Origin of the sequence: Salegentibacter sp. UBA1130, assembly GCF_002311535.1 — a bacterium.
In the GTDB taxonomy this organism is placed as follows: Bacteria; Bacteroidota; Bacteroidia; order Flavobacteriales; family Flavobacteriaceae; genus Salegentibacter; species Salegentibacter agarivorans.
Genome location: NZ_DCAP01000015.1, coordinates 1 through 57,671 on the forward strand (window position 1 = coordinate 1; position 57,671 = coordinate 57,671).

Annotated in this window: 53 protein-coding genes and 2 tRNA genes (1 of these 55 running past the window's edge); 36 read left to right on the forward strand and 19 right to left on the reverse strand. The window is 35.6% G+C overall.

The window, feature by feature from the left end:
- Positions 1 to 428 (forward strand): DUF4249 family protein (locus B4F31_RS04685; RefSeq protein ID WP_286760738.1); only part of this gene is annotated, 428 nt, incomplete at its 5' end.
- Between the two features lie 108 nt (positions 429 to 536).
- Positions 537 to 2,138, forward strand: coding sequence for a hypothetical protein (locus tag B4F31_RS04690; RefSeq protein ID WP_143083663.1), 1,602 nt, complete (start codon positions 537 to 539; stop codon positions 2,136 to 2,138).
- 10 nt (positions 2,139 to 2,148) lie between these two features.
- Here B4F31_RS04690 and B4F31_RS04695 read toward each other — a convergent pair whose 3' ends face one another.
- Positions 2,149 to 2,370, reverse strand: coding sequence for a hypothetical protein (locus B4F31_RS04695; RefSeq protein ID WP_075326926.1), 222 nt, complete (start codon positions 2,368 to 2,370; stop codon positions 2,149 to 2,151).
- A 130-nt stretch (positions 2,371 to 2,500) separates the two neighbouring features.
- The gene (locus B4F31_RS04700) at positions 2,501 to 4,702 is read right to left on the reverse strand and encodes a CRTAC1 family protein (protein WP_286760739.1); all 2,202 of its coding nucleotides are present in this window, start codon (positions 4,700 to 4,702) and stop codon (positions 2,501 to 2,503) included.
- A gap of 123 nt (positions 4,703 to 4,825) precedes the next feature.
- Between B4F31_RS04700 and B4F31_RS04705 the strand changes: the two genes are divergently transcribed.
- The 5 genes from B4F31_RS04705 to B4F31_RS04725 all read left to right on the forward strand — a co-directional run bounded on the left by B4F31_RS04705 (position 4,826) and on the right by B4F31_RS04725 (position 10,602).
- Positions 4,826 to 5,794 (forward strand): reverse transcriptase domain-containing protein, encoded by a 969-nt coding sequence (locus B4F31_RS04705; RefSeq protein WP_286760740.1) that lies wholly within the window; start codon positions 4,826 to 4,828, stop codon positions 5,792 to 5,794.
- Between the two features lie 310 nt (positions 5,795 to 6,104).
- Positions 6,105 to 7,187: a sensor histidine kinase gene (locus B4F31_RS04710; protein WP_286760741.1), complete on the forward strand. Its 1,083-nt coding sequence runs from the start codon at positions 6,105 to 6,107 to the stop codon at positions 7,185 to 7,187.
- Positions 7,180 to 7,857, forward strand: a complete 678-nt coding sequence (locus tag B4F31_RS04715) for a response regulator (RefSeq protein ID WP_075326923.1) — start codon at positions 7,180 to 7,182, stop codon at positions 7,855 to 7,857. Before B4F31_RS04710 ends, B4F31_RS04715 begins: the two co-directional genes overlap by 8 nt.
- A 242-nt stretch (positions 7,858 to 8,099) precedes the next feature.
- Complete coding sequence (locus B4F31_RS04720; RefSeq protein WP_075326922.1) at positions 8,100 to 9,887, forward strand: TrkH family potassium uptake protein; 1,788 nt, start codon at positions 8,100 to 8,102, stop codon at positions 9,885 to 9,887.
- A 10-nt stretch (positions 9,888 to 9,897) separates the two neighbouring features.
- Positions 9,898 to 10,602 (forward strand): potassium channel family protein, encoded by a 705-nt coding sequence (locus tag B4F31_RS04725; RefSeq protein ID WP_286760742.1) that lies wholly within the window; start codon positions 9,898 to 9,900, stop codon positions 10,600 to 10,602.
- 79 nt (positions 10,603 to 10,681) lie between these two features.
- On the opposite strand, the gene B4F31_RS04730 is transcribed toward B4F31_RS04725, so the two are convergent.
- The 5 genes from B4F31_RS04730 to B4F31_RS04750 all read right to left on the reverse strand — a co-directional run bounded on the left by B4F31_RS04730 (position 10,682) and on the right by B4F31_RS04750 (position 13,886).
- Positions 10,682 to 11,101 carry a site-specific integrase gene (locus B4F31_RS04730; RefSeq protein ID WP_245764379.1) on the reverse strand — a complete coding sequence of 140 codons (420 nt, stop codon included), beginning with the start codon at positions 11,099 to 11,101 and terminating at the stop codon, positions 10,682 to 10,684.
- Positions 11,095 to 11,796, reverse strand: coding sequence for a phage integrase SAM-like domain and Arm DNA-binding domain-containing protein (locus B4F31_RS04735; RefSeq protein ID WP_245764380.1), 702 nt, complete (start codon positions 11,794 to 11,796; stop codon positions 11,095 to 11,097). The genes B4F31_RS04730 and B4F31_RS04735 overlap by 7 nt, the downstream gene beginning before the upstream one ends.
- Positions 11,797 to 12,128: 332 nt before the next feature.
- Positions 12,129 to 12,203 (reverse strand) — tRNA-Pro (locus tag B4F31_RS04740).
- 215 nt (positions 12,204 to 12,418) lie between these two features.
- Positions 12,419 to 12,500: transfer RNA gene (locus tag B4F31_RS04745), tRNA-Ser, on the reverse strand.
- A gap of 147 nt (positions 12,501 to 12,647) precedes the next feature.
- Positions 12,648 to 13,886 (reverse strand): NAD(P)/FAD-dependent oxidoreductase, encoded by a 1,239-nt coding sequence (locus tag B4F31_RS04750; RefSeq protein WP_075326919.1) that lies wholly within the window; start codon positions 13,884 to 13,886, stop codon positions 12,648 to 12,650.
- A 119-nt stretch (positions 13,887 to 14,005) separates the two neighbouring features.
- Between B4F31_RS04750 and B4F31_RS04755 the strand changes: the two genes are divergently transcribed.
- The 17 genes from B4F31_RS04755 to B4F31_RS04835 all read left to right on the forward strand — a co-directional run bounded on the left by B4F31_RS04755 (position 14,006) and on the right by B4F31_RS04835 (position 31,619).
- On the forward strand, positions 14,006 to 15,538 hold the full coding sequence (locus tag B4F31_RS04755; protein ID WP_075327969.1) for an HAL/PAL/TAL family ammonia-lyase: 1,533 nt from the start codon (positions 14,006 to 14,008) through the stop codon (positions 15,536 to 15,538).
- A gap of 367 nt (positions 15,539 to 15,905) precedes the next feature.
- Positions 15,906 to 16,637: a 3-oxoacyl-ACP reductase FabG gene (gene fabG, locus B4F31_RS04760; RefSeq protein WP_075326917.1), complete on the forward strand. Its 732-nt coding sequence runs from the start codon at positions 15,906 to 15,908 to the stop codon at positions 16,635 to 16,637.
- A gap of 3 nt (positions 16,638 to 16,640) precedes the next feature.
- Positions 16,641 to 17,519: a lipid A biosynthesis acyltransferase gene (locus B4F31_RS04765; RefSeq protein ID WP_075326916.1), complete on the forward strand. Its 879-nt coding sequence runs from the start codon at positions 16,641 to 16,643 to the stop codon at positions 17,517 to 17,519.
- A gap of 12 nt (positions 17,520 to 17,531) precedes the next feature.
- On the forward strand, positions 17,532 to 17,981 hold the full coding sequence (locus tag B4F31_RS04770; protein ID WP_075326915.1) for a hypothetical protein: 450 nt from the start codon (positions 17,532 to 17,534) through the stop codon (positions 17,979 to 17,981).
- 1 nt (position 17,982) lies between these two features.
- Complete coding sequence (locus B4F31_RS04775; protein ID WP_093302737.1) at positions 17,983 to 18,402, forward strand: acyl-CoA thioesterase; 420 nt, start codon at positions 17,983 to 17,985, stop codon at positions 18,400 to 18,402.
- Positions 18,402 to 19,544: a beta-ketoacyl synthase N-terminal-like domain-containing protein gene (locus tag B4F31_RS04780; RefSeq protein ID WP_286760743.1), complete on the forward strand. Its 1,143-nt coding sequence runs from the start codon at positions 18,402 to 18,404 to the stop codon at positions 19,542 to 19,544. The genes B4F31_RS04775 and B4F31_RS04780 overlap by 1 nt, the downstream gene beginning before the upstream one ends.
- A 1-nt stretch (position 19,545) precedes the next feature.
- The gene (locus tag B4F31_RS04785; RefSeq protein ID WP_075326913.1) at positions 19,546 to 20,166 is read left to right on the forward strand and encodes a hypothetical protein; all 621 of its coding nucleotides are present in this window, start codon (positions 19,546 to 19,548) and stop codon (positions 20,164 to 20,166) included.
- On the forward strand, positions 20,141 to 20,398 hold the full coding sequence (locus B4F31_RS04790; RefSeq protein WP_075326912.1) for a phosphopantetheine-binding protein: 258 nt from the start codon (positions 20,141 to 20,143) through the stop codon (positions 20,396 to 20,398). Before B4F31_RS04785 ends, B4F31_RS04790 begins: the two co-directional genes overlap by 26 nt.
- Before the next feature lie 3 nt (positions 20,399 to 20,401).
- Positions 20,402 to 21,592 carry a beta-ketoacyl-[acyl-carrier-protein] synthase family protein gene (locus B4F31_RS04795; protein ID WP_286760744.1) on the forward strand — a complete coding sequence of 397 codons (1,191 nt, stop codon included), beginning with the start codon at positions 20,402 to 20,404 and terminating at the stop codon, positions 21,590 to 21,592.
- A complete protein-coding gene (locus B4F31_RS04800; protein WP_075326910.1) occupies positions 21,582 to 22,646 on the forward strand; it encodes a beta-ketoacyl synthase chain length factor in 1,065 nt (354 codons plus the stop codon). The genes B4F31_RS04795 and B4F31_RS04800 overlap by 11 nt, the downstream gene beginning before the upstream one ends.
- Positions 22,636 to 23,406: a polysaccharide deacetylase family protein gene (locus B4F31_RS04805; protein ID WP_075326909.1), complete on the forward strand. Its 771-nt coding sequence runs from the start codon at positions 22,636 to 22,638 to the stop codon at positions 23,404 to 23,406. Before B4F31_RS04800 ends, B4F31_RS04805 begins: the two co-directional genes overlap by 11 nt.
- On the forward strand, positions 23,393 to 24,013 hold the full coding sequence (locus B4F31_RS04810; RefSeq protein ID WP_075326908.1) for a LolA family protein: 621 nt from the start codon (positions 23,393 to 23,395) through the stop codon (positions 24,011 to 24,013). The genes B4F31_RS04805 and B4F31_RS04810 overlap by 14 nt, the downstream gene beginning before the upstream one ends.
- 70 nt (positions 24,014 to 24,083) lie before the next feature.
- Positions 24,084 to 24,455, forward strand: coding sequence for a hydroxymyristoyl-ACP dehydratase (locus tag B4F31_RS04815; protein WP_286760745.1), 372 nt, complete (start codon positions 24,084 to 24,086; stop codon positions 24,453 to 24,455).
- Between the two features lie 60 nt (positions 24,456 to 24,515).
- On the forward strand, positions 24,516 to 25,715 hold the full coding sequence (locus B4F31_RS04820; RefSeq protein ID WP_093302732.1) for a DUF2062 domain-containing protein: 1,200 nt from the start codon (positions 24,516 to 24,518) through the stop codon (positions 25,713 to 25,715).
- On the forward strand, positions 25,716 to 28,691 hold the full coding sequence (locus B4F31_RS04825) for an MMPL family transporter (protein WP_075326905.1): 2,976 nt from the start codon (positions 25,716 to 25,718) through the stop codon (positions 28,689 to 28,691).
- A complete protein-coding gene (locus B4F31_RS04830) occupies positions 28,692 to 30,362 on the forward strand; it encodes a C45 family autoproteolytic acyltransferase/hydolase (RefSeq protein ID WP_075326904.1) in 1,671 nt (556 codons plus the stop codon).
- Positions 30,363 to 31,619, forward strand: coding sequence for a phenylacetate--CoA ligase family protein (locus B4F31_RS04835; protein WP_075326903.1), 1,257 nt, complete (start codon positions 30,363 to 30,365; stop codon positions 31,617 to 31,619).
- A gap of 3 nt (positions 31,620 to 31,622) precedes the next feature.
- Here the strand turns inward: B4F31_RS04835 and B4F31_RS04840 are convergent, their stop codons facing one another.
- Positions 31,623 to 32,372 (reverse strand): C40 family peptidase, encoded by a 750-nt coding sequence (locus B4F31_RS04840; protein WP_075326902.1) that lies wholly within the window; start codon positions 32,370 to 32,372, stop codon positions 31,623 to 31,625.
- Positions 32,373 to 32,390: 18 nt separating this feature from the next.
- Positions 32,391 to 33,572, reverse strand: a complete 1,182-nt coding sequence (locus B4F31_RS04845; RefSeq protein ID WP_075326901.1) for an acetyl-CoA C-acyltransferase — start codon at positions 33,570 to 33,572, stop codon at positions 32,391 to 32,393.
- A gap of 115 nt (positions 33,573 to 33,687) precedes the next feature.
- Between B4F31_RS04845 and B4F31_RS04850 the strand changes: the two genes are divergently transcribed.
- Complete coding sequence (locus B4F31_RS04850) at positions 33,688 to 35,733, forward strand: HD family phosphohydrolase (protein WP_286760746.1); 2,046 nt, start codon at positions 33,688 to 33,690, stop codon at positions 35,731 to 35,733.
- Between the two features lie 4 nt (positions 35,734 to 35,737).
- Here B4F31_RS04850 and B4F31_RS04855 read toward each other — a convergent pair whose 3' ends face one another.
- Positions 35,738 to 36,187 carry a transcription elongation factor gene (locus B4F31_RS04855; protein ID WP_075326899.1) on the reverse strand — a complete coding sequence of 150 codons (450 nt, stop codon included), beginning with the start codon at positions 36,185 to 36,187 and terminating at the stop codon, positions 35,738 to 35,740.
- A gap of 188 nt (positions 36,188 to 36,375) precedes the next feature.
- On the opposite strand from B4F31_RS04855, the gene B4F31_RS04860 reads away from it, so the two are divergent.
- Positions 36,376 to 37,029 carry a hypothetical protein gene (locus tag B4F31_RS04860; RefSeq protein ID WP_075326898.1) on the forward strand — a complete coding sequence of 218 codons (654 nt, stop codon included), beginning with the start codon at positions 36,376 to 36,378 and terminating at the stop codon, positions 37,027 to 37,029.
- 2 nt (positions 37,030 to 37,031) lie between these two features.
- Positions 37,032 to 37,763 (forward strand): DUF3307 domain-containing protein, encoded by a 732-nt coding sequence (locus B4F31_RS04865; RefSeq protein ID WP_286760747.1) that lies wholly within the window; start codon positions 37,032 to 37,034, stop codon positions 37,761 to 37,763.
- On the opposite strand, the gene B4F31_RS04870 is transcribed toward B4F31_RS04865, so the two are convergent.
- Positions 37,740 to 38,147 (reverse strand): hypothetical protein, encoded by a 408-nt coding sequence (locus tag B4F31_RS04870; protein ID WP_057483138.1) that lies wholly within the window; start codon positions 38,145 to 38,147, stop codon positions 37,740 to 37,742. The genes B4F31_RS04865 and B4F31_RS04870 overlap by 24 nt on opposite strands.
- Before the next feature lie 190 nt (positions 38,148 to 38,337).
- On the opposite strand from B4F31_RS04870, the gene B4F31_RS04875 reads away from it, so the two are divergent.
- From B4F31_RS04875 to B4F31_RS04890, 4 genes are all read left to right on the forward strand, one after another.
- Positions 38,338 to 39,696, forward strand: a complete 1,359-nt coding sequence (locus B4F31_RS04875) for an NAD-dependent succinate-semialdehyde dehydrogenase (protein ID WP_093302719.1) — start codon at positions 38,338 to 38,340, stop codon at positions 39,694 to 39,696.
- A 6-nt stretch (positions 39,697 to 39,702) separates the two neighbouring features.
- A complete protein-coding gene (locus B4F31_RS04880; RefSeq protein WP_093302716.1) occupies positions 39,703 to 40,578 on the forward strand; it encodes a DUF72 domain-containing protein in 876 nt (291 codons plus the stop codon).
- A gap of 7 nt (positions 40,579 to 40,585) precedes the next feature.
- A complete protein-coding gene (locus B4F31_RS04885; protein ID WP_075326894.1) occupies positions 40,586 to 40,999 on the forward strand; it encodes an NUDIX domain-containing protein in 414 nt (137 codons plus the stop codon).
- A gap of 125 nt (positions 41,000 to 41,124) precedes the next feature.
- Positions 41,125 to 41,520, forward strand: a complete 396-nt coding sequence (locus B4F31_RS04890; RefSeq protein ID WP_075326893.1) for an acyl-CoA thioesterase — start codon at positions 41,125 to 41,127, stop codon at positions 41,518 to 41,520.
- Here B4F31_RS04890 and B4F31_RS04895 read toward each other — a convergent pair.
- The 6 genes from B4F31_RS04895 to tsaD all read right to left on the reverse strand — a co-directional run bounded on the left by B4F31_RS04895 (position 41,517) and on the right by tsaD (position 46,807).
- Positions 41,517 to 42,695 carry a THUMP-like domain-containing protein gene (locus B4F31_RS04895; RefSeq protein WP_075326892.1) on the reverse strand — a complete coding sequence of 393 codons (1,179 nt, stop codon included), beginning with the start codon at positions 42,693 to 42,695 and terminating at the stop codon, positions 41,517 to 41,519. The two genes, B4F31_RS04890 and B4F31_RS04895, sit on opposite strands and share 4 nt — an antisense overlap.
- A gap of 10 nt (positions 42,696 to 42,705) precedes the next feature.
- The gene (locus B4F31_RS04900) at positions 42,706 to 43,746 is read right to left on the reverse strand and encodes an AI-2E family transporter (protein ID WP_243870488.1); all 1,041 of its coding nucleotides are present in this window, start codon (positions 43,744 to 43,746) and stop codon (positions 42,706 to 42,708) included.
- A 60-nt stretch (positions 43,747 to 43,806) separates the two neighbouring features.
- Positions 43,807 to 44,328 carry a TrmH family RNA methyltransferase gene (locus B4F31_RS04905; RefSeq protein ID WP_093302713.1) on the reverse strand — a complete coding sequence of 174 codons (522 nt, stop codon included), beginning with the start codon at positions 44,326 to 44,328 and terminating at the stop codon, positions 43,807 to 43,809.
- A complete protein-coding gene (locus B4F31_RS04910) occupies positions 44,328 to 44,981 on the reverse strand; it encodes a DUF4159 domain-containing protein (RefSeq protein ID WP_075326889.1) in 654 nt (217 codons plus the stop codon). The genes B4F31_RS04905 and B4F31_RS04910 overlap by 1 nt, the downstream gene beginning before the upstream one ends.
- A gap of 89 nt (positions 44,982 to 45,070) precedes the next feature.
- A complete protein-coding gene (locus B4F31_RS04915; RefSeq protein ID WP_286760748.1) occupies positions 45,071 to 45,781 on the reverse strand; it encodes a 16S rRNA (uracil(1498)-N(3))-methyltransferase in 711 nt (236 codons plus the stop codon).
- A 3-nt stretch (positions 45,782 to 45,784) separates the two neighbouring features.
- Positions 45,785 to 46,807, reverse strand: coding sequence for a tRNA (adenosine(37)-N6)-threonylcarbamoyltransferase complex transferase subunit TsaD (gene tsaD, locus B4F31_RS04920; protein WP_286760749.1), 1,023 nt, complete (start codon positions 46,805 to 46,807; stop codon positions 45,785 to 45,787).
- Positions 46,808 to 46,933: 126 nt separating this feature from the next.
- On the opposite strand from tsaD, the gene B4F31_RS04925 reads away from it, so the two are divergent.
- From B4F31_RS04925 to B4F31_RS04940, 4 genes are all read left to right on the forward strand, one after another.
- Positions 46,934 to 51,304, forward strand: coding sequence for a translocation/assembly module TamB domain-containing protein (locus B4F31_RS04925; RefSeq protein WP_286760750.1), 4,371 nt, complete (start codon positions 46,934 to 46,936; stop codon positions 51,302 to 51,304).
- 121 nt (positions 51,305 to 51,425) lie between these two features.
- Positions 51,426 to 52,412: a 6-phosphofructokinase gene (gene pfkA, locus B4F31_RS04930; protein ID WP_075326885.1), complete on the forward strand. Its 987-nt coding sequence runs from the start codon at positions 51,426 to 51,428 to the stop codon at positions 52,410 to 52,412.
- Positions 52,413 to 52,415: 3 nt separating this feature from the next.
- On the forward strand, positions 52,416 to 52,781 hold the full coding sequence (locus tag B4F31_RS04935; RefSeq protein ID WP_075326884.1) for a methylglyoxal synthase: 366 nt from the start codon (positions 52,416 to 52,418) through the stop codon (positions 52,779 to 52,781).
- Between the two features lie 16 nt (positions 52,782 to 52,797).
- A complete protein-coding gene (locus tag B4F31_RS04940; RefSeq protein WP_286760751.1) occupies positions 52,798 to 53,688 on the forward strand; it encodes a hypothetical protein in 891 nt (296 codons plus the stop codon).
- On the opposite strand, the gene B4F31_RS04945 is transcribed toward B4F31_RS04940, so the two are convergent.
- Together B4F31_RS04945 and B4F31_RS04950 are read right to left on the reverse strand one after the other, a co-directional pair.
- Positions 53,685 to 54,068, reverse strand: a complete 384-nt coding sequence (locus tag B4F31_RS04945) for a RidA family protein (protein WP_075326882.1) — start codon at positions 54,066 to 54,068, stop codon at positions 53,685 to 53,687. The genes B4F31_RS04940 and B4F31_RS04945 overlap by 4 nt on opposite strands.
- Before the next feature lie 20 nt (positions 54,069 to 54,088).
- Entirely contained in the window at positions 54,089 to 56,818 is a 2,730-nt protein-coding gene (locus B4F31_RS04950) for a putative LPS assembly protein LptD (RefSeq protein WP_075326881.1), read from the reverse strand.
- 136 nt (positions 56,819 to 56,954) lie between these two features.
- Here B4F31_RS04950 and B4F31_RS04955 point away from each other — a divergent pair, with 136 nt between their 5' ends.
- On the forward strand, positions 56,955 to 57,671 hold the 5' portion of the coding sequence (locus B4F31_RS04955) for an N-acetylmuramoyl-L-alanine amidase family protein (protein WP_075326880.1). It continues 390 nt past the right edge of the window; only the first 717 of its 1,107 coding nucleotides appear in the window; its start codon is at positions 56,955 to 56,957; its stop codon lies beyond the right edge, outside the window.

Consider the following 57,671-nt stretch of genomic DNA (forward strand, 5'->3'; position numbering starts at 1 on the left):
TTAAACAATACGTAATTAGTCGGGGTGCGTATAATTATTATGCAACTTTAGAAGAGCTTTCAGGCTCCGATAATATTTTCTCCCAAAGTCAACCCGGTTATTTTTCTGGAAATATAGAAAACATTAATAATCCGGATGAAAAGATTATAGGTTTTTTTGATGTTTCTTCGGTTTCGACAAAAAGAACATTTTTTAGCTATGAAGATTTCTTTGACTCCGAGCATAGCAATCCTTATTTAGCCTCTTACTGTCCTATAGAAAGTCCAGATTTACCACATTTAATAGAACTGGTTGAAAATAGAAATGTTAGATGGTTTAGTACGGTGCCAGTTCCTTTTGGAACTCCAGTATTTGAAATTGTACCGGCAAGTTGTGTAGACTGTACGGTATTTGGAAGTAACGAAGTTCCAGATTTTTGGGAAGAATAAATCAATACTAATTAAATGATTAAAAATAAGTTTATACTAATTCTATTTTGCCTTGGTTTTTTATCTTCCACCTATGCTCAGGTAGAGGAGGGTTTAATACAAACCCAAATGCCCAAAGAAAAGGTGTTTATTCACACTAATAATACTCTATTGCTCACAGGGGAAAAATTACTTTATAAATTTTATTCTCTGGAAAGTGAAACGAACAAACTAAGCGATTTTAGTAAAGTTGGTTGGGTACAATTGATCAATAATAAGAAAGAAGTTGTTTTTCAGCATAAGGTCAAATTAAAGAAGGGGCAGGGGTTTGCAGATTTTTTTATACCTGCAAATTTAAATTCGGGAGCTTATAAATTAGTAGCATATACCAATTGGATGTTAAATGCGCAAGCCAATTATTTTCAACAAGAAATATATATTTTGAATCCGTACCAGGAAAGTAATGAAGACCTGGAAATAGAAGAAAAGAATCAATTTACAAGGCACAAAACCAATTTTGATAATCAGGAAATAAGTTTAATTCTAAATAAAAATACCTTTCAACAAAGAGAAGAAGTTGTTTTAGAGATAGAAAATCCTAACCAATTATCAGGAAATTTCTCTATTTCAGTAAGAAGAATTGACAGTATTAATAAACCTCCCCGAGTTACAAGCCTTGACTTCAATAAACTCTTTGAAAATATTAAGTGGAGTTTTAATGATACCTTATTTTATCCTGAAATAAGAGGCACTTTTTTTCAGGGAAAAATAGAAGCAGATCCTAACCCAACTTCTTTAGAAAAAAATATTTCAATTTCATCACCGGGAGAAAAAAACCAACTTCAAATTGTTTCAACTGATGCTGGGGGAAAATTTTCATTCATTTTAAATGAAGTACCAAATGAAGACGAGTTTATCATGCAAGTTTTGAACGATGAAGTCACCTATAAAATTAACCTACAAGAACAACCGAAATTAGATTATAGTAAATTATCTTTTTCCACTCCAGGTCTAGCTACTTCCAATAAGGAATATATTCTTGAAAAAAGTATTAATATTCAAATTGAAAATGCTTATAACGCCACTAAATCCGATAGATTTGTCAATTTAGATAATAATTATTATTTCTTTGATGAAGAATTGATTACTTATAATCTAGATGATTATAACAGGTTTCCAGACCTATCTCAAACATTTACTGAAGTTATTAAATTTGGCAGAATAAGACGAAATGATGAAGGTGAAAACATCTTTTTAGTTAGAAATAAAAACCCGCTTGTAGAATTTGACAGTGCAGCACTACTTCTTATAGACGGAGTAATTCTAAATGATCACGAGAAATTAATTTCTTACGATCCACAGCAAATTAAAAGTATAGGAATATTAAGAAATAAGTTGTTTTTAGGGCCATCTGCATTTGAAGGCGCCATTATCGTTAATACAAAAAGTGGCGATTTTCCTAACGAATTTCAAGATGAAAGTATGATTTCAACAAAACTTAAAATACCTCGAAAATCTAAAGAATATTATTCACCTAATTATCCAAATGAAAGCTTAAGACGAATACCCGATTATAGATATCAACTCTTGTGGAATCCTGAAGTCAAGTTTAACGATGAACCGCTACGACTTTTCACTTCAGATTTAAATGGAGAATTTGAGATAAACCTGGAAGGTTTTACAGAAGATGGAAAACCCATTTCAATAACTAAAACTTTTTACGTAGAGTAGTAATTTCAGTTTAATTTACTTCATCAGGATAATCTTCATACCAGTCATCAAAGGTCTTTTTAGTTTTATAACTATCGGTAAGAACTTTATAAACGGTGTAAATAAGTAGAATTTGGCCTATACAGGTTAAATAGAAAATCACCGGAAAATTGATATTAAAATAAACCATGCTAGTTATTACTACTAACAGAAGCGAGGTGATTATTAAATATGTAATTCCATTATTTTTCATAACCTTTAAATTACAGAATATTGCTTATAACATCTCTTAAAGAGGCATTAAAGTATTGTTATGGATTTTTAAAATGTTTGATAATAAGTAATTTATAAATCTATTGGGAGATTTATAAAACAGGTAGTATTTACAGCGCGATTGATTTTAAATTCAATTCTATAGCTTCAGCTTTATTTTCTATAATTTTATAGAAGGTATTTAAACTGAGGTTTTTAAAAACATGTGAGGTACCGCTGCCGGCCCATTTAATTGTGATTTTTTTTATTTCTGAAGCCTTTCCTAATCCTATTTGAGCCCTTAAAGTAGAGGCTCCAAAACTACCACCAGAACTAATGGTATGAAATATAGAACGTGTTTTTCCGTCTTCCGTAACCAAAACTTCAATTTTACTTCCTATGGCGGCCCTGTTTGCTTCAATTCCTTCTAGTTTTAAGCTTATCCAATTATTTTCAACATCATATGGATTCAGATATAGAGAATTAAAAAATTTATCACCTTCATAAGCACCGCCCATAACTACGTGAATATCCTGGTCTCCATCATTATCAATATCAGAAAAAGAGACGGCGTGGCCTTTTTGTATATGGCCAAAGCCACCTGCTGTGGTCACATCCTGAAAATTTTCCCCTAAATTATTTCTAAAAACCCTGTTTGGAATAATTGACTCGTAACTTACTTCTCCTGTACTCAAATAAATATCTGGATAACCATCATTATCCAAATCGCCGTAATTGGCACCCATTGCGTAGCCTATTTTATCTAATCCAACCGCTGCAGAAACATCGGTAAATGTTCCTTTGTTGTTTTGATAAAGGCGCATCGTTTCAGCATTATTTCGTTCGCCTAAATACTCTTTAGTAATGTCTGGGACAATGGTGTAAAAATCGCTTTTTCGATATCCGGCTACAAAAATATCCATCCAACCGTCATTATTATAATCAAATGACCAGGTGGGAAAACTGGAAATTTGCTCACCCAATCCTACTTCAGCTCCTGCTTCTTTAAAACTTATATTTCCTTTGTCATCACTTCCATTATTTAGATATAATAAATTTTTGCTTGAAGCCTGGAGCGTAGAAATATAAATATCCATCCAGCCATCGTTATTATAATCTCCACTGGTTACACCTTTTATATAAAATGGTTGATCTTTTGTACTCACCGAAAGTCCTACACAGGAAGTAATGTTAGAAAAAGTCCCGTCTCCATTATTTTTGAAAAATTCAGAAGGATGAATATTTTTTTTTTCAGATTCATTTCCTATAAATAAATCTACCCAACCATCGTTATTAAAATCTGCCCAGGTGGCAGTTTGGGTAGGGTGGAAGGAAAGTAAACCAGATTCAATAGTAACATCGGTAAAAGTGCCATCTCCATTATTTTTAAGTAGAGAATTTGGATGTTTACCTAAAATTCCCATCCAGGCACCCCGCATTACAAAAACATCAAGAAAACCGTCGTTATTATAATCTGCCTGTACCATATTCAGACCACCTGTAACTAATTCTAAACCGGCAGTTTCTGTTTTTTCTGTAAATGTTCCATCTCCATTATTTATAAAATACCTAAGATTATCTGAAGGCGACCAACTGGAAACCAATACATCTAAAAGATAATCGTTATTAAAATCATCTACAATTCCGCCACCTGATAACTCATTGACATCTAAACCTAATTTGGGGGCAATATCTTCAAATTTCTGCAGTGGATAATCTGATTCAAAAGTACTTTCAGGAATTAACCATTTTTCGGAAACACCTTCAGGATATTCTCCTAAAGTCATATAAGCAATATTCAATAACCATCTACTATTATAATCGTGTGAATTTTGCCTTAAGAATTCTTCATAAAGTTTAATGGCATTCCTGGAGCCATTAGGAACCTGGTGAAAGCCTTTTGGATTAATTGGAATAATGCAGGATGCTGAAGCATCGTGGTGATGTATGCAGTTTTGCTGTTCACCCAGGCGCATATAAGCTAGAGCGAGTAAAGGGCCTATACTTTCTTCTTCATGAGCATCCAGTTTGTATAATAGCAGCCCGCCGCTACTTGCATCTCTTAAATTTTCCAGAATAATAATAGCTTCTTCGGTTTTACCGGCGTATAACAGGGCACGTGCTCTTTTAAGATTATATCTTTCTTTTTGGTTTTTTGGTGCCACTTGTGCTATACTATCAAAATATGCAGCTCTTACTGAAGACGCATAGATATTTTCGGGTACAAAAAATTGATTTTCGGCTGTTTCCTCTAGAAGTTCAGGCATTGTCTTTTTATTGTCACAGGAAACAAAGACTAAAACTGAAAATAGGGTAGTAAATAGATACTTCATGATTTTATAAGGTAATATTACCTTTATTTCTATCTAAATGAATTGGATTTGCTGACTGATACAGATAGGTGAAATTGAATTATTTAATTTATTAAACCTAAGGAAATAAAATATTTTTATGAAGTGCCTTCGAATCTTTTTTTAAGAATAGAAGGAAAATATTTTGGGTATCGTCCCAGAAAATCTGCACATGATGCCTTAGGCCAATGTCGTATAAATTGTTTACGATATAGCTGGGTCATTGATTTGGACATAAAAGGATTTTATGACACCATTGATAATGAACTGCTACTGAAAGCTGTTCAGCACCATACACAGGAGAAGCATATTTTGCTTTACGTGAAAAGGTGGCTGGAGGCACCAGTGCAATTATCTGATGGAACGCTGCATAATCCAAATGGTAAAGGCACACCACAGGGCGGAGTAATCAGTCCTGTATTAGCTAATATCTTTATGGATATTGTATTCGACAAGTGGATCCAAAAGCGTTATCCTGATATCCAGTTTGAACGTTACGCTGATGACATTGTGGTTCATTGTTACCACTTGCCTCAAGCTAATCGACTTCTTGAAGAAATCGAAAGACGATTCAAAGAGTGTAAACTGGAAGTGAATCAGGAGAAGACAAGAATAGTTTACTGTCGCAGAAATCAGAAGAAAAGACCAAGGTTTAAAGTCAAGTTCCAGAAGTTCGATTTTCTGGGCCACACCTTTAAACCCAGAGTAGTCAAAATAAGGGGCATAATGAAATTAGGTTTTACCCCTGCCATCAGTCAGAAAAGCATCAACAGAATAAATGAAGAGCTCTTCAGGATAAACATTCATAGAATGGTACAGTTCCCGTTGAGTAAAATTGCATCTCTGTTGCAGCCTAAAATCAGAGGATGGATAAACTACTACGGTAAATTTCGACTGGGAGGCCTCAAGAAACTATTCAGAACATTGCACATTCGCTTAACGAAATGGGTACGCAATAAGTACCGTAGGTTTAAGCGGAAGCAGTGGGTCCTCGCGCTAAGACATCTACAGAAAATATGCAGGCTCGAACCTTACCTGTTCGAACATTGGCAATACTCAGGGCTCAAACCTTAAAGTCTTGGCTGAGAGGAGCCGTATGAATTGAGAAGTTCACGTACGGTTCTGTGAGAGGTTTAGGGGTGAAATTCCCCTTTACCTACTCGACACTCATTTTTCGTACGTCTTATTCCTTAATAACCATATTTAAAATTATGAATTAATATTCAACTTTGGATTCTTGTTTGAAATCAAAATATATTGCCAAATCGGTCTCTCTACTATTTTATTTTACAGAATAAATAGAATTTTTAGTGTCTAAAAACCTAAATATTTAAGCAATATAGTAGTTTTCTCCTTGTATATTTGAATAAAGAAATTTCACGAATTGGAATCTTTTAAAAATATAAATGAAAACCGGACCCTTCAATATCTTATTGGAATTGGTTCTATACTTTTTATTTCATTTATCTGCTATCTATTTATAGATGTTATTGGTTACCACGTGGTAGCACTGGTTTTACTCCTGGTAGTTTCAATATTAGCTATGTTTTTTAAGATACTTCCGGTGGTAATTGCTGCTGTGTTAAGTGCCTTAATCTGGAACTTTTTATTTATTCAACCGCAATTAACTTTTAAAATCAGTACTCCGGAAGATGCTCTTTTATTTTTGATGTATTTCGTTATTGCCGTTATGAATGCTGTTTTTACCACTAAAATTAGAAAGGCTGAAGCTGTTTCCAGGAAAAGAAAGGAAAGGGAAAAGACTATACAATTATATAACACGCTGTTTAATTCACTTTCTCACGAATTAAAAACGCCTATTGCAGCTATTATCGGTTCGGTAGATACATTAAAAGAAAGTACAGAGAAACTTTCAACTGAGAATAAAAATGAACTCTATAATGAAATAGAGATTGCAGGAAATAGGCTGAATAGGCAGGTTAAAAATCTTTTAAATATGAGTCGCTTAGAAAGTGATTCCATCCATTTACAGCTTAATTGGTATGATGTTAACGAGATTGTCTACAATGTTATTGATAATAATAAAATAGATTGTAATCAACATCAAATTATTTATCAGCCTCAAGATAATTTACCTGTTTTCTTGTTTGATGCTACATTAGTAGAGCAAATTTTACATAATATTGTTCATAATGCTATTCAGTATACACCAAAAGGTTCAAAAATTGAAATTAGGGTGTCACACACAAGTGAGAACTGCGTTTTTGAAATTTTAGATAATGGAAAAGGTTTTCCGGACGATAATATAGAACGGGTTTTTGAAAAGTTTTATCGATTACCAAATTCATCAACAGGCGGCACCGGGCTTGGTCTTTCTATTGCCCAGGGATTTGCCGAAGCTCATAATGGAAAGATCAAAGTTCAGAACAGAAGCAATGGTGGTGCCCAATTTACGGTAACAATTCCGGCGAAAATGACTGACCCTAAAAATTACCAAAATGAATAATGCAGAAATACTTGTTATTGATGATGAGCCACAGATTAGAAAACTGCTTAAAATCACGCTGGAAAGCAACGATTACAAAGTAGTATTGGCTGAAACAGGCACAGAAGGTGTTCATTTGGTGGCCAACCATACGCCAAATCTTGTAATTCTGGATTTGGGTTTACCGGATAAAAGCGGGCATTTGATATTAAAAGATTTAAGAGAGTGGTATGATAAATCAATAATAATTCTTTCTGTACAGGATAGCGAAGCCGATATTATTAAAGCTTTGGATAATGGTGCTACAGATTATCTCACCAAACCTTTTAGAACGGGAGAATTATTGGCCAGGATAAGAGCTTCATTAAGAATAAACCAGAACACCGATTTACAACCCATTATCTCAACCGGGGAATTAGAGATCGATTTAAGTTCGAGAACGGTAAGCAGAAATAATATTCCCGTAAAATTAACTGCTACCGAATACAATTTAGTAGCCTTGCTGGCAAAAAATCAGGGTAGAGTTTTAACCCATCAATTCTTATTAAAAGAGATTTGGGGTTTCGGCTCGCAAAATGAAACTCAATACCTACGGGTTTTTATCGCTCAGCTTAGAAAGAAGTTGGAAGAAAACCCGAATAGCCCGGTTCATATAATTACAGAAAGTGGAGTGGGTTACCGTTTCGTGTAATCTTTATAAAATCTTTATAGTCCCGGTTTAAATTTTATATTCTGCTTATAGCCTTACACCTAACTTTGCATTATAATTTAATCAAAGTACAGTGGCTAAACCTCCAAAAAGATCGCCTAACGAAAAAAATCAGTCTTACTCCCATTTAAAATGGCCGGCAATTATAATAGCCATTTTAATAGTAGTTATTGTGGCAGTTCTCGATTACTGTAGTCGCCAGGGTAATTTATAATTAGGGAGAAATGTTGTCATTTTTCAAGAATATTTTATCTGGAATATACCGTGAGCGAAGATTAAGTAAAATTGCTGCAATTCTAAGTGTCTGCGGTATATTTCTTCTTATTTTCGATTTAGGTTTTACTCATATTGAGAGCGAAAGAAATTTTTTAAAAAACCTCTATTATGGTATCATAAGCCTCGGTTTTTTAATTGTACTCGTTCGAAGTTTTTTACCGCGACAAGAAACCCCAAAAAAGGTCAGGTTATTTGATTGGCTACTTAGCATTTCCTTTGGAACGCTGCTTCTTTTAAGAATAGATTTCATTATTGTAAATCTTGGATTTTTAAAATTCTTTAATCAAATGGGATGGGTCTACCTTGGGCTTTTTCTCTTTTTTATACGCGAAATATCTTCTTTTAAAGTAAACTTTAAAAAAGATTATTTAAACCCCGCACAATTATTTGTCGCGAGTTTTCTCCTCATTATTTTCTTAGGAACTTTCTTCCTTCTTCTTCCTAAAGCCACCCATTCTGGGATTGGCCTTATTGATGCACTTTTTACCGCTACCAGTGCAGTGTGTGTTACAGGTTTAATCGTGGTAGATACGGGCAGTTATTTTACCACATTTGGACAAAGTGTTATTATGGTTTTAATTCAATTGGGAGGGCTGGGGATCATGACCTTTGCCAGTTATTTTAGTTATTTCTTTAGAGGTAATACTTCTTACGCTAACCAGCTTATGCTAAAGGATATAAGTAATTCTGAAAAAATAGGAGAGGTATTTATGGTGCTGAAGAAAATATTGCTTTTAACCTTTTCAATAGAAGCTGCAGGAGCCCTTTTTATTTATTTCAATATAGATAGCGCAATAATTAGTTCTCTCTCAGATCGTATATTTTTCTCTGTTTTTCATAGTATTTCGGGATTTTGCAATGCCGGATTTTCTACTCTGGAAAATAGCCTCTACGAGCCAGGTTTTCGGTTTAATTATCCTTTACATCTAATTATTGCTGCCCTATTTATTCTGGGAGGTATAGGCTTTCCTATTTTATTGAATCTTTATAAATATGTGAGATATTATACCCTAAGGAAACTACAAAAAATAAAAGATCCACATAAAGCGATTTACATGCCCTGGGTTTTAAATCTAAATTCCCGAATAGTATTAATCACCACCCTTATTTTACTGTTAACCGGGACAGGCTTATTTTATATTTTTGAATATAATAACACCCTAAGTGAGCATAGCGAATTTGGTAAAATTGTTACTGCATTTTTTGGCGCCGCAACTCCAAGAACTGCCGGTTTCAATTCGATTGATACCTCTGCTTTACATTTCTCTACCTTAATGCTCGTATTTCTTTTAATGTGGATAGGTGCTTCTCCTGCTTCAACCGGTGGTGGAATTAAAACCAGTACGTTCGCGCTTGCAACACTTAATTTTTTGAGCCTGGCAAAAGGAAAAGACAGGATTGAAGTTTATAAAAGAGAGGTTTCTAATATCTCTATTAGAAGAGCCTTCGGCATAATTAGTTTATCTCTTATCGTTATTGGATTAGCAATTTTTCTAATGGCATTTCTTGAGCAGGATAAGAATATCATCGCCATTACTTTTGAAGCTTTTTCGGCATATAGTACAGTGGGGCTAAGTATGGGAATTACGGCCGGTTTAAGTTCCAGCTCAAAATTAATAATTATCGCTACCATGTTTGTTGGCCGGGTAAGTATGTTAACTCTACTAATAGCCATTCTAAGAAATATTAAACATCTTAATTATCGCTATCCTTCAGAAGAAATTTTAATCAACTAAAACATTCAAAATGAAATATATTATCATAGGATTAGGCAACTTTGGAGCTTCCCTGGCAGAGAAATTAACCTCTATGGGCAACGAAGTTATTGGAGTGGATAACAATTTAGATAAAGTTGAAGCTATTAAAGAAAAAATCACCCACGCTATAAGCCTTGATGCTACAGATTTTAACGCGGTGAGCAATTTACCTCTTGAAGATACTGATATTGTAATTATTGGAATTGGAGAAGATAAAGGCGCAAATATTATGGCTACGGCTTTAATGAAACAGTTGCATGTGAAGCGGTTAATTAGCAGGGCGGTTTCCTCTTTACAGCAAATGGTTTTAGAAGCTATGGGTGTAGAGGAAATAATTCATCCGGAAGAAGAAACGGCAGAGCGCTGGTCAAAAAAGCTAAACCTGGAAGGTGTGGTAGATTCCTTTGAGGTCACCGGCGAATACAGTATAGTTGAAAGTGAAATTCCAAAAGAATTTGACGGAAAAACCCTAGATGAAATTGGTTTAAAGAAGAAGTATAATATTATAGTGCTCACCACAATTAAATATACTGAAGGTAAAAATGAAATTGGTTCTGCAAAAACGTTGTCCAATGTTCAGGGGGTTGCCACCGCAAAAACAGAATTACATTATGGCGATATTATGGTGTTATACGGAAACAATCAGGATATTAAAAAGCTCTTAAAAGAAATTAAAAATCATAATTTATTATAGAACGAGAATAGAGAACAAACTAATTAGGCTTAAGATTGAATAAACTTAAGCCTAATTAGTATTACGTTTAAAATAGCGTTTATAATCTCTCCTGTAACCGTTTAATATCGTCAGATATTTTTGAATCAATTGCCCTTGCATAAATCTGGGTAGTTGATAATTTGGTATGCCCCAAAAGTTTAGATACTGTTTCTATGGGAACGCCATTAGCTAAGGTTACCGTTGTTGCGAAAGTATGCCTGGCCGCGTGGAAACTAAGTTCCTTATCGATCTTTACCGCTTTGGTGATCTCCCGTAAATATTGATTGGTTTTCTGGTTGGAATAGACCGGAAGTAAAATATCACTCGAATGTACTTTTGGATGGTCCTGGTACTTTTCAAGAATTCGTTCGGCTTCGTCAAGCAAAGGGATTCTCAGCATCGTATTGGTTTTGATCCTTCTGGTGTAGATCCACTTATTCCCATCAACACCTATCTGAATATGCTTTTTCTTTAGCATTTTGACATCGCCATAGGCAACCCTGTATAACAACAGAACACAAAAATATCTCGGTTGATATTGTGAGTAGATTTTTTGAAATCCTTTTCCTTGATCTTCTGTAATTCGGCTTTGGATAGGTAGACCATATCCACCTGGTCAAAGCGGAGTTTAAATCTTTTGGTAGGGTTCTTTTCAATCCATTCTAAATCCTCAGCCAGGCGCATCAGTTTTTTAAAACGTTCCATATGTTTCATTACCCCGTTATTTTGAAGGCTGGGCAAGCCCCTTAAAAAACTTTCAAATCCCAGGGTAAATTGATAGTCAACCTGTTTTAAATAAATATCTGAGGTATGATACTGGGCTTTTAAAAAATCTTTGAGGTAGTTTTCTGTAGTAGTATAGTTTTTCATAGTCCCATACTTTAAAACCTTACCCATTTTCTCCTTGTGATATTTGATCAAATAGATAAGGGTATAATGTTGCTGGTCACTTCCCAGAAATCTACCTTTGACCGTCTGCGTGGTTACCAGCATCCCGTCTTTTAAAAGACTGTCATGCGTTTTATAGAGTTGTGCCTTGGTTTCATCTATTTTTTTATTGATTAGCCGGCTTTCAGCACTGCTACCAGTAAGTTTATTGGCAGATTGGTTCCACTTATCCACCGGAATAGTTCGTTTTAAACTAATTTCTAATGATTTGCCGTTAACGGTCATTCGGGCATAGAGGAGGGCTAATTCAGGTTGCTTTTTTCTTTTTTCGAATAATAAAAGAAATGGAAAAGGTTTGACTGGTTCGCATAGCTTTGTTGTTTAAATGAAACAATTATTAAGGCGAAAGTCAAACTAACAATACGTAATTATAGAGTATCGATAAGCTAAAAATACAAAAAAATAACTCACGATAAACTCACAAATTCACCGTGAACTCACGATAAACTCACATAAAATTTAACACTATTTGTTAAATTTTGAGCAAAAAATAAAGGGTAACTATATGAAAACCATACAATTACCCTTTTTTTATGTTAAAATATAACTTGTAAAAGTCGGGGTGGCAGGATTCGAACCTGCGGCCTCCTGCTCCCAAAGCAGGCGCGATAACCGGGCTACGCTACACCCCGAGTAATTTTTTAATCGCGCTCGGCGCGATAACTGGCCAGAGAATATCCCAACAATGTCGAGACTATACCCATAGCTTAAGCTTACTAGCTTAAAAATTTTAGCCTTTCCGATCCAAAATACTCTTTCAAAAAGCAGTCCGGGAGACGGAGGAAGATTATCCCTATCTTTTCCAGAAGAAAAAGGAGAATAATAATCCGCAGACTAAAAAATCTTGCGGAGAGACCGGGATTCGAACCCGGGCATCCCGAAGGATGACAGCTTAGCAGGCTGCTGCATTACCACTCTGCCACCTCTCCAAATATTTAAGAACGTGCAAACATTTTTGCGGTTGCAAATGTAACTTTTACTTACTTACCTTCCAAACTTTTTTGGGCTAAAGAATGCAATAAAATAAGTACTAATTTTTAAACGCTTTGACATCAGAATTTTAAGTTTAAAAATTTTTAAACATTTATTTCTTCCTGGTCTATTAAGCGCGCTACATTTTTAATAATTCGTTGGTGATTCTTTACAAACGGATTGCTTTTATCCCAAACATAGCCTGCGAGAACTGCGCAAATCTGTTCTTTTATTTCAGTTTTTGGCATTTCATGGAAAAACAATTTTTGCAAATTCCCAGTATACCATTCTTTTACATAATTGCTAAATACCGAAATTCCATTTTGCATATATTCAGCATAATCTTTTTCCCAATTTACATCCTTACCTTCAACTTCAAGTTTGGCAAGCGTGGCAGCCTGCAAACCAGATTCGGTTGCAAAGGCAACTCCAGATGAGAAAATGGGGTCAAGAAACTCGGCGCTGTTTCCGCATAAAGCGAATCCGTTGCCATACATTTTCTTTACATTTCTTGAAATACTTGGAATTTTTATCGGGTTAAAAAGAAATAATTCTTCGTCAAATCTGCCCCGGTAATATTTCAGCTCTTTGAGCATTTCCCTAAAGGCTACTGAATTATCACTACTAAAACCTTTAAACCACTCATCTTCGCTAACAAAACCGAGACTGGAATTTCCATTTGAAAAAGGAAAATACCAAAACCAGGTTTTTGTATCCAAAACTTCAAAAGTGATCAATTCACCTTCTTTTCCTTTTGGTCTATTTGTTTCTTTAATATGAGTAAAGATTGAAGAATTACCTGTGATTTTTGGAGAAGTATTCAAGTCTAATTGGTTAGCTAAAACCCGACCGTTACCGCTGGCGTCAATTATAAAATCAGCGTTTATCTCTATATTTTCTTCAAAATTAATAAGAATTTCAGTAGTCGATTTTTTCCCGTAGAAATTTACCTTTGAAACTTCGGCACCAAAGAATATTTCTACGCCCTGTCGCTGAATTTCATTTGCCAAAACCAGGTCAAAATCGGCTCGTGGTACCTGCCAGGTCCAATCCCAACCATTGCCATATTTTTCACTAAAATCAAATTCACCAACTTTACCGTTTTTTATAAACCTTGCCCCATATTTTTTCTGAAATCCGGCAGCCATAATAGCGTCCAGTAACCCAGCTTCCTCAAAATTTTCCATACTCTTAGGAAGTAAACTCTCACCTATACTAAAACGCGGAAAACTACTTTTTTCTACCACCAAACAATTAACCCCGTGCTTTTTTAAATAACCGGCAGCGACCATTCCAGATGGTCCCGCGCCAATAATTAAGATTTGGGTTTCAAGTTTTTTCATTTTAAAGGTTTCAACTATTTAGATCTCTAATGAATATTCATTCTAAATCGAAAAACGGCAATTTTAAATACGGTCTAAATATAGTACATTTGTTAAGATTCTTAACAATAATGCGGCCTATGCTCCAAATTAATGATGCCCTTAGCCTGGAAGATTTTTACAAGGTTTTGTTTGAAAATGCTGAAATTCAGTCGTCTTCACAAAACCTATCCAAAATTGAAGCCAGTTTTGAGTTTCTAAAAAATTTTTCTCAAAATAAGGTAATTTATGGCGTAAACACGGGTTTTGGCCCAATGGCGCAGTATAAGATAAAAGATAAGGACCGTATACAACTTCAGTATAACTTAATTAGAAGTCACGCTTCAGGTGCCGGTAAACCTATGGAACCGCTGTATGTAAAAGCGCTGATGCTTGCACGTTTAAATACGCTTTCCCTTGGGAAATCTGGCATACACAAATCTGTTGTTGAAGTTATGCAGCAGCTTATCAATAAAAATATTACCCCATTAATTTTTGAACACGGTGGAGTAGGAGCTTCGGGAGATTTGGTGCAATTAGCGCATTTAGCGCTGGTTTTAATTGGAGAAGGAGAAGTTTTTTATAAAAATGAACGTCGTGAAACTAAAGAGGTTTTTGCTGAAGAAAATATTCAACCTATAAAAATTGAAATCAGGGAAGGCCTGGCTTTAATGAATGGTACTTCGGCAATGACGGGCATTGGGATTGTAAATATAATTTACGCCAAATGCCTGCTCAACTGGTCGGTTTTTTGTTCTTCGGCTATTAATGAAATCGTTCAGGCTTACGACGATCATTTATCTGAAGAGTTAAACACCGCTAAAAAACATATAGGCCAGCAAAAGATCGCTGAAAAAATGCGAAATCATTTAAAAGACAGTAAACTTACACGAGACCGTAATGAGCATTTATATAATGATACGGCCGATAAAAACACGTATTTTAAAGAAAAAGTACAGGAATATTATAGTTTGCGCTGCGTGCCACAAATTTTAGGTCCGGTTTACGACACCATAGAACAAACCACCAAAATCCTTATTGAAGAAGTAAATTCTGCCAACGATAATCCTATTATAGATGTGGAAAACGAGCACGTGTATCACGGCGGAAATTTCCACGGAGATTATGTGGCCCTGGAAATGGATAAATTAAAATTGGTGGTTACAAAACTATCAATGCTGGCCGAGCGTCAACTTAATTATTTACTGAATAATAAACTTAACGATATTTTACCGCCATTCGTAAATCTTGGGAAACTTGGATTGAATTTTGGATTGCAGGGCGTGCAATTTACCGCGGTTTCTACAACTGCCGAGAATCAAACTTTAGCTAACCCAATGTATATTCACAGTATTCCAAACAATAATGATAACCAGGATATCGTGAGTATGGGCACTAATGCAGCGAATATTACAAAAACGGTTATAGATAATACTTTTGAAGTACTTTCGGTAGAAATTATTACTATTGTGCAGGCTTTGCGGTACCTGGATTTTGATGAAAAACTATCAAAAAAAACCCGGGAGATTTTTAAGGAAATGAATAAAATTATCCCTGAAATAAAAGAGGATTTCCCATTTTATAAAACCAACGCCGAATTAAAAGATTATCTAAAAAATAGCGCGGTTTATTAACCCTGCGAGTTTTTTTTAATCTCGGCAAGGTTTAAACTTTGCAGGATAAAATTTTGAATATCGTTAAATGTTGATAATGAAATATTCTAAATTGGATTATGATTTTGGAGTTTTTAAATCCTTTTTCGCAGAATATGTAGACCAAACCGCGAGATTCAGGATAGCCGATTTTTTCAATCGGTTATCCGCGGGGTTTTGTTCACGGTTTTTGGCTTTTTTGCCAAAAAATTCCTTGAAAAAGGTGTCTTTTTCTTTGCTTCGTTTCTTTTGGACGAGCAAAAGAAATGAAGGGCAGGTTAAACCAAAATTTCATTGATAAGATTTACCCAGAATTAAGAGTTATTAATTGTTTTAAATTTGAGATTAAATGAAATACGCCCTCATCACCGGTGCTTCTCGCGGAATTGGAAAAGCTATTGCTTTAAAAATAGCTCAGGAATTGCAGTATAATATTTTGCTGAATTTCCAATCCAATGCCGAAGCTGCGGAATCTACCAAAAAACTAATTGAAGCTGAAGGTGTAAAATGCGAATTACTAAAGTTTGACGTTGCAGATGCTGAAAAAACTTCTAAAGCGCTTGAAAATTTCACTAAAAATAATCCGGAAGCAGAAATTGAAATCATTGTAAATAATGCGGGGATTAACCGCGACGGACTTTTTATGTGGATGAAACCTGAAGACTGGCATTCGGTGATCAATACCAGTTTAAATGGTTTTTACAATGTCACTCAGCCACTAATCAAAGATATGCTGAAAAGGCGCTATGGTAGAATTATCAATATTGTTTCACTTTCAGGATTAAAAGGCAATGCGGGCCAGGTAAATTATTCGGCGGCAAAAGGAGCGGTGGTCGCTGCCACGAAGGCCCTGGCACAGGAAATAGGTAAAAGAAAAGTTACTGTAAATGCTGTAGCGCCCGGTTTTATCACTTCAGACATGACTGCCGATTTTGATGACAATGAACTTAAAAAATTGATTCCCTTAAATCGTTTTGGCGAAGCCGAGGAAGTAGCCGATTTGGTAAGTTTCCTGGCCTCTAAAAAGGCTTCCTATATTACCGGCGAAGTCATTAATATTAACGGCGGACTCTATTCATAAATTATGTCTAATTGGAAAGGACAATCGCGTGGTACCGTTCTGGGATTAAGGATCTACGTTTTTATAATTAAAACTTTCGGGCTTTATGCTTCTTATTTTGTCCTTCTTTTTGTAGCTCTTTACTTTATTTTCTTCGCTTTTAATTCTACTAAAAGTGTTTATTATTTATTTCGAAAAAGATTAGGTTTTTCAAAAATTAAAGCGGCTTTAAATGTTTATAAAAGCTATTTTACCTTTGGAAGAATTCAATTAGATCGCGTGGCTATAGCTTCTGGATTAAAACATAAATATAGCTTTGAGTTTGATGGGATTCAGAATATCCAAAACTTACTTCAACAGAAAAAAGGAGGAATTTTACTTACCGCTCACATTGGAAATTTTAATCTTGCAAAACATTTTTTTGATGAAACCAACAATCATCATATTGTAAACCTGGTGGTAACCGATTTAGAGCACGAGGAAATTAAAGACTACCTGGATTCGGTTACAGGGAAATCGGCTATAAAACTCATTGTTTTAAAAGAAGATCTTTCCCATATTTTTGAGATGAACCGTGCACTTCAAAACAACGAGCTCCTGGTTTTTGCCGCAGACCGGTATACCGAAAATGCTAAGACTTTTACTCAAGATTTTATGGGAAAACCAGTGAAATTTCCGCAGGGACCATTTAAATTAGCGGCCCGTAATGAAATTCCTGTATTATTTGTACATATTATGCGAGAGAAGAATTTTCATTATCATTTTTATGCCAGGCCTTATAATCCTGAGAATAATGATGCGAAAAATCTATTAAAAGCTTATCTTGAAAACCTGGAAATTATGCTAAAAAAGTATCCGCATCAATGGTATAATTATTACGATTACTGGAACGATTTCAGCTAAAAAAAACAGCTTATGGCAGAAAATTTACTCAAAGAACCAATTAGAGAATTAGACCGAATTCTGCAGTTAATTCCACAAAAACCTCCATTTGTTATGGTAGACAGTTTATTGGAATACACCGATAAGACCGGCACTACCGGGTTTACCATACCTATGGATAATATTTTGGTGGAAGATGCCATTTTTTCTGAACCGGGTCTTATTGAGCATATGGCCCAAAGTATGTCGCTTTGGCGTGGTTACGAAGGATTTTTAAGCGGACTGGATAAACCAAAAACCGGTTTTATTGGCGCTATTAAAGCTGTTGAAATCCTTGAACTTCCAAAAGCTGGAACTAAATTAGTCACGTACGTAGAAATCCTTCAGGAGTTTATGAATGTAACTTCGGTTGGTGCACGTACTTTTGATGAAGAAGGAAAGCTTTTAGCCACTTCAGAAATGAAAACTGTTACTGTAGATTAATATGCTGGAGAAATCCTTAACCACCATTACAAAATTAAGAGTCCGTTTTCACGAGTGTGATCCGTTGCAAATTGTATGGCACGGCAACTATCTAAAATATTTCGAAGAAGGTCGTGAAGATTTTGGCCGCGAACACGGTATTTCTTACTTAGATGCTCAAACTAAAGGTTTTTCCACACCAATTGTAAAATCTATTTGCGAACACAAATTGCCTTTAAAATATAGCGATTCGTTTCAGGTGGAAACCACTTTTATAAATTCTGAAGCTGCAAAAATAAATTTCAGTTATAAAATTTTTAAAGGGGAAGACCTGATTTGCACCGGAGAAACGCTACAGGTTTTTCTGGATGAAAACCGGAAATTGATATTAAATAATCCGCCGTTTTTCTTAGATTGGAAAAAGAAAATGAAGCTGCTTTAATGAAGAAACTCTACCTGTTAGAAGATGCGATTATTTCTCCATTGGGATTTTCTACCAAAGAAAATATCCAGGCCATTCGTGAGGGAAAGTCGGGTTTAAAATTTCAGAAACCAGAATTTACCGAAAACCAATTTTTTGCCGGAATTATTGATGAAACACTATTAAACCAGGTTTTTTCAGAAATTGGAGCTATTGAAAAGTTTACCAAACTGGAAAAAATGATCCTGCTGGCAGTAAAGCAGCTCCTGGACAAAAATAAAAACCTGGATTTAACAGAAACTGCGCTAATTCTTACAACCACCAAAGGAAACATAAACCTTTTAAAAGAACCTGGCGATTTTCCTGAAAGTCGTTTAAAATTAAGTAAATTGGGTAAAATTGTTGCTAATTTTTTCGGTTTTAAGCAAACACCCATAATTCTTTCCAACGCCTGTATTTCCGGAGGATTAGGCCTTGCAGTGGCAAGAAGGTTGGGGAATTCTGGAAAATTTACAAATGCCATAGTTGTTGGAGCGGATTTGGTGAGTGATTTTGTGATCTCGGGTTTTAATTCATTCCAGGCTTTAAGCACTGAAGCCTGCAAACCTTTTTCAAAAGAACGGGACGGGATTAGCCTTGGAGAAGCCGCAGCAGCTATCATGGTAAGTACTGAAAAGCCCGAGATTTCAAATGTTATCAGTTTGATTGGTGATGCTTCTGCGAATGATGCCAACCATATTTCGGGGCCTTCGCGGACCGGGGAGGGTTTATATATAAGCATTCAAAAAGCGCTAAAAGATGCATCAATTTCCGCAGAAAAAGTCGGGCTTTTATCGGCACACGGCACGGCTACGGTATATAATGACGAGATGGAAAGTATTGCATTTCATAGATCTGGTTTGCAGGAAGTGCCAATTCATAGCTTAAAAGGTTTTTATGGGCATACTTTGGGCGCTTCAGCTTTATTAGAAAGTATTATAACCAAACATTCGATGCTGAATAATGAATTAATTGCTTCTAAAAATTTCGGCGAATTGGGAGTTTCGAAGTCTTTAAATATTATTCAAAGTAATAAACACAAAGAAATCTATTATGCCCTAAAAACCGCGTCGGGATTTGGCGGATGTAACCTGGCTTTGGTTTTTAAAGCAGAAAAAGAATAAAATGTCAAATCAATTTTACATACAGGATTGGGTAAAGATTAAAAACGGTGAAATTTTTAATTCAGGAAAATTGATTTTTGAATCTACAGAAAAGGAACTTAATCTTTTTCTAAAGGAATGCTATGAATTTTTAGAAATAAAGTATCCTAAATTTCACAAAATGGACGGACTGTCAAAATTGGGAATTTTGGGTTCAGAAATTATTTTCAGAAAAAATAAACCCACAAAAGATACCGCCCTGGTAATCTCAAACAATGCTTCCAGCCTGGAAACCGATAAGCAATTTCAGGAAAGCACAAAAACTTTTGCGTCGCCTGCGTTGTTTGTTTATACACTTCCAAATATAGTTTTAGGCGAAATAAGCATTAAATATAAATTGCAAAGTGAAAATGCCTTTTTTATTTCAGAAGATTTTAATGCCGGCCTGCTAAAAGATTATTCAGAATCCCTGTTATCTTCAGAAAAAACTTCCAGGGTGCTTTGTGGTTGGTTAGACTTGCAAAATGGCGAATATGATGTATTTTTGTGCCTGGTTTCAAAGGAAAAAAACATTCCATTTTCTGAAGAAAGCCTCAAAAAATTATATTGCGCTGAAAATGACAAACCTACACACCGAACTTAAAGAAAGCATCATCGAGCAACTTAACCTGGAAGATATGGAACCTGCCGATATAAGCAACGACGAACCGCTTTTTGGCGATGGTCTTGGCCTGGATTCTATAGATGCATTGGAGCTTATTGTGCTTTTGGAAAAAGATTATGGGATAAAACTCACCGATCCAGCTCAGGGAAAAGAAATTTTTGTCTCCATAAACCAAATGGCTCAATTTATTGAAGAAAACCGAACTAAATAATTTATGAATAAAGGTGTTGCCGTTACCGGAATGGGGATTACCTCTGCGATTGGCAACAACACTGCGGCAAATTATAATTCTTTAATTTCAGGAAAGCACGGTATTTCTACTCCTGAAGTTCTAAAAACAATTTATAAGCATTTGCCTGTGGGGGAAATAAAAATTTCTAACGAAAGCTTTGCTAAAAAATTAAACCTTCCGGAAAATCATAGTTATACACGGGCTGCTTTATTAGGAGCGTTGGCCGTGAAAGAAGCCATATTCCAGGCTAATCTTAAATTAGATGGAGATACTGGTTTTATTTCGGGCACCAGCGTTGGGGGAATGGATGCTACTGAAACCTATTTCAAAGATTTTTCGGAAGGGAAAACTGATAATAACCGATTTATTCGTGCGCAGCATCCCGGTTTTACTACGGAAAAGATCGCGGAGTATTTTGAAGTTAACGGGTTTGTAAGTACAATAAGTACCGCCTGTTCTTCTGGAGCTAATGCGATAATGCTGGGCGCTAGAATGATTAAAACCGGAAAGCTGAAACGGGTAATTGTTGGCGGAACAGACTGTCTCACAAAATTTACACTTAACGGATTTAACTCTTTAATGATTCTATCTAATGAACAATGCAAACCTTTTGATGAAAACCGTAAAGGATTAAATTTAGGCGAAGGCGCTGCCTATTTAGTTTTAGAAGCTGAAGAGGAAATTAATGGTAAACCGGTTTTAGGGCGAATTTCAGGATATGGTAATGCTAACGATGCATTTCACCAAACTGCGTCTTCAGAAAATGGGGAAGGAGCTTTTTTAGCTATGCAAAAAGCTTTAAAAACTGCGGGAATTCCTGTCGAAAAAATTAATTATATAAATGCCCACGGTACCGCAACCAAAAATAATGATAAGGCTGAAAGTGCAGCTCTGGAGAGAATTTTTAGCAATAAACTTCCAGATTTTAGTTCAACAAAAGCTTTTACCGGGCATACTTTAGCAGCAGCGGGAGCTTTGGAAGCGGTTTATAGCTTGTTAGCAATTCAAAATGAACAGGTATTTCCAAACCTTAATTTTTCTAATCCAATGCTAAATCCTGGGTTTATACCGGTGACTAATTTGAAGGAAAAACCTATAGATTACGTGTTATCAAACTCTTTTGGCTTCGGGGGAAATTGTACTTCTTTAATTTTTAGTAAAAATGGGATATAAGATCTATATAAATGGGATTGGGAGTATTTCTGCTCAGGAGGAAGATTTATTTTCCAGAGGATCTGCAACTATTTATCGGGAGAACATTTTTCCTGCAATTTCCCCAAATTATAAAGAATTTATAAAACCTATGGCTTTAAGGCGAATGTCTAAAGCCATAAAAATGGGAGTTACTTCAGCCAAAATTGCTTTAAAAGAAGCCAAAGTTGAAGTTCCCGGTGCAATTATTACCGGAACAGGCGAAGGCTGCAAACAGGATACCGAGAAATTCCTGGAAAATCTGCTCGATTTGGACGAGAAATTATTGACTCCAACTTCTTTTATCCAATCTACCCACAACACGATTGGGGGGCAAATAGCCTTAAATTTAGGATGTAAAAATTATAATGTGACTTACACCCAAAATTCGGTTTCCCTGGAAACTGCTTTGCTGGATGCCCAAATGCAGTTCAATGAAAATCCTGAAATTGGTTCAATATTAGCTGGAGGAGTAGATGAGATTTCAGAAAAAATCACTTCATTTCAAAAACTTGATGGTCAGTTAAAACTGAATCCCATTAAAAATCTTGATCTACTGAGGGAAGATTCTACTGGTACGATTACTTCAGAAGGTGCACATTTTTTTGTCCTTTCTAAAGAAAAGAAGGAAAATACTTATGCTGAATTTCAAAGTGTTTCTATAAAAAATGTGATTAAACCTGAAACTATTATTAATGAAATTGAAAATTTTCTGGCAAAAAACAACCTGAATAGTACAGCTATAGATGCAGTTATTTTAGGAAAAAATGGAGATAATAGGTACGATTATTTTTATAAAAATCTTCAAAGAAAATTGTTGAAAAATAAACCTCAGTTGGCTTATAAGCATCTTGTGGGCGACTTTGATACGGCGTCGGGATATGCAGTTTTTGTGGCTGCTAAAATTCTAAAAACTAGTAAGATTCCTGCAATTTTAAAGCTAAACAATGTTGATTGTAAAATCCCGAAACATATTCTTATTTACAATCAGTATCTTGGCAGGGATCACAGTTTAATGCTACTTAGTGCGGTTTAAAATTATAAATACGGTTATTATCTTTCTGCTTTGCGGAGCTTTGGTACTGACTTTCTTCGGTCTCACCTCATTTTGGTATGTCTTAACTTTTATTATTCTCTACCTGCTTTTTTTACTTACCGTCTCGACGAATGTTAGGTTCAATTTCTTTGTAAACTCTATTAGTGAAAATCGAAATATTATAAATAAACAAGTAGCGATAACTTTTGATGATGGCCCGGTGGAAAATACACTGGAAATTCTAAAGGTTTTAAAGAAATATGAGGTAAAAGCCGGGTTTTTCTGTATTGGAAAGCATATAGAAGCACAACCTGAAATTTTCAGAAAAATTATTGAAGAAAATCATTTGGTTGGCAATCATACATATAGTCATACCCGTAAAATGGGAGCTTTACCCGTTTCTACCCTGGTGCGTGAAATAGAAGAATGTAATAGAATTGCCGAAGAAACCGCCGGGATAAAAATGAATCTTTTTAGATCGCCTTTCGGAATTGTAAGTCCCAAAACGCAAAAAGCTCTTCAAAAAACAGGAATGCAATCTATAGGCTGGAGCATTAGGTCTTTTGATGCGGTACTTTCTTCAGAAGAAATTATTCTGAATAGAATTAAAAAAAGGCTTAAACCGGGAGCGGTAATCCTTTTGCACGATAATAATGCTAAAACCGTCAATATACTGGAACAGTTGTTGCTATTTTTGAAAAATAATCAATATGAGGTTGTAAGACCTGATAAATTATTGGAAATCAATGCGTATTCTTAATATTCTAATTTTATTTCTAAGTCTGAATTTAGCGGCACAGGAGGAGCTTTCTAAAGATGAAATATCTCAATTTCAGGAGGAAATGATGACTAAAGCTAACGAGCTCACCACTCTGGAAGCCGACTTTATACAAACCAAAAAGATTGAAATGATCACAGAAGAATCTGTGAGCCGCGGCAAACTTTATTATCAAAACCCTGAAAAATTAAAATGGGAATACGCAGAGCCACAAGATTATGTAATTCTTTTTGTAGAAGGTGAACTTCATATAAATGACGCAGGTGATAAAAGCGTGAGAAACACCGGCTCTAACAAGCTTTTTGATAAAATTGCCAAACTTATTACAGGAAGTGTTAACGGGAAATTGCTTCAGGATAATGAGAATTTTGATATTTCCTATAGTCGCGAAAACAATTTGATTGCTGCTTTAATAATTCCGAAGGATAAAAACTTAAAAGCAATGTTTGCTGAAATCCACTTATCCTTTAATGAAAAAAATATCGTTGAAAAAGTTGATTTGCGGGAAGAAGCAGGAGATATGACGACTATTGAGTTTAGTAATATTAAAATTAACCGCGAAATACCTGCTAGCCTTTTTGAACCATAAAATGTTTATGAAAGGTAAAATACCTGAATTTTTCTGTGTAATTTAGTAAGACAACAATACCAGCCAATACATGTTATTAAAGAATTTTTATTCAGTTTTAAATTCTTCCGAAGAAAACGGGAAGCAGCTTACCCAGATACAAATTAATAAAGATCACGAGATTTACGAGGGCCATTTTCCAGGTAGGCCGGTAACTCCGGGTGTTATTTTAATGAATTTATTCAAAGAAGAAGCAGAGCGAAGGTGTGGATGTAAACTTCAGTTTAAAAAAGGTAATAACGTAAAATTTATGGCCGTGGTAGATCCAAATACCGATGCGGTTTTAAACCTTGAAACAGAAATTACAGAAGAGAATCAGGAAATAAAACTTAAAGGTATAGCTAAGAATTCTGAAGGTATTTCTTTGAAAATCAACTCTCTTTATAAAAAAGTTGAATCTTAAGCTTTTAGAAGTTTGTGCTTTACTTTTTAATTTTACTTTTGCAATTAAAGCCATTTTAATTTGAACCAAGAACCCATACACCAGTCCAGATTTGAAGCTTTAAATTGTTGTATCCTAATTCCTACATACAACAATGAAAAAAGCCTGGCCAGCGTTTTACAGGATCTATTGTTGTATACCTCTAATCTTTTGGTAGTAAATGATGGTTCTACCGATGCTACGGAAGAAATTCTGAAAGAATTTTCTCAAATAAATGTGCATCATTTTGAAGAAAACAGGGGGAAGGGAGAAGCTTTAAAACACGGATTTAAAATTGCGGAAAAAGTTGGTTACGAATATGCAATAACCATAGATTCAGACGGGCAGCATTATCCTGACGATCTGGATGTTTTTTTAAGTCATTTAGAGGAAAAAAGTCCCGATTCTGAAATTTTACTGGTTGGAGATCGCAATATGGGACAGGATGGAATTCCCGGAAAAAGTACCACCGGAAATAAATTTTCTAACTTCTGGTTTTTAGTGGTAACCGGTACTCAATTAACCGATACACAAAGTGGCTACCGACTTTATCCTTTAAGGGTAATAAACCAAATTAAGCTGTATACCAGTAAGTTTGAACTGGAGATTGAGATTATAGTAAAGGCCGCCTGGCGTAAAGTGAAGGTAAGAAACGTGCCTATTAAGGTTTTTTATGAAGAAAACCGCGTAACACACTTCCGGCCTTTTTGGGATATTACTAGGATAACATTACTGTATATATGGTTTGTTTTGGTGAGTTTTTTCTATATCCACCCCCGCGATACTTACCAGGATTTTAGAAAGAAAGGCTTTAAGCGTTTTTGGAAAGAAAATATAATTAAAAGTCAGGAACCTGCGCATAAAAAAGCTGCAGCGATTGCCCTGGGTGTATTTGTGGGAATTTTACCGTTCTGGGGCTTACATACTTTGCTTGTTTTTAGTTTAGCTGCAATGTTTAAGCTCAATAAAGTTGTAGCATTTCTATTCAGCAATATTAGTATTCCTCCGCTTATTCCTTTTATAATTTATGCGAGTTACCAGGCAGGATCTTTATTAACTGGCCGCGGATTTGCCTGGGAATTAAGACCGGAAGATTTTGATTCTACTGCCGATATTTTCCTTGGATTATGGCAGTATATAATTGGTAGTTTTGCACTGGCAGGAATTGCCGCTGTACTGCTTTGGATTGTGTTTTATTTCTTATTTTCGGTAAGAAACCAAAAACAGGTGGTAAAACCTTAAATGCACAATTTTTTCCTAAAGCTTTATTATTTTTTTAGAAGACAAAAGGCTGTTGGTTTTTTGTTACTGCTTCTCTTTGTGCTTGCCGGCGGATATTTCTCTTTTAAAATCCAACTGGAAGAAGATATCACCAAACTAATTCCTTCAGGGGAAAAGCAGGATGCTTTACGCAAGATTTTGGATAATACCGAGTTTTCAGATAAACTTATTATTACGATTTCTTCAGAAGATAAAAATCCGGAAGAACTTACTGCTTATGCCAATAAACTCACAGATTCTTTAGATAAAAAACTCCCGGAATATATTACCAAAATACAGGGAAAAATCCCGGAAGAAGGGATTTTGGAAGTTTATGATTTTGTTTATCAAAATCTACCATTATTTCTTAATTCAGAGGATTATGAAGAAATAAATGCCCGACTACGGGAAGACAGCATTCAGGAAAGATTGAAAAGCTCTTACAGAGACTTAATTTCCCCAACCGGATTTATAACAAAGCAATTTCTCTTTAAAGATCCACTTTCTTTAACCCACCTGGGATTAGAGAAATTACAGGAACTACAGGTAGACGACAATTTTAAGATTTACAATAATTACCTGGTGACCAAAGATGAAAAGCATTTGTTACTCTTTATCACACCTACATATCCGGCTTCTGAAACTAAAAATAATCAGGTTTTTATTGAGAGATTAGACAAAATTATTTCTGAATTAAATGGGAATTCAGAAGTAAAAGCTGAATATTTTGGAGGAGTTCTGTACGCCATTGCTAATGCAAAACAAATAAAAAGCGATATTCAGCTTACGCTTAGTATTGCTTTTTCTATTTTACTAATCCTCCTAATCCTATTTTACCGAAGATTTTACGTACCATTATTGCTTTTTCTTCCCAGTCTATTGGGCGCTTTTTCGGCAATTACTTTGCTATATTTTGTCAAAGGAAGTGTTTCAGCAATTTCTTTAGGAATAGGTGCGATTTTATTGGGAATAAGCCTCGATTATGCGTTGCATATACTCACCCATTTTAGAAATAATGCCGATGTAAGAATTCTATATAAAGAAGTGAGCAAACCTATTTTAATGAGCAGCTTTACTACTGCTATCGCATTTTTGTGTTTGCTTTTCCTGGAAAGTGAAGCTTTGAATGATTTGGGGATCTTTGCTGCTGTGAGTGTAATCACGGCTTCAGTATTTTCTTTAATTCTTATTCCGCAGTTTTATAAGCCGCCTAAAAACAAGCAGAAAGTTAAAAACAACTGGATAGATAAGCTCGCATCTCAGCGATTCTATAAAAATAAATTTTTAGTCGGATTTGTACTCTTGCTATTTCTCTGCGGATTATTTTTCTTCAGCAAAGTTGAGTTTAATGAAGATATTTCCCAACTTAATTTTGAGCCGGAAGACATACAGCAAACTGAAGAAAAAATTAAGCAGATTGCAGATGAAGCTGCTAATACCACTTATTTGGTTTCCTATGGGAACGATATAGAGGAGGCTCTTTCCAGAAATAACGAGCTTTACCGGGAACTTAAAAACCTGGAAAAAACAGGTGATATTAAGAGTTTTAGCAGTATTGGCGGGGTAGTCCTTTCTACCGATAAACAAACAGAAAGAATAGAGTACTGGGAAGAGTTTTGGACAGATTCTAAAAAGGAAAACCTAAAAAATACTCTTTTAAATGAATCTGCTGAACTTGGTTTTAAAGCAGAAAGTTTTAACCGATTTTACGAGCAATTGAATAAAGACTTTGACGGTATATTCCTGGACGATTACCGTGATGTTTCTACTCTTTATTTAGATGATTTTATAAATAATAATCCGGGTTTTTCCACGGTGACCAGTACGCTAAGTTTTGAAGAAAATAATCCTGAAATATTACAGGAACTGGAAGAAAAAGAGGGCATTATTGCTATAGACCGAAAGCAAATGAACGAGGATTTCCTTGGGGATTTAAAGAGCGAATTTAACCAACTTATTTTATTCTCTCTAATTGCTGTTTTTATTGTTTTACTCGTTTTTTACAGGAATTTGTTGCTTAGTTTACTTACTTTATTGCCCATTGCTATAACTTGGATCATCGCTTTAGGGATAATGGCCGTTTTAGGCATAGAATTCAACATTCTAAATATTATAATTTCAACATTTATTTTCGGGCTAGGGCTGGATTACAGTATTTTTATCACCAACGCCTGCTTAAAGGAATACGAGACAGGGAAACCTGCTTTAAAAACTTACCAGGCTTCCATTTTGCTTTCGGTAATTACTACTTTACTGGGCATAGGTGCTCTGGTTTTAGCCAAACATCCGGCTCTCCAATCGGTTTCTGTGGTTTCTGTAATTGGAGTTCTAACCGCGGTTTTGGTGGCTTTTGTAATTCAAACAAAATTATTCGATCTTTTATTTTTCCGAAGAAAATTGGTGCAGAAAGCTCCTTTTAGCTTCTATGCTCTGTTTAAAAAATCAGGGAATAAAGAGCAACTTTACTTAAAAAATGCTGTTTTGGGAAATTACAGGTATAAATCTGTGTATCCATTTGCTAAAAAGGAATTTACCCAAAATCGCGAACGATTTTTAAAAGTTTCCGAATTTATAGATTCGAAGGAGAAAATTTTTATGTTGAATTCCTCTTACGGGATTCTCCCTGTATTTTTAAGTCTGAAAAATCCTGAAAATAAATTCTTTGTTTTAGATATAAATAAAGAAAATAGAAAAATTTCCAAAAACACTGCTCAAAGTAATGCTGAGAATATTACTTTTCGCAAATCCTGGCCAGAAGATTTAAAGGAATATCCAGTTTATCTAATTAGTGAAAAACCTTCAGAAGAAATCGCTTCGGTATTAAAAGAAAATATTTCCCGGAACGCTAAACAAGTGATTATTTTAACTTCAGAATACGAGAACCGGTGGCTTATCGATTTAAATTTTGAGATTATTTATCGACAAAATAATATCCTGGTTTTAAAAAGAATGGATTAAATGAAGTTACTTTTTATTAAAATATCTATTGTTTTTGGGATTTTGTTCCTCTTAAATTCCTGCGGAGTAAAACGTTCCATGGAGGACCGGCCAGATATTACCGGAATAGAAAAAATAGATACTTCCAGAACCAAGATAAGCGACAATCATTATCGTTTAGGGAAGAATTCCCTTTATAAAAATAAACACGGAATTTGGGAGCTTTATATTGAAGGCAACGCGCTGGAACGTGGCGTAACTAGCGGAAGCCTAACCCGGGAGTTGATGCATAAACAAGAAACTGCCTTTATGGAGAATATCTATGAGTTGGTTCCTGAAACCGGTTACCGAAATTTCTTAAAGAAAACAGTCGCCTGGTTTAACCGAAAAATGTACCTGCACGTCCCCGAAGAATATAAACAGGAAATTTACGGCACCTCTCTTTTTGGATTGGAAAAGTACAATGATTTTGCCCCGGCTTATGTGCGTATGCTCTATTTCCATGGAGCACACGATATAGGTCACGCGTTGCAGGATTTGATGTTGGTAGGCTGTACTTCTTTTGCCGCCTGGGACGATAAAACTGAAGACGGACAATTACTACTTGGGCGGAACTTCGATTTCTATGCGGGAGATGAGTTTGCGGAAGAAAAGATTGCAGCCTTTGTTAATCCCGATAAAGGGCATAAGTTTATGATGTACACCTGGGCCGGGATGATTGGTTCTGTGAGTGGTTTGAATGAAAAGGGAATAAGTGTAACCATAAATGCTGGAAAAAGTAAAATTCCGTTGCAGGCCAAAACTCCAATTAGTTTGGTTGCCCGTGAAATTCTTCAATATGCAACTTCAACTACCGAAGCCATAGAGATCGCTAAAAAGCGTGAAGTTTTTGTTTCGGAATCTATTATGGTGGGGAGCGCAAAAGAAGGTAGGGCGATCTTAATTGAAGTAGCTCCGGGAAATTTTGGAGTTTTTGAAGTTGAAAATTCTAATAAATTAATTTGCAGCAATCATTTTCAAAGTGAAGCTTATGCGGAAGATAACCGAAACTTAAAAACCATTGAGGAAAGCCATACTCAGTATAGATTTGATAGAATGCAGGAGTTACTTTCTGAAAAAGAGAAATTAAACCCTCAAAAAGCTGCTGAAATATTAAGGAACAAAGAAGGTTTAGAAGGTGTTAAGCTGGGAACGGGAAATGAAATGGCTATTAATCAATTGCTTGCCCACCACGGCATTATTTTTAAACCTGAAGAAAATAAGGTTTGGATATCTGCGAATCCTTATCAATTGGGTGCTTTTGTGGCTTACGACCTTGATACTGCATTTAAAAAATTTGAAGCTGGAAATGTTTCTGGCAGTGTTATGCTTGCTGAAGAAAACATTGCAGAAGATCTTTTTGTAAATACTGAAGCTTATAAAGATTACGAGAAATACAGAAAATTAAATGGGAAAATCATTGAAGCCATTTCTAAAGAACAAGAAGTTTCAGAAGATAAAATTAAGCGTTTAAAGTATTTAAATCCTCATTTCTGGGAAGTTTATAAAATTGCCGGAGATTATTATTTTCAGCAAAAAGAATTTAAAAAAGCGGTGATCAATTATAAGCAGGCAAAAAGGAGGCAAGTAACCACTTTACCAGATGAAGAATACTTAGATAAAATGATAAAAAAATCTTACCGCAAAATCTAAATGACTAATTTCTACGATATAAATAAGAATGAGGAATTGCTAAAAATACAGCTAAGTTACGTTGTGGCAAATTCTCCATTTTATAAAAAGCGTTTTACAGATTGTAAAATTGATATTGAAGGAATTCCATCTTATGAGGAATTCAGAAAGATCCCGATTACTACTAAAGAAGATTTACAGCATTATAATCAAGAATTTATTGCGGTTCCTAAAGATGAAATTATAGATTATGTTACCACTTCAGGAACTTTAGGCAATCCCGTTAGTTTTGCCTTAAATGACGCCGATTTAGATCGGCTGGCAGAAAATGAACGTCAGTCTTTTGAAATGGTAGGAGTCAAGAAATCTAGCGTGGTGCAACTTACTACGACTTTAGATCGCAGATTTATGGCCGGGATGGCTTACTTTTTAGGATTACGAAAACTGGGAGCCGGGATTATAAGAACCGGCAGCGGTCTGCCCGGATTGCAGTGGGAATCTATAGAACGATTTCAACCTGGTTTTCTCGTCGCAGTTCCATCATTTTTGTTGAAAATGATCGATTTTGCCAGGCAAAATGGAATTGATTATAAAAGCTCTTCGATTAAAGCTACTGTTTGTATTGGCGAACCTTTGCGAAACCCAGATTTCAGTCTGAATTCTTTAGGACAAAAATTAAAGGATTTATGGGATATAGAATTATTTTCTACCTACGCCAGTACAGAAATGGGTACGGCTTTTACCGAGTGTGAATTCCACACCGGAAATCATAGCTTGCCCGATTTGATTTTTACTGAAGTTTTAGATGAAAATGCTGATGCTGTGAATCCTGGTGAAATTGGAGAATTAGTAGTCACTCCTTTGCAAACCCAAACAATGCCATTGGTGAGATTTGCCACCGGGGATATGGTGAAATTCTATGGTGAAAATTGTGAATGCGGTAGAAAGTCAATGAGAATTAGCACTCCTGTTGGGCGTAAAAAGCAAATGATAAAATTAAAAGGAACTACACTTTATCCGCAGCAAATCATCAATTTACTTACGGCTTTTCATTCCCTGAAAATCTTTGTTATTGAAGCAAGTTCAAATGAAAATCAAACGGATGAAATCCTGATAAGGATTCCGAATGATTTTACTGAAACTAGTAAGCTTCAGGAGCATTTACAATCTGGATTAAAAGTGAAGGTCACATTAGAAAAAACTTCCGTAGAAAAAATAGAAAAACTAAAATTTCCCAGAGAAAGTAGAAAACCAAAACTTTTCCACGATTTTCGATAAATCTTAAATGATCTTTTTTATTACCCGCAATTGGTGGGTATGTCTTTTTAATTCGGCATTAAAAATTCCTGAGTGATCAATGCGATCAATTCTAACCTTTCCATCTACGTGAATAATGTAGTTATCGTTCATCATAATACCTACGTGATCTATTATTCCTTCTTTATCATCAAAAAAGGCAAGATCTCCGGCTTCACTTTCTTCAATAAAACTAAGTGGTTCACCTTGTTTAGCCTGATCGGCTGAATTTCTATTTAATTGGTAGCCGTTTAGCTTATAAACCATTTGTGTAAGTCCGCTGCAATCAATTCCCAGCGGCGATTTTCCGCCCCAGGCATACGGACTGTTTAAATAGAGTAGTGCAGTTTTTACAATTTCCATTTTAGGTTTCTCTCCCGAAACCGAATGTCCCTCAAAGTGATGGTTTAATAAACCGATAGCATTAAGCGAAGCGCCAATAGGAATAGTTATAAGATGCCCGTTATGATCGGTCACAAAATCAAAAAGATCTGCAGAATATTTTGGAGTAGCCTGGTCTAACTGGAAGTAAGTTTCTTCCGAAATTTTAAGTAATTGTTTATTTGAGATCCAGGCCTCAAAATTATCGAATGCAACACGAATCCTGCTCCATTGAGCACGTTCTTCAAGTATTTTAAAATGTTCTCCATAAAGAACCTGAGAGACCATTTCGCTATTATTAGATGTGGTTTCGCGAAGTGGCACAATGCTTAGGGGACAAATTCCGTATTGCATTCAATAAAAAATATAAAATTAAGAGTTTCGCTCTATTACCATTGCAGATGCACCGCCACCGCCATTACAAATTGCGGCTGCACCTAATTTAGCATTATTTTGCTGCAATACATTTAGTAAAGTAATAAGAATTCTTACTCCGCTACAGCCCAGTGGGTGACCTAGAGAAACAGCACCACCGTGAACATTGGTGATCTCGTCGCTAATTCCTAAAATCTTCATATTGGCCAGTCCAACTACAGAGAAAGCTTCGTTAAATTCAAAGAAATCTATATCATCTTGAGCAACACCTGCGTTTTTAAGCGCTAAAGGCAAAGCTTTGGCTGGAGCAGTTGTAAACCATTTTGGCTCCTGTGCGGCATCCGCAAAACCTTTAATGCTGGCCAGGATCTCTACGCCCAATTCTTCTGCTTTTGCACGGCTCATTAAAACCACGGCACCTGCACCATCGTTAATGGTAGAAGCATTTGCAGCAGTTACCGTTCCGTCTTTACTAAACGCTGGACGAAGTGAGGTTATTTTATCCATTCTCACATTCTTGAATTCTTCGTCTTCTTTTACCACTAAAGGATCTCCTTTTCGCTGCGGAACTTCAACCGGCACAACTTCATTATCAAATTTTCCATCGGCCCAGGCCTCAGCAGAACGTTCGTAAGATTTAATGGCAAATGCATCCTGATCTTCTCTGGAGAAATTATGCTCCGTAGCACATAGATCGGCGCAAACACCCATCGCATTATGGTCGTAAGCATCTACCAAACCATCTTTTTGCATCCCGTCTTCCATTTTTGCAGGCCCAAATTTCTGACCTTTTCTATGGTATAAATAATGCGGAATTAAACTCATATTTTCCATTCCACCGGCAACAACTATAGAATTTTGTCCTAGCATAATAGATTGTGCGCCTTGCATCACGGCTTTCATCCCGCTGGCACATACTTTATTTACAGTTGTACAAGGAACAGTATCTGGAATTCCGGCTTTCAAAGCCGCCTGTCTTGCAGGTGCCTGGCCAACACCGGCCTGCACTACATTTCCCATTAAAACTTCCTGTACAAGTTCAGGTTTTAAATTAATTTTATTTAGAGCTCCTTTGATGGCAACAGCACCAAGATCTGTAGCTTCTACGGTAGATAAGCTACCTAAAAAACTTCCAATTGGAGTCCTTGCGGCGCTTACAATTACTACTTCGTTATTCATCATTTATGTTTTAGTTATTTCTTCTTTTGCGAATTTAGTGATTTTATAAGGAACTTAACAAGAGTGCTCCTTTGGCCGCTATTTTTTAGTACATTTGAGCAATAGCACGATTTATATGAAGAAATTCGTAAATAACCTGTATAAGAATCAGGCATTATTTTACAAGGTATTTTTATTTGCGCTTACCGCAGTGCTAATTGTTTACCTGCTTCCTAAAGGTGGAAATTTTAAATATGAAATTCCTAAGGGGAAGCCGTGGCAATATGAAAATTTATATGCGCCTTTTGATTTTGCTATATTAAAATCTGAAGAAGAAATCCAGGATGAGCGCCAGCAAATAATAAACAACCATACTCCATATTTTCAGTTTAACCAGGAAATTCCCAATCAGGTAAAATCTGAAGTGCCCGAGGTAGTAACGGAAGTTTTTCCCGACTCTATTTTAAAAAACAGGGAAATTCAAATTATTGGTTTTGTAAATGAAACCCTGGAAGGTGTCTATGAATATGGTTTATTACAGGACAACAACAGGTTAGAAGATAATCAGTTGGTTTATTTACGAAAGGGAAATGAAGCCTTTGAAATTTCTTATAAAAATATTTTAAAACAAGACCAGGTAAGGGATTTTTTAAATTCTGAAATTGAAGAATCTAATCTTTCAGAAGTTGAAAATGAATTATTAGAAGTATTCTTCAACCTCATAGAACCTAACGTAAGTTTTGATAGTGAATTTACCAAGAAAGAGCTACAAAGTAAACTGGATAACATTTCCTATACCCGCGGTAATATAGAGCAGGGCAGTAGGGTAATAGCCCGGGGAGAAGTGGTAGAAGGCAATAAATATAATATTCTTAGATCGCTTAAAAATGAATATGAATCCCAGGTTTGGAGTGAAAGCAATTATAAGTGGATTATAGTTGGATATAGTGTACTAGTGGCGCTGGCGCTTTTAATGTTACTGCTATTTATTAGGAAATACCGGCAGGAAATTTTTGAGAATAATGTGAAGGTAACATTTATTTTCTTCAATATTCTCTTTATGGTGTTGCTCACCACCCTGGTGGTTAATTTCAATATAGATTACGTATATGTAGTACCTTTGTGTATTTTACCACTTACTTTAAAAGCCTTTTTTGATGCTCGTTTAGGAATGTTCACTCACGTGATTACGGTGCTATTATTAGGTTTTATTGTACCTAACAGTTACGAGTATATGTTTCTGCAAATTATAGCAGGAATTGTTACTATTCTAACTGTTTCTGAACTTTATAAGAGGGCAAATCTTTTTATATCTGTAGGGCAAATTACCCTGGTTTACATTATTTCATACTTTGCTTTCACCGTTATTCAGGAAGGAAATATTGCCGATGTAGAAGGTGAAGTTTTACTAACCTTCCTACTTGGGGGATTGGCCACTCTATTTGTGCAGCCTTTGATTTATATCTATGAAAAGATCTTCGGAATGGTTTCAGATATGTCTTTGTTGGAACTCTCAGATACCAATTCAAAATTACTGAAAGAGCTTTCAGAAAAAGCACCTGGAACATTTCACCACTCTCTCAATGTTGCTAACCTGGCTGAAGCTGCCGCCAATGAAATTAATGCAAATGCCATGTTGGTTAGGGTAGGAGCGCTTTATCACGATATTGGGAAAATGAAAAATCCGACTTATTTCTCTGAAAATCAAACTTCAGCGGTGAATTCACATGATGAACTGGCGCCCAAAGAAAGCGCACAAATTATTACCGATCACGTAATTAACGGAATTGAAATCGCTAAAAAACATAATCTCCCAGATAGGGTTATAGATTTTATTAGAACACATCACGGGACCACCACGGTTTACTTCTTTTATATTAAAGAGAAAGAGCAAAATGATAACGCGGTAGCAGATGATTTCAGGTATCCCGGCCCTATTCCTTTCAGTAAAGAAACAGCAATATTAATGATGTGTGATAGTGTAGAAGCCGCCAGTAAAAGTTTAAAGGAACCAACTGCTGGAGTAATAGATAATTTTGTAGAGAAGATTATTGATAAGCAAATGAAGGAAGAGCAATTTTTAAATGCTAATATTACTTTTAAAGAAATACAAGTGGTGAAAAAGATCCTTAAACGTAAGCTTAAGAATATTTTTCACCTCAGGGTAGAATATCCGGAATAGGTTTTTAACCTACTGCGGTAATTTTCACTTCCTCATCATTAAATTTAAAGGTATCTCCTTCTTCTTTTCCTTCCATTTCCTGGTAGATTGGAGCTTCAGTAGAAATTGCATACACGCTACTTCCATCTTCCATAGAAATTTCACCAATAGGGACTGAGATAAAATAATAGTTCCCGCTGGTTTCTACAACGCTACCAAAACTAATTTTCTCGCTATAATGATCTGGATCTATGCGGCTTAAACTTTCTTTCATCTCACGGGCATCGCTCAAACGACTCGCATTTTTTTCGAAATCGCTTAGTAACTCACCTTTATTATCTTCGTCATAATCTGTTTTTACATCGTTGGCCTCCATAGATTCTTTTATGAGGTCCATTTCTTTTTGATATCGTTCTATTTGCTTATTTACAGTATCTAAACAGTTTAAATAGAGTTCTTTTTTATTACTTACCATATTATTTTTTTGTTGATTTTTTTAAAATTAAATAACCTAAACAGTCTACAAGAACATTTAGCAAAAGTTTAATAAGACCGGTTAATCCGTATATAAGTCTGTAAGCTTATAATGCTTAAATATAAGCCTATAAACTTATAAAGAGTTAATATAAGCTTACAGACTAATATTTTTATTATATTTGAAATATGATAGCCGTAATCACAGCCGATTTAGTGGATTCTTCCAATTATTCAGAATCGTTTTTAGATGAAATTTTAAAGAATCTAAATTCAGAATTTGAAAAATTGCAGCAGGATTATGCCGAAAATGAAATTGATTTTGAAATTTATCGCGGCGATAGTTTCCAGGGTATTATTTCAAAATATCAGGATTCATTAAAAATAGCTTTGCGAATAAAGAGCCTTATTAATAAAGTAAAATCCAAAGATCAAAAAACTTCAAGTAGTTTGGCCGATGTGAAAATTGCTATTGGAATTGGCACTTTCGACTATAAAGGAGATTCTATAGCCGAATCTAACGGACAGGCTTTTCAATTATCGGGAAGAACTTTAGACGAGATGAAAAACGATTCCAGGAAAATTCGTTTAAAGACACCGCTGGAAAGCTTAAATTCTGAATTTGAGGCAAGCTTATTTCTATTAAATGCGGTTATGGAAAAATGGAGCCAGGCTTCAGCAGAAGTGGTTTATTTTCTTTTAAAAGGAATGAAAGAAACCGAGATTGCCAAAATATTGAATATAAGTCAATCGGCGGTAAATCAGCGAAAAAAGGCTTGTGGTTGGGAAGCAATTTCGGTCTTACTGAAACGTTTTGAAAATGTAACCGCCCAGAGCTTTTAATTATGGAAGAAATTACCTTAATCTTGCTTCAACTTCTCCTGGCACATATTTTAACCGATTTTGTGCTGCAACCCACCAAACTGGTAAAACAAAAAAGAGAGAAAAAAGCGAAGTCCTGGTTTTTATATTTTCACTCATTTTTAGCGGGTTTCCTAACTTATCTCTTTCTTCAGCAATGGCATTTATGGTATATACCTATTGTAATTAGTGTAAGCCACTTTTTTATCGATCTATGGAAACTTCAGCATAAAAAAGATACTTTAAAACTGTTTTTATTAGATCAATTATGGCATATACTCATCATAATTTTGATTTGGCTTTATCTTATTGAAGGCTTTTCAGAATTGATTCCTTTTGTTGCTGAAATACTTTCTTCACAACAGATCCTTGCAATTTTGATGGGATATTTACTGGTTATTTTTCCAACCGGTTTTCTAATTGGGAAAGCTACCAGCCGCTGGCATAATGAACTTGAACCTAATGGCGAAAGCCATAGCCTGGAAGCTGCAGGAAGATATATAGGTATTTTTGAAAGGATTTTAGTACTAACCTTTATTCTCACTCAAAATTTTTCGGCCATAGGTTTTCTTATCGCTGCTAAATCTATTCTACGCTTCAGCGATAAAACCGATGCCAGCGCCAGAAAGCAAACCGAATACGTACTTATAGGAACATTAATGAGTTTTGCGATCACTATTTTAATCGGGCTTCTAGTACGCTACTTCCTCTTCTAAAAGCTGAATATTGCTTTGTAAACGCTCTTTTACAATATTCATCATACGTTTATTTAAGGCCGAAGAATTTTCAATATAGGTAGCATATTCTTCTAAAGTGAATTGTCCTATTATAATACCCTTTAAACTATTTCTGAATTTTATATCCTTTTGGATTGCGTTTTCAATATAAATAAAGCGTTTTTCCAGCTTAAGTTCATAGAATTTATTCTTGTGTTTTTTGGTGTAATTTCTAAAGACTTCCAGTAACAATTCATCCTGAAGTTTGGCGATTGGCCGTAAAGTTCTGTTCTGAAATTGTTCGTCTAAACTCATGTTTTCTGAAACTCGGGCCGAAGGAATTTCTGGCCTAAGTGCTACTAATTGAAGGTCACGTGGTATCATAAGAACTGTGTTTTTCTTAAATTTAATAAACTTTAAACCTCAAAAGTCGGGCCTCATTAAAGACTTGTAAACTAGTTATAAACATTTCTGCACGTTAAAATCGTCTTAATCGGCCTGCCTAAGCCTATTCTTCTTTTTATCTTTAAATGAAAGCCTGGATCAACCAAATTCTAAAAACATTAATTAACCAATGATAATTTCAAGGAATCCATATACAGGAGAGGAAATTTCTAACCATCACGAATTAAGTGATACCGAAGTTGAAAAATGTATACAAAAAGCTCATTCCAGGTTTAAATCCTGGAAGGAAACTTCATTTGCAGAGCGCAGTAATTTAATGATGAAAGCTGCAAAAGAGCTTAAAGATAATACCCAGGAATATGCAGAAGCTATTACAAAGGAAATGGGGAAACCTATTACCCAGGCTGTGGCAGAAATTGATAAATGTGCCTGGGTTTGTGAATATTACGCTGAAAATGCAGAATCTCAATTAGAAAATGAAAAGATAAAAACCGATGCTAAAAACTCTTACGTAGCTTATGAGCCTTTAGGAGTAGTCTTGGCAGTGATGCCGTGGAATTATCCTTTCTGGCAGGTATTTAGGTTTGCGGCGCCTGCACTTATGGCTGGGAATATTGGAATTCTAAAACACGCCAGTAATGTGATGCTTTCCGCCAATAATATTCAAAAAGTATTTGAAAGGGCAGGTTTTCCAAAAGATTGTTTTCAAAACCTGGTAATTGGCAGTAAAAAAGTTGAAAATATAATACGAAATACAAATGTAAAAGCCGTAACCTTGACCGGTAGCGGTCGTGCAGGAAGCAGTGTCGCTTCTATTGCCGGCGAAGAAATAATGAAATCGGTTTTAGAGCTTGGAGGAAGTAATGCGTTAGTGATATTTAAAGACGCTAATATTGCTGAAAGCGTTAAAACATGCGTACAAGCTCGGTTTCAAAATACAGGTCAAAGCTGTATTGCCGGGAAACGTTTACTATTACATAAAGATATCGCTGAAGAATTCCTGGATGAATTCACCAGGCAGGTTCGCGAATTAAAAAGTGGCGATCCTATGAATAAAGAAACCTTTATTGGGGTCATGGCCAAAGAAAGCCTGGCCGAAGATTTGGAAGACCAGATCAAAGATTCTGTAAAAAAAGGTGCAAAAATTATCCTGGGCGGAAAACGCGATGGAACTTATTTTGAACCTACTATCATCACAGGAGCCAAAGAAGGAATGCCTGTTTTTGATGAAGAAACTTTTGGACCTGCGATCTCTGTAACCGAATTTAAAGATGACCAGGAAGCGGTAGATCTCGTTAATTCTTCCAGTTTTGGTCTTGGCGTTTCTATTTTTACAGAAGATGAAAAATTCGCGCTTAAAATGGTTCCCAAATTTGAAGATGGAGCTGTGTTTGTGAACGAGCTTGTTAAGAGTGACCCCAGACTACCTTTTGGCGGTACTAAGATTTCGGGCTATGGGAGAGAATTATCGCATCACGGGATCAGGGAATTTACCAATAGAAAAACTGTTTACTTTAACAAATATTAGTTTAAAATGAATTTTGGAAAAGTAGACCATCCCGAAAATATGGATTTTACGCTGCCTGAGACTCATTCAGACACCATTAAAGTACTTAATAAGAGTGGAAATAAAAATGGGTTTAAAGATGTGCGTATTGGCTGTGCAAAATGGAACAAAAAAGACCTGAAGAACTTTTATCCGAAGGGTACAAAAGATGAGTTGAAATATTACTCTTCCCAATTTAATAGTATAGAATTCAACGGTTCTTTTTATAGAATGTATCCCGAAGAACAGTTTGAAAAGTGGTATGGAAAAGCCGATGATAATTTTAAGTTTTTCCCAAAAGTTCCAAGAATTATTAGTCATATAAAAAGGCTTAATGGGACCGAGGGGCTAACTGATGATTTTGTAAAAAACCTGCTTCAATTAAAAGAGAAATTGGGAATGGTTTTTCTTCAAATGCGTGACGATTTTGCTCCAAAGTTTATAGATAGGTTAGATGATTTCCTTGCACATTGGCCAAAGGAAATTCCGCTCTCATTAGAATTAAGGCACCCGGATTGGTATGCTGATGAAAACACAGCTAATGAACTATACGATGTTCTGATAACAAGAGATGTGGCACATATAATTACCGATACCGCCGGAAGACGCGATCTAATTCATATGCGGTTAAGTAATACCACCGTTTTTATTAGATACAACGGCGCTAATCACAGTTCAGATTATACAAGGTTAGACGATTGGTTAGATAAGCTTGAAGAATGGCATAAAGAAGGTTTGGAGAATGTATACTTTTTTATACATCAAAATGTAGAAGAGGCTTCGCCATTGCTTTCAGCATATTTTATAGAACGCTTCAATAAAAGATTTAAAACAGATATAAAAATACCTAAAACTTTAAATTAGAATAATAATGAAACAGCAAGAAGTAGCAGTAACCGTAGATAGTGTAGTTTTTTGTAATGCAAATAATGAATTCAAGGTTTTACTTATAAAAAGAAAAAATGATCCTTACGGAGGCCAGTGGGCATTGCCTGGTGGCTATATTAATGAGGCCGAAGATTTAGAAACAGCCGCCAAAAGAGAACTCGAAGAAGAAACAGGAGTTGCGGTAAAAACAATGGAACAGGTGAGAGCCTTTGGAGCTCCGGGTCGGGATCCAAGAGGAAGAACTATTTCTATAGCCTTTGTAAGCCGAATATTCTGTGAAGAGGAACTTAAGGCTGGGGACGATGCAGGTGAAGCCTCATGGGTAAATGTTAATGATTTACCGGAATTAGCTTTTGATCACGCCCAAATAATTGATGCTGCAAAAAATTATTTATAGAATTTAAAAATTCTTATGCTCTTAATTATTAAAATCTGAAATAATCCATTTGATTTTAAGGAGCCGGTAAAAATTTTAAAAGCTTTTATCAGCCTGTATTTTATGGTTATTTTTAAAACAAAAATATGAGATTTCATACCAGAAAATGGATTAAACCAGAAGACCTAAACCCCAATGGTACTTTGTTTGGCGGGAATTTACTGGCCTGGATAGACGAAGAATGTGCTTTGTACAGTATTATTCAGCTGGAAAATTCAAAGTGTGTCACTAAATATATGAGTGAGATAAATTTTCAGCATTCTGCGAGACAGGGAGATATTGTTGAAATAGGGATTGAAGTGCTTAAATTCGGTAATACCTCGCTAACCTTAAAATGCGAGGTTAGAAATAAAATGACACGCCATACTATTATTACTATAGATAAAGTGATTATGGTAACTTTAGATGAAGAGGGCAAGCCAACCCCGCACGGGAAAACCAAGGTTGAATTTGTAAAAGACAGGTTACAGAATCGCGCCTAAACCTTTTCGCAAACCAGCACTATTTTTTGATTATTGATATTGGTGGTAAAGAATAAATAGGTTTTTCCGCCGTCTTTTATTTTTAATTTTTTTCTCAAAATAACAACGCTTTCAGGAAAATTTCTGGTGGTAATATTAGCTTTCAGGTTTTTAAACTTCTTCTTTAATAAACCGGGTTTATATTTTTCAATTTCAAGTATTTTGAATTTTCTTCCCGGGAAATTAATTTCTTTTTCTGAAGTATACAAATGAGAATTGGTATGAAGTTTTGAAGTTTGCGTTTGTAAAGCAATTTCCTTGAAAAGTCCGCTTTTCATAATGGCGGCATTAGGCTCATATAGAAAATTTTTAGGTAAAGAATATGCTACTTCGCCAGTGAGTTTGTCTAAAATACCTTCAAATTTTTCTACACCTTTTTTCGTAAAGTTTAGCGTTGTGATTTTCATTTCCTGATTATCGCCTTTCTTCAAAAACCAGAGTAATTCTTTAACTTCATTATTTACCGCTATTATATGTATTTCAGTAACAAACTGTAATTCTGAAATTCCGGATTGTAAATCGAGTAGTGGAGAGGTTTTTATAAGAATTATATCGGTTTTCTTGAAAAGCAAGTCACGATTTGCAGGAACATTTGGTAAACAATCGGCCAGTCTAAAGACTTTACCACCTGCATTATCACGCCGCGCGGGATCTACATAAATACAATCGAAATTTTGATCTGTATTTTTTAAATATTCAATACTATCTTCATTTTTAAAGGAAATATTTTCCCACCCTAATTGTTTTAAATTATGTGCTGCGATTTCAGATAATTCAGCATTTAATTCGCAATGAATTACTTCTTTAAAATTCTGAGCAAAATAAAAATCATCTATTCCCAGTCCGCCGGTTAGATCTATTAAAGTTTTACCTTTTACAAGTGAAGCCTTGTATTTTGCGGTAGTTTCAGAAGAAGTTTGCTCTAAATTTAATTTTTGTGGATAATAAATCTGGGAGTTTTTAAACCAGGTTGGCAACTTTTTTTCAGCCTTTTGTAATCCTGTTAATTGCTGCGCTAATTCTGAAGAAGAAATTCCGCTAAAAGAGCTTCCGCGTAGCGCTAACTCAGCAGCAGTGGTTTTCAGGTTATTTCTAAGAAATTCCTGAACCTCTTCATTTAAAATCGCTTTATTCAAAATTAAGGATTTAAAGGTCTCGGGTAAGTCGTTTTACGATCTTATATTCACTTAAAGATTCTTTTGCAATTACTTTAAGCGCCGTATAGAAGGGAACTGCGACCACCATCCCGGTAATTCCAAAAATAATACCTGCAATTAAGATTATTAGAAAAATTTCTAATGGATGTGATCTTACGCTGGCACCAAAAATCATAGGTTGGGAGATCATATTATCTATAAGCTGACAAATAGCATAGCCCAACATTATATACCCTAATTTTGGGAGTATAATTAGTTGAAAATCGGCACCAAGATTACTGGAAATAACAAATAATGCCATTAAAATCCCGGCAAAAAGAGGACCTAGATAAGGTACCAGGTTTAAAAATGCACAAATAAAAGCAATGGCTATAGGATTATTAATTTCGAAAACACTTAATAAAACCGCGTAAAGAACAAATAGTACGGTTATTTGTAAGGTAAGCCCAACAAAATAGCGCGATAGTAAAATTTTAATCTTATTAAAAACACGCTGAAATTTCTTTTCGTCACCACGGTTTGCAAAAACCAGGATACTATTCAGCATTAACTTACTGTCTTTAAGCAGAAAAAAGGAAATAAATAGTATAGAAAAAATAGCAATAATAGTAGCTCCCAAAATGCTAAAAACATTGTTTAAAAGCCTGGGAACCGCACTTATATCAAAGTTTCTAATAAATTCACTTTGTTTTAAGCCTTCAATTAAATTAATCTCCTGAACTCCCAGATAATTATTTATTTGATCGTTAAGTTCATTTAGATCGCTCCTAAAAGCTTCCATATCTATTCGGCTTAAATACTGACTTTGCTCTACCACGATGGGGACAAAGACGAAAATAATTCCCGCAAATATGGAAAGGACAAGAATGAGCACAAGAATTACCGAAAGTTGGTTTGGAATCTTTAATCTTTGTCTAAAAAAGATAACTACAGGCCGGCCAATAAGCGAAATTACTGCTGCAATAGCGATATAAACCAATACCGATTGGATTTCCCATAAAAAATACAGCAAAAGAACAATGCCAATCATTATTCCTGCCGCTCTTAATATCCCTAAAGTAATCGATTTTGAGTTCACGAGGTAAATATATTATTTCTTAGTGAAAGCGAATATTGTTTTTGATATTTCATATAATGCAATTCCTGCGGCCTGGGCAACATTCATACTACTATTTTGCCCAAACATATTGATATGCAAATGTTTATCTGAAATTTCTAATAATTCTTTATTTATTCCTGAAACTTCATTTCCCAGGATTAAAATAACGTTCTTTTTTTCTTCAGAATATTTAAAATCTTCAACAGGAATACTGGCTGAAGTAATTTCAAGCGCATAAACGTTACTATTGTCTTTTAAATCTCTTATAAAACCCTGTGCATCCTGCGTAAATTCATACACTACGGTTTTATGAGTATTTCTGGCCGTTTTTTGCAGTCTTCTGCTATCAAGATTAGGTTCAGTGCCCGAGAATACAATCTTTTCTACATTAAAAGCATCGGCGGTTCTAAAGATGCTACCAATATTCGCTTCCCCGGTAATATTGTCTAATAGAAGAATAACCGGAGATTTTTCTTTATTGAATTTTTCGTCAAAATGGGTGAGTTGTTCCATTAATTCTCAAATACGTATTTTAAAATATTTGCTCCCATTTGCAGTGCTTTTAATCTTACTTCTTCGGGATCCTTGTGAACTTCGGGGCTTTCCCAGCCATCACCTAAATCACTTTCTACAGTAAATAAGAGAACAAGCCTGTTTTTATCAAAAATCCCTAAAGCCTGTGGCGGTTTATTATCATGTTCGTGAATTTTAGGCAAGCCACGCGGAAAATTAAATGCTGAATTAAAAATAGGATGATTGGCCGGCAATTCTTCAAGTGTTTCTTCGGGAAAAATTTTCTTTAGCTCTTTTTCTAAATATTGCTGCATTCCGTAATTATCGTCTATATGGAGGAAACCACCGCTTAATAAATAATTTCTAAGATTTTCGGCTTCTTTATCATTGAAAACTATATTTCCATGGCCCGTCATATGCACAAAAGGATATTGAAAAATATCTGAATTCTCTGGGGTAACCGTAACCGGTTTGGCGTTTAAATGTGTACCGATATTATTGTTGGCAAAATTTATAAGATTGGGTAAGGAAGTAGGATTTGCATACCAATCGCCACCGCCATTATATTTTAATAGCGCTATCTCCTGAGCTGCTAAGAACTGGCAGCAACCAAGAAAAATAATTAAGAATAAATATTTTTTTAAATTCAACATTTGGGTAAAAATATCAATAAAAAAGGGAGTTTACTAACCCGGAATAAATTTCAAAATATTTTGAAAAAATTTAGGTTAATTCTATAGGCTTAATCCTGGTTTATAAGTGCTACGGTATGGCAGGCAACTACGGCTGCAGTTTCTGTTCTTAAGCGGCTTTCACCCAAACTCACAGGTTTCCAGTTATTTTTAAGTGCTAATTTTATTTCTTCAGGAGAAAAATCACCTTCGGGACCAATTAAAATAGTTATATTTTCTTGTGGTTTAGCTTGATTTTTTAATAAAAAACGTTCCATTCCATCTTCACAATGAGCAATAAATTTTTGCCCTTCGGTTTCAGTTGTTATAAATCCTGAAAAACTAATCGCTTCATTAAGAATAGGTAAATTATAATGTAAAGATTGCTTCATCGCACTTTGCAAAACCCTTTCGTAACGATTCAATTTTATGGTTTTTCTTTCGCTGTGATCACAAATTATAGGGGTGATCTCATCAATCCCAATTTCGGTAGCTTTTTCCAGGAACCACTCGTACCTGTCATTCATTTTGGTAGGCGCTACTACAAGATGCAAACGATAAGGTTTAGAAGCTTCTTCTTCAACCTTAATAACCTTAGCTAAACACTGCTTAGGGTTAGCTTCAATTATTTCTGCCGTAAATAAAAATCCTTTTCCGTTGGTTACTTTTAAAGTATCACCAGCACTTTTTCGCAAAACCTTCGCAATATGCCGACTTTCATCTTTTGAAAAGACAATTTGTTTATCGGTTTTTTCAATATTTGGCGTGTAAAAAAGTTGCATTGATTAAAAGTTATAACGTGCCTGGGCAGTAATAGAATAGTCTGAAAAATCTTTTTTCAAATATTTGTAATGGCCCGCGATAGCAATCATCGCTGCATTATCTGTAGTATATTCAAATTTTGGAATAAAACAGTTCCAGCCGTATTTTTTTTCAGCATCCATAAGCGCATTTCTAATCCCGCTGTTTGCTGAAACCCCACCGGCTATGGCAATTTGATTAATTCCGGTTTGTTTTACTGCTTTCTTCAGTTTATCCATTAAAATTCTAACTATTGAAAACTGAATGGAAGCGCAGATATCTTTCAAATTTTCAGCAACAAAATCAGGATTTTCTTTGGTTTGTTTCTGCACAAAATAGAGCACTGAAGTTTTAAATCCGCTAAAGCTAAAATTCAAATCAGATACTTTAGGATTGGGAAACGGAAAAGCTTTATGATTCCCTTCTTTAGAATATTTATCTATTAAAGGCCCGCCGGGATAGGGTAGACCTAGAATTTTAGCGCTTTTGTCAAAAGCTTCCCCCACGGCATCATCGGTAGTTTCACCAATTACTTCCATTTCAAAATAACTAGAAACTTTTACGATTTGGGTGTGGCCACCGCTTATGGTTAAAGCCAAAAAAGGAAACTCTGGTTTTTTAAAACCATTTTCTTCAATAAAGTGCGCTAAAATATGCGCTTGCATATGATTCACTTCAATAAGTGGAATTCCTAAACCAAGCGATAAAGACTTGGCAAAAGAAGTGCCCACAAGCAAAGAACCCATAAGGCCGGGACCACGTGTAAAAGCAATTGCAGATACATCTTTTTTACCGATATTTGCGCTGGCCAATGCCTGGTGAATTACAGGAACTATGTTTTGTTGGTGAGCCCTGGAAGCGAGTTCTGGTACTACACCGCCGTATTGTTTATGAACTTCCTGGGTTGCTACAATGTTAGATAGTATTTTACCGTTATGCAGTACAGCTGCAGCAGTATCGTCGCAGGAAGATTCGATCCCTAATATGTAAATATTTTGTGAAGCCATTAAGAAATAAGGGGCATAGAAATTGTTAATATTGTGTACAAAGTTAAAATATAAAAGCGTATCAAAAAATTCTGGAAAATATTAACTAGAACAGTGGTTGCGCTGGTTTTACTTTTTGTCATAATTTTGATCGTATTCTCCATTCCTGCCGTCCAAACCGGTATTGCAAACCGCATTACTACTTCAATTAACGAAAATAACCAGGTAAATATTTCTGTAGACCGTGTTAGTCTCACGTATTTTGGCCGGGTGAAAATTAATGGAGTTTACATTGAAGATCATCATAAAGATACCTTAATTTTTTCTAAAGAATTACGTACTTCACTATTAGGAATTTCAAACCTCTTTAGCAATAACCCACATTTAGGAAAAACCTATTTAGAAGGTTTAGAACTAAATATGAAAAAATATAAAGGCGAAGACAGGGATAATCTTGCTTATTTTATTCAGCAATTAAGCACTAAACCCTCTGGCAATTCTACACAATTTGAACTTCTGGTAGATAGGGTAGAGATTAATAACGGTTCTTACAGTTTTATAAATGAAGATAGTGAAAACCCGGAATTCGTAGTTCTGGACGATTTAAATATTTATGCCACAGATTTAAAAATTAAGGGGCCAGAAATTAATGTTGATATTGAAGGACTTAAGGGTTACGAAAAGCGTGGCTTAAGGGTAGATAACCTAAGCACGAATTTTTTCTATAGTCCGCAAAAAATGGTTTTTGATAATCTCAGGATTCAAACTCCCCAGTCTTTTGTAAAAGCAAACCTGGAATTTAATTATGAAACCGAGTATTTCTCTGATTTTGTTAATAAAGTTGAAGTAACAGGAACTTTTACTGAAAGTATTATTTCCAGTACCGATCTTCAGGCTTTTTATTCAAGTTTTGGAGATGACCAAATAATGCAATTAACTACCGATATTGATGGAACGTTAAACGATTTTGTTCTTCCCAATTTGCAATTAACCGGGATGGATCGTAGCAGGATTGAGGGAGAAGTTAATGTTGAAGGAGCATTTTCTCGCGGAGGTGAAAATTTTAAATTAACAGGAGATTTTAGTGATTTTACTACTAATTATTACGACCTGGTGAATTTATTGCCGGGTGATCTTCAGGGAAAACTTCCCGAAAATCTTCGGGATTTTGGTAATTTAAGAATGCGTGGTGATGCTATTGTTACCGGTTCAAATTTAGATGCAGATGTAATTATAAATACGCAATTAGGCTCGGCTGAAGCAGATCTAATTTTACGTGGTTTTGATAACCCGAGAGAAGTAACCTACCAGGGTAAACTAATTTTTGAAGATGTAAACATTGGTAAACTCGCTAATAATTCAAGCCTGGGAAAAACCAGCTTTAACCTAGATATAGATGGTAGCGGATTTGATGCTGAATCGCTGGATGCCGAATTAAAAGGACAAATTTCTAAATTGCAATTTAACGGGTATACCTACCAGGGCATACGGGTTATTGGGAATCTTAGAAATCCGGTTTTTAATGGTTTATTAATGGCCAGCGATCCTAATTTAAAAATGGAATTTAATGGTTTGGCCGACCTTTCTGAAGATATAAATAACTACGATTTTGAAGCTTCTGTTGGTTATGCCGATCTTAATGCCCTAAATTTTGTGTCTCGCGATACCCTTTCTATTTTTAAAGGAGACGTGATTATGAATATGAAAGGCACCAGTATAGACGATGCTTTTGGTGAAATTTTGCTGCTTAACACTTCCTACCAAAATCAAAATGATCTTTACTTTTTTGATGATTTCAGCATAACTTCCAGTTTTGAAGGCAGGGAAAGAACTTTAAGTATAAACTCTCCCGATGTGATAAGCGGTGAAATTATTGGAGATTTCAATCTTTCAGAAATAAGACCTTTAATTGAGAATTCGCTGGGAAGTATTTATACCAATTATCAACCCAGAACCATTACCAATAATCAATACCTTGAATTCGATTTTGATATTTATAATAAGATTATAGAAGTTTTTTACCCCGAAATTAATCTTGCACCAAATACATTTATTCGTGGTCACTTAGCTTCAGATGAATCTGAATTTAAAGTGAATTTCCGTTCTCCCAGAATAGATATTTTCGGGAATATGATGGAGACCGTAAATCTAAACGTAGATAATACCAACCCTATTTATAATACCTATTTTGAAGCCGATAGCGTTTCTACAAATTTTTATAATTTTTCTGAATTCAGCTTTATTAACGTAACTCAGCGCGATACGCTTTTTATAAGATCTGAATTTCAGGGTGGCAAAAACAATGAAGATTTTTTTAACCTTAACCTTTTTCATACTATTAACGAAGAAAATAAATCGGTTGTTGGGATACAGCGGTCAGATCTTACTTTTAAAAATAATACGTGGTATATAAATGAGGAAAGCAATAAAAGCAATAAAATAGTTTTTGACCTAGATTTTAAAGATTTTGCGATAGATTCTTTGGTGATGAATCATAAAAATGAAGAAATAAGGCTTAGCGGCGTTATGAGAGATTCTACGTATAAAGATTTTAAAATGGAATTTGATAATGTAGATATTGGCAAAATCACTCCCCATATAGATAGCCTGGACCTTGCCGGAACGCTAAATGGAAAATTCGATTTACTTCAGGAAAACGGGGCTTATTATCCCAATACAAATCTTAAGGTAGATTCTTTAAATATTAACGACAATTTACTGGGTAATTTGGTACTGGATGTAGAAGGAAATGAAAATCTCACCAATTATAATATAAATGCCAATTTACGTAAAAATGGCAATGAATCTTTAAATGCCATAGGAAGTATAAATGTGAGTGGGAATGAACCCACCATAGAAATGGATGTAGATTTAGACGAATTAAATCTTGCTGCATTTAGTCCTTTGGGAGGTGAAGTACTTAGTAATATTAGGGGTGGTGCCTCAGGAAATGCCCAGGTTTCGGGAAATTACAAAAATCCCGATTTTTCAGGAGAAATAAGTCTTGAAAATGCAGGTTTACGGGTTCCATATCTTAATATAGATCTGGATTTTAAAGATGAAGCAATAGTTAATTTAACCCAGCAGGAGTTTGTATTTGATGATGTTGAAATTGAAGATACTAAATACAAAACCACCGGAACCCTTAATGGAAGTATTGGGCATAAAAATTTCAAGGAATGGGATTTAGATCTAAATATTGATACAGACAGGCTTTTGGTTTTAGATACCGAAGGTGATGAGGACGCCCTGTATTACGGAACAGCTTTTATAAGTGGAGACGCAAGTATAGCCGGCCCTACAGATCAATTGGTTATAGATGTTACCGCCACAACCGAGCGCGGAACGGTTTTTAAAATTCCGTTAAGTGATACAGAATCAGTAGGAGATAACTCGTACATTCATTTTTTAAGTCCAGAAGAAAAAGCTGCCCGTGAAGCCGGTGAATCTATTGAGCTGCCTGAAGTCACTGGCCTGGAACTTATATTTGATCTTGATGTTACCAATGATGCTGAAGTAGAAGTAGTAGTAGACCAAACCAGTGGAAGTACATTGAAAGGCCGTGGTTCAGGAAACTTACTTTTGGAGATAAATACTAACGGAAAATTTAATATGTGGGGTGATTTCGTAGTATATGAAGGAGTTTATAATTTTAAGTATGCGGGGCTGGTTCAAAAAGTTTTTAATGTAGAATCTGGCGGAAGTATCAATTGGAATGGAGATCCTACCGATGCTCAACTTGATGTGAGTGCAATTTATTCCTTAAACGCAAACCCAGCAGTTTTACTTGAAAATCCTTCAATTAACAGAAAAATTCCGGTGGAAGTAGTTATAAATTTGCAGGGAGAAATAGAACAACCCGATATTACTTTTGATATTGCTTTTCCAAACGCCAGCTCTGTGGTTAGATCTGAGTTAGAATATAGAATGGACGACCGTTCCAGTAAAGAGCTACAAGCGTTATTCCTGGTAACCCAGGGAGCTTTCTATAGTGAATTCGGATTAAGGCAAAATGCAATTACAGGAACTTTGGCTGAAAGGGCTTCGAGTATAGTGAACGATATTTTTGCGGGAGATGATGGTAAATTTCAGGTTGGCGTTAATTATGTACAGGGAGATCGCACGCCAGACCAACAAACCGTAGACCGGTTTGGATTAACACTTTCTACCCAAATTAACGACCGGGTAATTATTAATGGCCAGGTAGGTGTGCCCATTGGAGGGGTTACCGAATCTATTATTGTAGGCGATCTGGAGATAGATTTTCTTTTAAACGAAGACGGAAGCTTAAGAGCAAAGGTTTTTAATCGGGAAAATAATATTCAGTTTATAGGGGAAGAAATAGGCTTCACACAGGGAATTGGGTTGTCTTATTCGGTAGATTTTGACACCTTCAAAGAATTGATTAGAAAAATTGCAAATACCGAAATTCAATCTTTAAATAGCGAAACCGAGCAAGAAGAGCCTGCAACGCGTCCCCAGTCTCCTGATTATATTCGTTTTCCAGATGAAAATTAAAAATCAGGAATATTAAGCAAATCAATTAAGAATATTCAAATCTCGAATATTGGGTAAAACTTATTCTTTTTTCTTTTCAGGTAGCTTCTGAGTTTGTAATTTTAGGCAAGAATTTTAAAGTATGACAAAAAGAATTAAACGAATAGGAGTAATGACCTCCGGCGGAGATTCCCCCGGAATGAACGCTGCAATAAGAGCTGTGGCAAGGGCAAGTTCTTATTATCGTGTTGAATGTCTCGGGTTTATGAGAGGCTTCCAGGGAATGATAGAAAACGATTATATAGAGCTTAATGCACGTAGCGTTAGAAATATTATCAATTTAGGCGGAACTATCCTAAAATCGGCCCGGTCTAAAGAATTTCTTACTGAAGAAGGTAGGGTGAAAGCCGCGGCCAATCTTAAAAAAGCTAATATAGATGCAATGATTCTTATTGGTGGTGACGGGACCTTTAGAGGTGGAAAAGTTTTTAGTGAAGAACATAATATCCCTGTAATTGGCGTGCCGGGAACTATAGATAACGATATTTTTGGAACCCATTATACCATAGGTTACGATACGGCTTTAAATACAGTTATAGATGCTGTAGATAAAATTCGCGATACTGCCAGTTCCCATAATAGATTATTCTTTGTAGAAGTAATGGGTAGAGACGCGGGATTTATTGCGCTAAACAGTGGAATTGGAGCAGGAGCAGAAGAAATTTTAATTCCAGAAGAAGATCTTGGTTTAGATCGTTTGCTAAACTCCCTGGAGCGCAGCCGTAGATCTGGAAAAACATCAAGTATAGTTATTGTTTCTGAAGGTGACAAAATTGGTAAAAATGTATTTGAGCTGGCAGCTTACGTAAAAGACAATTTACCTTATTACGATGCAAAAGTTACCGTTTTAGGGCATATTCAACGAGGTGGAAGTCCAACTTGTTTTGATCGTGTTTTGGCCAGTAGATTATGCGTGAAAGCAGTAGAACTTGCCCTGGACGGTCAGCAGGATATTATGGTTGGAATGATGAATAATGAAATAAAATCTATAGAACTGGTAAATGCATTAAAATCAAAACCTACAATTAATAAGGAATTACTTCGCATTTCTGATATTTTATCTGTCTAATTTATGAAAACAGTTGCAATCATTGCCCACAACGGGAAAAAGGCTGAGATGGTTCAGTTTTTAAATAACCATAGAGAAGCCCTTCAGGCTAAAAATATTACCTTAATTGCTACGGGAACTACGGGCGCAAAAACAGAATCTGCCGGTTTTGAGGTTGAAAAACTACTATCAGGCCCCTTAGGTGGAGATGCGCAAATAGCCTCCCGTATTGCCGAAGGTAAAGTAGATATGGTAATCTTCTTTAGAGACCCGCTGGACAAGCATCCACATGAACCCGATATTTTTATGTTAATGCGTTTGTGCGATGTACACGATATTCCCCTGGCTACAAATCCCGCCAGTGCCCGTTTATTAATGCAGGCTTTCTAAAATCTAATTTATTTAATTGAAATTTTCACCCCGCTTTCTTCTATTTTTAATTATTGTTTTATTGATCTCAACCTCCCAGGCACGGTCACAGAGCAACCAAACTGAAGCGGCTATTTTTAATATAGGAATAGGGACGGTTTTTAGTGGAATTGGTGCTGTAATTAATAAAGAACCGCAGGAAAAGTTCGGAAAAGTACTGGTTAAAGGAATGGCACAGGGTGCACTCGGCGGCTACCTGGTTTATGAAAGTAAAGTTATTGCCGGAAGAATTTCTAACCAAAAAAACCTTACTTATGGCTGGCCGGCAAAGTTTATGAACTCTGCAGGAACTTCAATAATAGAGAATGCCGCTTCTAATAGAAATTTCTGGGAACAATGGAACCTGAATATTGGCTTTAACCGAATTGAATTTCACACTAAAGACCGTTTTCATCTTAAATACAGGATACAACCGGTTTCTTTTCTTCTTACTGCTTATACCGCGGTTCAGAATAAATTTGAAGCTGAATTAAGCCTAAGAGTTGGAGAATTTGTTTTCTCAGGCAATAATACTTTTGGCTATGAAGATAATAACGATTATTACCTTGGCAGAGCCATAAGCACGGCAATATTACTAAATCCTGAAGCCGGCGGATTCAATTATAATACCGTTGCCCACGAAGTAATTCACGTGTTCCAGTATCACGATTTTAATGTACTAAACGCTTATGCAAATAAACCATTGAAAGAATTCAAAAAAGGCTCTGGCTTCTTCCGGAAAATGGATAAAATCTTTCATTACGATTTTAATATTTTCGTTTTTGCCGGTTTATATAAAATGGAGCATTTTGGAAAAGACCAAAAATCGTTTGAAGGCTATTATTCCAATTATTTTGAGCGTGAAGCTTATCTTTTTAGCAATTATTAATCTTTTACCGCAATTGCGCTAATCTCTACATTTACAAATTTAGGGAGGTTTGCAACTTCTACCGTTTCTCTTGCAGGAGCAGTTTCTGCATTAAAATAAGATCCATAAACCTCGTTGATTTTAGCGAAATTATTCATATCGCTTATAAAAATTGAAGTTTTTATTACATTTTCAAAATTCATCCCGGCTTCAGCTAAAATTGCCTTTAAGTTTTGCATTACCCTGGTAGTTTCTTTTTTAAGTTCGCCTGTTTCCAGTTCGTTAGTTTCTGGATTAAGCGCTATTTGACCAGAAATATAAAGCATATTTCCGGTTAAAACTGCCTGGTTATAAGGCCCAATTGGAGCCGGAGCTTTGTCGGTTTTAATTATTTTTTTCATCATTTTTAAACTTTTAAATTTTATAAACTTCGGTCTGGTTCGTTTCGTTTATCGTATTTAATATCACTTAAGATAGACGATTTTATCCCGATAAAGAAATACCAGGATCTACGCTCACTAAAAGGCACCCAGTTAAAACTTAATCGCCAGGTATTTAAATCACGCTGAAATCTTAATTGGGTATAAGTAAAGCCTAACTCTTTTAAATCGTAACCCGAGGAAGCTCCAACTACCCATTTTGGCGAAAGTTCCACATCTCCCGAAAACATTATAGAGTGGGAGGTAATTTCATTTTGACGAGCCGTATTATTGTACGTCATGGTATAAGAGAGCCGTAAATCCCATGGGATTTTATAATTATACCAGTTATCGGTTCTTTCTTCACGATCTTCATCTGCAAATGGGTCTTCTTCTTCATCGTAGAACTTTCCTTCTAAATCAGATCCTTTTCCAAAAAGGTCATCACGTCTTCCGCCACCGCGATAAGTATCGTTATCTATTTCATCTTCACTTTCGTCTTCGCCCTCGTCTTCAAAATCTTTACTGGAGAAAGCATAGCCAAAGCTTACATTGGCGTTGGTAAACCTAAATAAACTACCACCGTTATTTATATTTAGTTTATCGGTTCTTCGGTTATTATTATCTAAAGCATAAATATCCATATTACCGGCAACATTAATATCCAATTTATCGCGAACTATGGGAATACTACCTCTAAGAGCAATGGGAGACAGCTTTGGTTGGCCATCTTCCCCGGCAAGGTTATATGCCGTACTCATACTAAAATTATTAAGTAGTGTGATCTTCTCGGGTTCGGTAGCGGTACTGTCTTTAGAACGCACTTTGGCTTCCAGGGTATTGCTTAAACTAAGCCCCAGCGAACTTGAAAACCTGTTTCCCGGTGCTCCATATAATGTCCCATTAAACCGGGAATAATCTACCATATTGGTTTCAATAGGGTTTGCAGGATCAATACGCTCATATGTATCGTAATACTGGTCAAAAGCGGGGTTTACATTATAACTAATCGAGGGTCGCATCACATGCCTAATAGCCTGGATTTTTTTGTCCTTTCCAAAATTCTTTAATCCATATAAGGTGGTACCAATACTGGCTCCAAAATTATAGGTTCTGTAAGAATCAAACCCGTTTATAGTATCAATTACCACCTCGTTATTAAACTCATCGTAAGATTGTTCGAAGGTTTTGAAAACCCAACTTTCTTCGTAATTAGCATTAGCACTAACACTTAGATAATTGAAAAGCTTAAAGTTTGTGGTAACCGGAATAGAATGCTGTGCGCCATAATTGGCATCCTGGAACATTTCGGGTTTAAAAAACAAAGAATCTGTTGTTCTAATTTGATTCTCGGCCCTTACGTTATACTGAAAATTTATATTTTCTATCAATCCTTTTTTTGCGCCGGTTTTTGGAGCAAAAGGATAAATACGCGTCATACTCGCCTGTAAAGTTGGCAAACTCATATTTATAGTTTGCGTCCTTGTATTTTGTTGATGCCTTGCTGCAAGGCTTAAATTAATCTGAGGTTCACCGGGAAAGGTTTTACTATACGAAACCGAAGAACTTAAAGTGTTTGTTAAGAAGTTTCCTGTATTCATTTGATTTACAGAATTCTGATAATAAGTACTACTCCCTAAGTTTACCGAGGCACTAAACCTGGAATTAGGATTTGCCTTGGCATCCTGGTTATGGGACCATTGAATATTATAGACAGATTGCTCAGCAAAATCTGGGAATCCTCGTTCACTTTGAAATAGGTTTTCGTACCGTATTCTTACGTTACCGCGGTAATTATAACGCTTGGCATAATTACTTTCCAGGCGTACAGCATAACTTCCATTGGTATAATAATCGCCTAAAGTTAGTAAATCTACATAATCGCTAATCGCAAAATAATAACCTCCGTTTTGCAGAAAATAACCACGACGGCTATCCCCAAAACTGGGGATAATGAATCCTGAAGTTTCTTCTTCGGTTAAAGGAAAATATCCAAAGGGAAGCCCCAACGGTGTAGGTACATCTGCCAGGTACATATTAACAAAACCTGCCACGATCTTTTTATCTGGAACAAATTTTATTTTTCTCGCATAGAAATAATAATCGGGATTATCTAAATCGTCATCTGTGGTAAAGCGCACATTTTGCATAAAATACACCGAATCGTTTTCACGTTTGGTAACTTCACCTCTTACATTAAAATTGGCTTGTTGTGTCCTGGAATTATAAACCAGTGCTCTTTCAGTATCAAAATTAAACCGAATAGAATCTGGCTCTACGGTTTGATTTCCCTGTACAAAAACCGGTTTTTGAGAATATGCACCGGTAGAATCGGGAATTCCGTAGGCATAGACTTCATTTTTTTCATTGTCCATTATTATAAGCCCGGCATTTATCTGCATATCTCCATAAATAATTTGTGCTTCATTATAGAGATACATGCGATTCTCTTTCTGGCTAATACGCATATAATCTTTAGCCTGGTACTTTACCGCATCAGTAATTAATTGGTTGCCCCGTTGCGGAGTTTGCAACGAATCTCCCACAATACTATCGGTTAGCCTTATGGTTTCGGTAAGTGGTAAGGAATCGCCCACAGTAACCAGCGAATCTCGTTCCCGGGCTTCAATATCTATTTCCTGATTATTCCCTATTTCCTGTGCGTTTAGACAAACGATAGGAAGCAGTATAAAAATACAGCGAAAAAGTATATTAGGTATGTTTGTTTGCAATGCTCTAAGTGCTATTTTTGTAAAGAATGGCTTGCTTTTTGCAAAATCAAAATTACATATATTTTTTCAGCTTAGATTTGAGATTTCCTGAAAAAAGTAATTAAAATAATTAGCCTAAACTTAGCGTTACCTTTTTATGAGAACGAACCTACTTAAACTTTTCGTATTTTTCTTCATTTTTATTGCAAGCTTGCAAAGCTTATTTGCAAATAATGATAAACCGAGAGATAGATTTGTGGTGGTTTTAGATGCCGGGCACGGTGGGAAAGATCCCGGAAATATGGGAAATGGTTTTAAAGAGAAAGATATTGCACTTAATATTATTCTAAAAATTGGAAAGGCATTAGAAAAACAGGAAGGAATAGAAGTGATCTATACCCGCGATTCTGATATATTTATTCCTTTAGATAAACGAGCACAAATTGCCAATGAGGCCGATGCTGATCTTTTTGTTTCGGTACATTGTAATTCTCATAATTCCCAGGCTTACGGTACCGAAACCTTTGTATTGGGACTTCATAAAACCGAAGAAAATTTTGAAGTAGCCAAGAAAGAAAACTCGGTAATATTTTTAGAGGAAGATTACGAAGTAACTTATGGTGGTTTTAATCCCAATTCCCCTGAATCTTATATAGGAATGGCGCTAATGCAAGAGGAATATTTAAATCAAAGTATTCTTTTAGCCGATTTTGTTCAGAAAAATTTCACCCACGAATTAAAAAGAAAAAATCGTGGAGTTAAACAAGCCGGTTTCGTGGTATTAAAAATGGCGGTAATGCCAAGTGTGCTTATTGAAACTGGATTTTTAACCAATAACCACGAAGGCCCATATTTAAACAGTGCGGGCGGCCAA

Bases quoted from the DNA above. Each gene is read 5' to 3' on its own strand.
- B4F31_RS04785 (WP_075326913.1), top strand. From the start codon at position 19,546: ATGTCAAATCAATTTTACATACAGGATTGGGTAAAGATTAAAAACGGT.
- B4F31_RS04860 (WP_075326898.1), top strand. From the start codon at position 36,376: ATGATAGCCGTAATCACAGCCGATTTAGTGGATTCTTCCAATTATTCA.
- B4F31_RS04835 (WP_075326903.1), top strand. From the start codon at position 30,363: ATGACTAATTTCTACGATATAAATAAGAATGAGGAATTGCTAAAAATA.
- B4F31_RS04915 (WP_286760748.1), bottom strand. From the start codon at position 45,781: ATGCAACTTTTTTACACGCCAAATATTGAAAAAACCGATAAACAAATT.
- B4F31_RS04795 (WP_286760744.1), top strand. From the start codon at position 20,402: ATGAATAAAGGTGTTGCCGTTACCGGAATGGGGATTACCTCTGCGATT.
- B4F31_RS04905 (WP_093302713.1), bottom strand. From the start codon at position 44,328: ATGGAACAACTCACCCATTTTGACGAAAAATTCAATAAAGAAAAATCT.
- B4F31_RS04775 (WP_093302737.1), top strand. From the start codon at position 17,983: ATGCTGGAGAAATCCTTAACCACCATTACAAAATTAAGAGTCCGTTTT.
- pfkA (WP_075326885.1), top strand. From the start codon at position 51,426: ATGACAAAAAGAATTAAACGAATAGGAGTAATGACCTCCGGCGGAGAT.
- B4F31_RS04900 (WP_243870488.1), bottom strand. From the start codon at position 43,746: ATGATTGGCATTGTTCTTTTGCTGTATTTTTTATGGGAAATCCAATCG.
- B4F31_RS04910 (WP_075326889.1), bottom strand. From the start codon at position 44,981: ATGTTGAATTTAAAAAAATATTTATTCTTAATTATTTTTCTTGGTTGC.
- B4F31_RS04715 (WP_075326923.1), top strand. From the start codon at position 7,180: ATGAATAATGCAGAAATACTTGTTATTGATGATGAGCCACAGATTAGA.
- B4F31_RS04720 (WP_075326922.1), top strand. From the start codon at position 8,100: ATGTTGTCATTTTTCAAGAATATTTTATCTGGAATATACCGTGAGCGA.
- B4F31_RS04725 (WP_286760742.1), top strand. From the start codon at position 9,898: ATGAAATATATTATCATAGGATTAGGCAACTTTGGAGCTTCCCTGGCA.
- B4F31_RS04750 (WP_075326919.1), bottom strand. From the start codon at position 13,886: ATGAAAAAACTTGAAACCCAAATCTTAATTATTGGCGCGGGACCATCT.
- tsaD (WP_286760749.1), bottom strand. From the start codon at position 46,807: ATGGCTTCACAAAATATTTACATATTAGGGATCGAATCTTCCTGCGAC.
- B4F31_RS04735 (WP_245764380.1), bottom strand. From the start codon at position 11,796: ATGACCGTTAACGGCAAATCATTAGAAATTAGTTTAAAACGAACTATT.
- B4F31_RS04830 (WP_075326904.1), top strand. From the start codon at position 28,692: ATGAAGTTACTTTTTATTAAAATATCTATTGTTTTTGGGATTTTGTTC.
- B4F31_RS04810 (WP_075326908.1), top strand. From the start codon at position 23,393: ATGCGTATTCTTAATATTCTAATTTTATTTCTAAGTCTGAATTTAGCG.
- fabG (WP_075326917.1), top strand. From the start codon at position 15,906: ATGAAATACGCCCTCATCACCGGTGCTTCTCGCGGAATTGGAAAAGCT.
- B4F31_RS04840 (WP_075326902.1), bottom strand. From the start codon at position 32,372: ATGCAATACGGAATTTGTCCCCTAAGCATTGTGCCACTTCGCGAAACC.
- B4F31_RS04880 (WP_093302716.1), top strand. From the start codon at position 39,703: ATGAATTTTGGAAAAGTAGACCATCCCGAAAATATGGATTTTACGCTG.
- B4F31_RS04850 (WP_286760746.1), top strand. From the start codon at position 33,688: ATGAAGAAATTCGTAAATAACCTGTATAAGAATCAGGCATTATTTTAC.
- B4F31_RS04700 (WP_286760739.1), bottom strand. From the start codon at position 4,702: ATGAAGTATCTATTTACTACCCTATTTTCAGTTTTAGTCTTTGTTTCC.
- B4F31_RS04800 (WP_075326910.1), top strand. From the start codon at position 21,582: ATGGGATATAAGATCTATATAAATGGGATTGGGAGTATTTCTGCTCAG.
- B4F31_RS04695 (WP_075326926.1), bottom strand. From the start codon at position 2,370: ATGAAAAATAATGGAATTACATATTTAATAATCACCTCGCTTCTGTTA.
- B4F31_RS04885 (WP_075326894.1), top strand. From the start codon at position 40,586: ATGAAACAGCAAGAAGTAGCAGTAACCGTAGATAGTGTAGTTTTTTGT.
- B4F31_RS04890 (WP_075326893.1), top strand. From the start codon at position 41,125: ATGAGATTTCATACCAGAAAATGGATTAAACCAGAAGACCTAAACCCC.
- B4F31_RS04770 (WP_075326915.1), top strand. From the start codon at position 17,532: ATGGCAGAAAATTTACTCAAAGAACCAATTAGAGAATTAGACCGAATT.
- B4F31_RS04730 (WP_245764379.1), bottom strand. From the start codon at position 11,101: ATGCTAAAGAAAAAGCATATTCAGATAGGTGTTGATGGGAATAAGTGG.
- B4F31_RS04865 (WP_286760747.1), top strand. From the start codon at position 37,032: ATGGAAGAAATTACCTTAATCTTGCTTCAACTTCTCCTGGCACATATT.
- B4F31_RS04870 (WP_057483138.1), bottom strand. From the start codon at position 38,147: ATGATACCACGTGACCTTCAATTAGTAGCACTTAGGCCAGAAATTCCT.
- B4F31_RS04945 (WP_075326882.1), bottom strand. From the start codon at position 54,068: ATGAAAAAAATAATTAAAACCGACAAAGCTCCGGCTCCAATTGGGCCT.
- B4F31_RS04690 (WP_143083663.1), top strand. From the start codon at position 537: ATGCCCAAAGAAAAGGTGTTTATTCACACTAATAATACTCTATTGCTC.
- B4F31_RS04855 (WP_075326899.1), bottom strand. From the start codon at position 36,187: ATGGTAAGTAATAAAAAAGAACTCTATTTAAACTGTTTAGATACTGTA.
- B4F31_RS04935 (WP_075326884.1), top strand. From the start codon at position 52,416: ATGAAAACAGTTGCAATCATTGCCCACAACGGGAAAAAGGCTGAGATG.
- B4F31_RS04875 (WP_093302719.1), top strand. From the start codon at position 38,338: ATGATAATTTCAAGGAATCCATATACAGGAGAGGAAATTTCTAACCAT.
- B4F31_RS04815 (WP_286760745.1), top strand. From the start codon at position 24,084: ATGTTATTAAAGAATTTTTATTCAGTTTTAAATTCTTCCGAAGAAAAC.
- B4F31_RS04755 (WP_075327969.1), top strand. From the start codon at position 14,006: ATGCTCCAAATTAATGATGCCCTTAGCCTGGAAGATTTTTACAAGGTT.
- B4F31_RS04825 (WP_075326905.1), top strand. From the start codon at position 25,716: ATGCACAATTTTTTCCTAAAGCTTTATTATTTTTTTAGAAGACAAAAG.
- B4F31_RS04780 (WP_286760743.1), top strand. From the start codon at position 18,402: ATGAAGAAACTCTACCTGTTAGAAGATGCGATTATTTCTCCATTGGGA.
- B4F31_RS04845 (WP_075326901.1), bottom strand. From the start codon at position 33,572: ATGAATAACGAAGTAGTAATTGTAAGCGCCGCAAGGACTCCAATTGGA.
- B4F31_RS04765 (WP_075326916.1), top strand. From the start codon at position 16,641: ATGTCTAATTGGAAAGGACAATCGCGTGGTACCGTTCTGGGATTAAGG.
- B4F31_RS04790 (WP_075326912.1), top strand. From the start codon at position 20,141: ATGACAAACCTACACACCGAACTTAAAGAAAGCATCATCGAGCAACTT.